The organism is Streptomyces mabaensis, assembly GCF_053763515.1.
On record NZ_JBSOPZ010000037.1, the window covers coordinates 1 to 56,748 of the forward strand.

The following is a 56,748-nucleotide window of genomic DNA, read 5'->3' on the forward strand; positions in this document are numbered from 1 at the left end:
AGACCGGCGCGGACATGAAGGTCAAGTACAAGGAGACCGCCCGCGGCGGCCTCGCCGTCAACGTCATCGAATGCTGACGCCATCCACCTCCCGAGAGGAGCGCACACCCATGGCAGCGCCCGCACCCGCGGTTCCCACAGGGACCGTGTTTTCGTCCGGCACCGCGTCGACCGGTGACCGGGCGGCCTCCACGGTCCCCTTCGACGCGGACCTCGCCGACGCGGACCCCGAGATCGCCGCAGCCCTGTCCGCACGGGTGGAACGCCGCCGGCGGACCCTGGAGATGACCGCCCTGGCGAACATCGCACCCGTAGCGGTGCGGCAGGCCCTGAGCACCTCGACGACCGGTACGTACGCCGAGGGCGGCGACCCCCGGCGCCGTACGCCCGTCAGCCCTGGCAGTCCCGTGAGCCCCCTCGGCCCGCTTGGCCCCGAACGCGCCGATGCCGTCGGCCGGTTCGCCGTCGAACGGGCAAGGGCCCTGTTCGGCGCCGCGTATGCCGATGTACGGCCGTACTCGGGAGGACAGGCCCACGCCGCGGCCCTCTCCGCCCTGCTCGCTCCCGGGGACACCGTGCTCGTGCCGGACGCGATGGCGCCCGGCGGGAGCGGACTCGCCGGCAGGCGGCACGGCCACCCGGGGCAGCTGTACGACGCCATCCCTTATAGCCTCCGCACCACCGACGGCCTCGTCGACATGGCGGAGGTCCACCGGCTCGCGCGCGCCCATCTGCCCAAGATGATCGTCGCGGGCGGGTCGGCCCATCCGCGACGGCCGGACTACGAACGGTTCCGGCGGATCGCCGACGAGGTCGGCGCCCTGCTGCTGGTCGACATGGCGCACGCCACCGGCCTCGTCGCGGCGGGCCTGCACCCCAGCCCCGTGCCCCACGCCCATGTCGTCACCGCCTCCCCCCAGACCCTCGGCGGCCCGCCGGGCGGGATGCTCCTCACGAACGACGCGTACGTCGCGGCCCGCCTCAACTCGGCCGTTCCCCACCGGCCGGAGAACGACGGGCTCGACGACATCACGGCGGCCCGGGCCGTCGCCCTGCGGATCGCCGCAACGCCTGCGTTCCGCGAGCGGCAGCGGCACGCACTGCGCGGTGCCCGCATTCTCGCCGGCCGACTCGTCGCCGACGATGTGGCCGAGACCGGAATCCGGGTGCTCACCGGCGCCACCGAGACACACGTCGTACTCGTCGACCTCCGTGCCGCCGCACTCGACAGCGGCCATGCCGCGGACCGGCTGCACTCACTCGGCATCACCGTGGACCGCACCGCGATGCCGGCCGATCCCGGTCCGTCGACGGCCCGCTCCGGACTGTGCATCGGGACCGCCGCCCTGGCGGGCCGCGAGTTCGACGACGCGGCCTTCCGCGAGGCCGCGGACGTCGTTGCCCGCGCACTCGCGCACGATCCCGGCGCCACGGCACTGTCCGCCCTGCGCGCGAGAGTGACCGCGCTGACGGCCCGTCATCCTCTCAGAAGCGGAAGACCGGGCCGGTGATGCCGTCCATGACGCAGGCGTTGGGGAAGGTCCGATGCCAGGCGACCGGCCGGCCGTTGTAGGTGCCCGTGGCGGTCGCCGTGACCGGGTCGTACTCCTTGGTGCATCGGTGGGGGTCGCCCGGCAGGGCGTCGAAGTCGCCGCCGGCCGCGGCCAGGTCGGCGCAGGCGGCTTCCGCCGCGGGGTGGGAGCCGCCGGGGGGATCGCAGTGCAGCAGGACGCCGCGGATCCAGGTGTTCTCGCTGCCCGACACGGTGAGGAACATGCCCGCGCCGGCGTCGGCTGCGGCGGCGTTCGCGGTACCTGTCAGTGTGCTGCCCAGCAGAATGGCCGCCACAGCGGCACCTGTCCTGATCTTCATGATCAGGCAAACGAGGGTGAACGCTGTCGGTCACGCCGGAATTTCGTGGCGGACCCGGCGCGGATCGCCGATGCTCATAAGCATGTCCCACACTGCCGACACGCATCCCGCACACGATCAGCCCGCCCGGCGCTGCGCCTGGTCCAACATGTTCCTGGACCCCGATGAGGATCCGCGCACCGACGGCGGGTTCGAGGGCGAGCGCGCCACCCTGACCGGCTATCTGCGCGACCAGCGCCTGACGTTGGAGATGAAGTGCGCCGGGCTCGATGCCGCCGCCATGGCGTGCCGCTCGGTGGAGCCGTCCATCCTCTCGCTGCTGGGCCTCGTGCGGCACATGGCCGAAGTGGAGCGCAAGTGGTTCCGGCGGGTGCTGGCCGGGCAGGACGCGCCGCCGCACTACCGCACCGATGGCGACCGCGACGCGGACTTCAACGGCGCGGTGCCCGATCCCGAGGTGGTCGCGCAGGCGTGGGACACCTGGCGGGCGGAAGTCGCCTTCGCGGAACGGTTCGTGGCCGAGGCGCCCGACCTCGCAGCCACCGGCCTCAACGGGCAGGAACCGATCTCGCTGCGCGAGGTGCTGGTGCACATGATCGAGGAGTACGCGAGGCACAACGGCCACGCCGACTTCCTGCGGGAGCGGAGCGACGGCAGAGTGGGCCAGTAGAGGGGTACCGGCCGGCACCGGGCCGGGCAGCCGTCATGTCATCCCGTCCGCCTCCGCCTTGGCCAGCTCCGATTTCCGGTACGAGTACGAGAAGTAGACGACCAGGCCGAGCAGGAACCAGACCGAGAACCGCGCCCAGGTCTGCCACTGCAGGAACGTGATCAGCCAGATCGAGAAGATCACACCGAGCGCGGGGACCACCGGCATCCCCGGGCAGCGGAAGGTGCGCGGCAGTTCGGGCCGTCGGTAGCGCAGCACGATCACCGCGATGCACACCACCACGAACGCCAGCAGGATGCCGATGTTGGTAAGCTCGGCCGCCTCTCCGATCGGCAGGAATCCGGCGATCACCGCCGAGGCGACACCGACGATCCACGTCACCCTGGTCGGCACGTGCCGGGTCTCGTGCGTCTTCGCGAACCACTTCGGCAGCAGCCCGTCCCGGCTCATGGCGAACCACACCCGGGTGACGCCCAGCATGAAGGTGAACATGACCGTGAGGATGCCGATGATGGCGCCGACCGCGATCACATTGGCGAGCCCGCCCAGACCCACCGACTCGAAGGCCGACGAGAAGCCGCTCTCCCTGTCGATCTCCCGGTAGTTCTGCATGCCCGTCAGCACCAGGCAGGCCAGCACGTACAGCACCATCGAGATCGCGAGCGAGTACACGATCGCCTTCGGCATGTGCCGCTGCGCGTCCTTGGACTCCTCGGCGGCCGTCGACATCGCGTCGTATCCGAAGACCGCGAAGAAGACGGTCGCGGCGCCGGTGAACGCCCCGCCGACGCCGAACGGGAAGAAGGGGTCGTAGTTGGCGGTGTCGATGTGGACCATACCCACGAAGATCACCACCAGCACCACCAGTACCTTCAGTACCACCACGACCGTCTCGAAACGAGCCGCGTTCTTGATGCCGAGGGTGAGCAGATAGGCGATCAGCAGACACAGCACCGCCGCGAACAGATCCACCTGGTGACCCTCGCCGGTTCCCGGTGCTCCCAGCATCCAGGCCGGCAGGTCGGCACCCGTCGCCTCGACCAGGAAGTTGAAGTACCCGGAGATCCCGATGGCGACGACCGCCACGATGGCCGTGTACTCCAGCAGAAGATCCCAGCCGATGAACCAGCCCGCGAGCTCACCGAGGACCGCGTAGCCGTAGGTGTACGCCGACCCGGCCTTCGGGATCATGCCGGCGAACTCGGCGTACGAGAAGGCGGCCGCCGCGCTCGCGATGCCCGCGACCAGGAACGACACCAGCACGGCCGGTCCCGCGGTGCCATTGGCGACGGCACCCGCCAGGCTGAAGATGCCCGCGCCGATGATGCCGCCGACACCGATCGCGGTCAGCTGCCAGAGCCCCAGGGTCCGGGTCAGCCGCTGATGGACGTCGGGCTCTTCGATCTGCTCGATGGGCTTGCGGCGCAGAACGCCGTGTCCCATCCGGTACCCGGCCATGGACGTCACCTCTTTGCGGACGACTTCGTTGCGGACGACATCGGCTGACGACGGATCATGATGGCCGAGGCCCCCCGGTCACGAAAGCGGCCACGCGGTTGTCCGCGCCGCCAATCCCAGTTGCTCCGGGCTCTGGGTCCTGTCCGGGCTAGGAGAGTTCGATGAGAAGGTCGCCGGCCTCCACCTGCTGGATCGAGTTGATGGCAAGACGGGACACGCTCCCGGCCATCGGGGCGGTGATGGTGGCTTCCATCTTCATCGCTTCGATGGTGGCCACGGTGGCACCCGCCTGGACCGCGTCGCCCTCGGCGACCGTCAGCGTGACCACGCCGGCGAACGGTGCCGCGACATGGGCGGGGTTGGACTTGTCGGCCTTCTCGGTCGCCGGGATGTCGGAGGCCACCGAGGTGTCACGCACCTGGATCGGGCGCAGTTGGCCGTTCAACGCCGCCATCACGGTGCGCATGCCCCGTTCGTCGGCCTCGCCGATGGCTTCCAGTTCGATGAGCAGCCGGACACCGGGCTCGAGGTCGACCGTGTACTCCTTCCTCGGACGGAGCCCGTAGAAGAAGTCCTTGCTGTCCAGCACACTGGTGTCGCCATAGGCCTGACGGTGTGTGTCGAAGTCCTTCGTCGGCCCGGGGAACAGCAGCCGGTTCAGCGTCGCCCGCCGGTCCTTCCCCAGCTGTTCGCGGTCCTCCTCGGACAGCTCCCGCATCGGCTTGGCACTGGTGCGGCCCTGAAGCGCCTTGCTGCGGAACGGCTCCGGCCAACCGCCCGGCGGGTTGCCCAGCTCGCCCTGCAGGAACCCGATCACCGAGTCCGGGATGTCGAAGGTGTTCGGCTCGGCCTCGAAGTCCTCCGGCGACACCCCGGCCCCGACCAGGTGCAGTGCCAGGTCGCCGACCACCTTCGACGACGGCGTGACCTTCACCAGGTGGCCGAGGATCCGGTCGGCTGCGGCGTACATCGCCTCGATCTCCCCGAAGCGGTCGCCGAGGCCGAGTGCGATCGCCTGCGTCCGGAGGTTGGACAGCTGCCCGCCGGGGATCTCATGGTGGTACACACGTCCGGTCGGCGACGCGAGGCCCGCCTCGAACGGCGCGTAGATCTTGCGTACGGTCTCCCAGTACGGTTCGAGGTCACCGACCGTGCGCAGATCCAGCCCGGTCGGCCGGTCGGAATGGTCGGTCGCGGCGACGATCGCCGACAGGGACGGCTGTGACGTGGTGCCCGCCATGGAGGCCACCGCCCCGTCCACCGCGTCCGCTCCGGCCTGGATCGCCGCGAGATAGGTGGCGAGCTGGCCGCCGGCGGTGTCGTGCGTGTGGATGTGCACCGGCAGGTCGAACTCCCTGCGCAGTGCGGAGACGAGCTTCACCGCTGCCGGAGCGCGCAGCAGCCCCGCCATGTCCTTGACCGCCAGCACGTGCGCGCCCGCGCCCACGATCTGCTCGGCCAGCCTGAGGTAGTAGTCCAGCGTGTACAGCTTCTCCGACGGGTCGGAGAGGTCGGAGGTGTAGCACAGCGCGACCTCGGCGACCGCCGATCCGGTCTCCCGTACGGCATCGATGGCCGGCCGCATCTGACCGACGTCGTTGAGCGCGTCGAAGATCCGGAAGATGTCGATGCCGGTGGCCGTGGCCTCCTCCACGAAGGCGCGGGTCACCTCGGTCGGGTACGGCGTGTAGCCCACGGTGTTGCGGCCGCGCAGCAGCATCTGCAGACAGATGTTGGGTACCGCCGCGCGCAGCTCGGCGAGGCGCTCCCAGGGGTCCTCGGCGAGGAAGCGCAGGGCGACGTCGTAGGTGGCGCCGCCCCAGCATTCCAGGGACAGCAGCTGCGGGACGGTCCGGGCCACCACCGGGGCCACGGCGAGCAGGTCCTTCGTACGGACCCGGGTGGCGAGCAGCGACTGATGGGCGTCACGGAAGGTGGTGTCGGTGACGCCGATCGTCGGCGAAGCGCGCAGCCACCGCGCGAAACCCTCCGGGCCGAGCTCGTCGAGCTTCTGCTTGGAGCCGGCCGGCGGCTCGGCAGCGGGCAGTGGCGGCAGTTTCGTGGCCGGGTCGGTCAGCCGGGGCCGCTCGCCGTAGGGCTTGTTCACCGTGACGTCGGCGAGGTAGGTGAGCAGCTTCGTGCCGCGGTCGGCGGAGTGCCGCGCGGTCAGCAGCTGCGGCCGCTGCTCGATGAACGACGTGGTGACCCGGCCGGCCCGGAAATCCGGATCGTCCAGCACGGCCTGCAGGAACGGGATGTTCGTGGACACACCGCGGATGCGGAACTCGGCCACGGCACGCCGGGCGCGGCCGATCGCGGTGCTGAAGTCCCGGCCCCGGCAGGTCAACTTGACCAGCATCGAGTCGAAGTGCGCGCTGATCTCCGTGCCGGCGTGGGCGGTGCCGCCGTCGAGGCGGATACCCGCGCCGCCCGGCGAGCGGTAGGCGCTGATCATGCCGGTGTCCGGGCGGAAGCCGTTGGCCGGGTCCTCGGTGGTGATCCGGCACTGCAGCGCGGCGCCGCGCAGGCGGACGGTCTCCTGCGTCAGCCCGAGGCCGGCCAGCGTCTCGCCGGCGGCGATCCGCAGCTGTGCCTGTACGAGATCGACGTCGGTGACCTCCTCGGTCACCGTGTGCTCGACCTGGATCCGCGGGTTCATCTCGATGAAGAAGTACCGGCCGCCGCGGTCGAGCAGGAACTCCACGGTGCCCGCGTTGCGGTAGCCGATCTGCCGGGCGAACTTCACCGCGTCGTCGCAGATCCGCTGGCGCAGCGCCGGGTCGAGGTTGGGCGCGGGCGCGAGCTCGATCACCTTCTGGTGGCGGCGCTGCAGCGAACAGTCACGCTCGAACAGGTGGATGACGTTGCCCTCGCCGTCGGCGAGGATCTGCACCTCGATGTGCCGGGGGTCGACGACGGCCTTCTCCAGGAAGACGGTCGGGTCACCGAAGGCGGACTCGGCCTCGCGGGCGGCCGCCTCGATGGACTCGCGCAGCATCTCCGGGTCCTCGACCCTTCGCATACCCCGCCCGCCGCCACCGGCGACGGCCTTGACGAACACCGGGAAGCCCAGCTCCTGGGCGGCCCGGACCAGCTCGTCCACATCGGCGGAGGGCGCCGAGGAACCGAGCACCGGGACACCGGCCGCACGGGCCGCGGCCACCGCGCGCGCCTTGTTCCCGGTCAGTTCGAGGATCTCCGCGCTCGGGCCGACGAACGCGATACCCGCCTCCTCGCACGCGCGCGCGAGGTCGGGGTTCTCGGACAGGAAGCCGTACCCGGGGTAGACCGCGTCGGCACCCGCCGTGCGCGCCGCGCGGACGATCTCCTCGACGGAGAGATAGGCACGCACCGGATGCCCCGGTTCCCCGATCTCGTAAGCCTCGTCGGCTTTCAGCCGGTGCAGCGAGTTGCGGTCCTCGTGCGGGAACACGGCGACCGTTCCCGCGCCCAGCTCGTAGCCGGCGCGGAACGCGCGGATGGCGATCTCACCACGGTTGGCGACCAGCACCTTGCGGAACATGGCTCATCGCTCCCTTCTTCGGATGACGGTGGGACCGCGGAGCGCCGGTTCCAGGGTGCGAGAGTACTCAGCGGAAGACGACAGTGCGGCTGCCGTTGACCATTACCCGGCTCTCGCTGTGCCACTCCACCGCGCGGGCCAGAACCCGCGCCTCGACGTCCCGGCCGACGGTGACCAGGTCGTCCGGGTCGCGCGAGTGGTCCACGCGGACGACGTCCTGCTCGATGATCGGTCCCTCGTCCAGGTCCGGGGTCACGTAGTGCGCCGTGGCGCCGACGAGCTTCACGCCGCGCTGGTGCGCCTGGACGTACGGCCGTGCGCCCTTGAAGCCGGGCAGGAACGAGTGGTGGATGTTGATGGCCCGGCCGTCCAGCTGCTTGCACAGGTCGTCCGAGAGGATCTGCATGTAGCGGGCGAGCACGACGAGGTCGACGTCCAGTGTGCCGACCAGCTCCAGCAGGCGCGCCTCCGCGTCGGCCTTCGTCTCGCGGGTTACCGGGATGTGGTGGAACGGGATGCCGTAACTCTCCGCCAGCGGTTCGAAGTCGCGGTGGTTGGAGACGATCGCCGGGATCTCGATGTTGAGCGCGCCGGTGCGCCGGCGGAACAGCAGGTCGTTCAGACAATGCCCGAACTTCGACACCATGATCAGGGTGCGGGTCGGAGTCGACGCGTCGCGCAGCCGCCAGGTGATCCGGTACGCCTCGGCCACCGGTCCGAAGCCGTATCGCAGGTGGTCCAACCCGGTCCCGGGATCGGACACATCGAAATGCACCCGCATGAAGAAGCGGTCCTCCAGGCGGTCGTCGAACTGCCGGCTCTCCAGGATGTTGCCGGAGTGCTGGACCAGGAAGCCGCTGATGGCGTGGACCAGCCCCGCTCGGTCGGGGCACGAGAGGGTGAGGACGAACTCGCGCCCGGGTTGCGGTCGAGGAGACATACCTGTCCTCCGTTGATGCATCATGCGCAACAAGATGAGTGATACGCAACATTTTCACGCCGGTCACCGGCCCGGTCAAGGGGGCGCCGGGGCGTCGCGCTTGCGGAATCGACGGCTCCGGCGCCTGGTCCCAGGCCGCTCCCGACACCCCCTTTGCTGTCCTGTTCCACGCCTTGACAAGGTCTGGAGCCGCCTCCAGACTGATGTTGCGTCAACCGCATTCCGTTTCGCTATACGCACCGAGGTGTCATGATGATTCCCGTGTGCCGTCTCGCGGATCTGCCGCGAGGCGAGGCCTACCGGCTCGAAGCAGACCCCCCTGTCGCCGTGTTCCACACCGAGGATGGCGAGGTCCTCGCCATCGACGACACCTGCACCCACCAGGACGCGTCGCTGTCCGACGGCTGGCTGGAGGGGTGCGAGGTCGAGTGCCCCCTGCACGCTTCGAAGTTCGACCTGCGCACCGGCGGCGTCGACTCACCACCGGCCAGGCTCCCCGTGCGTACTCACCAGGTCCTCGTCGAGGACGGCGTGGTCTACGTGCTGCTGTCCGACGCGGCGCCGAACCTCCCGCGCTCCTGCGCCGTGGCACGCCTGGCCGGAGAGCCGGCGTGAAGAGCGTGGCCGTGGTCGGCGCGTCGCTCGCCGGCCTCTCGGCCGCCCGCTCGCTGCGCGGACAGGGCTACGACGGACGCCTCGTCCTGATCGGCGACGAGTCCCACCGCCCCTACGACAGGCCGCCGTTGTCCAAGGAGTACCTCGCCGGCGCGATCGACGAGTCCGCACTCGGGCTCGAAGCGGACGGCGAGGATCTGGACGCCGAGTGGGTGCTCGGTGCGCGGGCCGTCGGGCTCGACCGGGGCGACCGCGCGGTCCGGCTCGCCGACGGCCGCTCGGTGCGGGCCGAGGGGGTCGTGATCGCCACCGGAGCCGCCGCTCGGTCCCTGCCGGGGAGCGAGGGCCTGGCCGGCGTACACGTCCTGCGTACGGTCGACGACGCCCGCGCGCTGCGCGCGGACCTGGCATGCGGCGGCCGGCTGGTCGTCATCGGGGGCGGATTCATCGGCGCCGAGGTCGCCTCGACCGCCTACGGTCTAGGCCTCGACGTGACGGTGGTCGAAGCGGCGCCCACACCGCTGACCGGACCGCTCGGGGCGGAGATGGGCGGCGTCGTCTCCTCGCTCCACGCGGACCACGGCGTCCGGCTGCTGTGCGGCGTCGGCGTGCGGGGCATCGGCGGAAAGCCACCAGGCGCTCCAGGCGCCGGCCGGGCGAGTGTGGACGCGGTCCTGCTGAAGGACGGCCGCCGCATCCCGGCCGACACCGTCGTCGTCGGGGTGGGCGCGCGGCCCTGCGTCGAGTGGCTGGAGAGCTGCGGTATCGCGCTGGACAACGGCGTGACGTGCGACGCGGCCGGCGGCACCAGTATCCCGGGCGTCGTCGCGGTCGGTGACTGCGCGGCCTGGTACGACCCCGCGGCCGGCGTCCATCACCGGGTCGAGCACTGGACCGGTGCCCTGGAGCGGCCGGCCGCCGCCGTGACCGCGCTGCTCTCCGGTGGCGCGGCCGCGCCGGAACCGCCCCGCCCGCCCTACTTCTGGTCCGACCAGTACGGCGTCCGGATCCAGTTCGCCGGGCATGCCGCCGGCGCGGACAGCGTCACGGTGGAGGAAGGTGCCCCGGCCGACCGCAGCTTCCTCGCGGTCTACCGCCGCGACGGCCGGCCGGTCGCCGTTCTCGGCATGAACCAGGCGCGGCTGTTCACCCGTCGGCGCCGGGAACTGGCCACCGCCGCCAAGGCCCGGACCGACAGCGTTCACGACCCGATCACGACGTCTCCAGCGAGGAGTGCACTGTGACAATGACCGGGCTGCCGGAGAGCCTGATCGCCACCCTTCCCGGCGGCCACTACACGGACCCGGAGATCTTCCGCCTGGAGCAGGAGCGCATCTTCGAGGCGATGTGGTTCTGCGTCGCGCGCTCCGCCGAGCTGGCCGGCCCGGGGGCCTTCAGGACCGTGGACGTGGGGCGCGAGAGCATCCTGGTGACCCGCTCGCGCGACCAGGTGATCCGGGCGTTCTTCAACGTCTGCCGGCATCGCGGCGCCCGGCTGTGCACCGAGGAATCCGGGCAGGTCAAGCGGGCGTTCCAGTGCCCCTACCACGCCTGGACGTACGGCATGGACGGCAAGCTCATCGCCGCCCCGAACCTGACCGGGATGCCGGATGTCGGCCGCGCCGAGTACGGCCTGGTGGAGGTGCAGGTGCGCGAGTGGCTCGGCTACGTGTGGGTGTGCCTGGCGGAGGACCCGCCCTCCTTCGAGGAGCACGTCATCGGCGACGTCGTGGCCCGGCTGGGCGACGTGGAGTGCATCGACCGGTACGACATCGCCGGCCTCGAGGTCGGCAGGCGGATCGTCTACGACGTAAAGGCCAACTGGAAGCTCATCATCGAGAACTTCATGGAGTGCTACCACTGCGCCACCATCCACCCCGAACTGACCGAGGTGCTCCCGCAGTTCGCGGACGGCTACGCCGCGCAGTACTACGTCGGCCACGGCGCCGAGTTCGGCGAGGAGGTCAATGGCTTCACCGTCGACGGCGGCGAGGGCCTGGACCGTATCCCCACCGTGTCCGAGGACCAGGACCGCCGGTACTACGCGATCACCGTCCAGCCACAGGTCTTCATCAACCTGGTGCCGGACCACGTGATCTTCCACCGGATGTACCCGGTGGCCGCCGACCGCACCATCGTCGAGTGCGACTGGCTCTACCTCCGGGAGGTGGTGGACAGCGGCAAGGACCTCAGCCGCTCCGTCGAGCTGTTCGACCGTGTCAACCGGCAGGACTTCGACGCCTGCGAGCGCTGCCAGCCGGCGATGAGCTCGCGCCTGTACGCCAAGGGCGGCGTCCTGGTGCCCAGCGAGCACCACATCGGTGTGTTCCACGACTGGGTGCACGCGCGTCTGGGCACGCGGCAGCCCTGACGCCCGGCGCTCATGCCCGGGCCCCGGGCACCGACCGGTAGCCCGGCGTCAGCCCAGATAGCCCAGCCGGTTACTGATCTCCTGGGCTCCGGCGAGGAGCCCCGGGGCGATCTCGTGCATGCGCTCCTCGGTGAACCGGTACGACGGCCCCGAGGCGCTGACGGCGGCGACGACATCACCGTCCATGGAGCGGATCGGCGCGGCGATGGCATGCAGCCCGATCTCGAACTCCTCAAGGGTGAGGGCGTACCCGAGCTCCAGGGCCTCGTCGAGGCTCTTGCCCAGCCGGGCCTTGGTGGTGATGGTCTGCGGCGTCAGTTTCTCCAGGCCGGCTTCCGCCAGCAGGGCCGCCCGTCTCTTCGTGGAGAGCTGGGCCAGGAGGATCTTGCCGCTGGAGGTCGCGTGCAGCGGCGTCAGCTGCCCCACCCAGTTGTGCGCGGTGACGGCACCGGGGCCGCGTACCTGGAAGAGGTTGATCGCGTGGTGGGACTCCAGGACTGCGACATTGACCGTCTCCCCGATCTCCTCGGCGAGCCGCTCGCAGACCGGACGGCTCTGCTGGGTGATGTCGAGGCGTCCGGTCACCGCACCGGCCAGGCGCACGATGCCGAAGCCGAGCCGGTACTTGCCGCGCTCGCCGGCCTGCTCGACCAGACCGCGCGCCTCCAGGGCGCCGAGCAGCCGGAACGCGGTGGACTTGTGGACGTCGATCTCGGCGGCCACTTCGCTGACGCCGGCCTCGCCGCGCTGGGCGAGGATCTCCAGGACGCTGACCGCGCGGTCGACGGACTGTACTCCTCCGGCCGCCCCCGCGGTTTCCATAGCGGTGCTGTAGTTGCTCATAGTGAAACTATACGTGCGGTAAACAACGCGGTGATGGTGGACGCGTGAAGTGAAGAGGGAGAACGAGGGTTGCGTCGCTCGCAACCTGGTGCGCATAGCGGTACACGTACTAGCATCTCCGCGTATCGGCAGCGGGGAGCGATCTCCGGAGGCAGTCATGGAGCCACAGCAGGCGGAGTTCTCTAGGCACACCCCCACCGGGCAGGGGCAGCCCGGTCCCGCCCGGTAATCCGAGGGTCCCGCCATGCGACGTGCACGGTATCCCGAGACGGCCGTACGGGCGCCCCGGCCGGGCGGCCTGCCGGACCTGCTGCGCAGCGTCCGCTACGAGGTCCTGCCGGCCAAGGCCACCGAGGACATGGTCCTCCAGTGGGTCCCTCCCGAGGTGCCGGTCACGGTCACCGCGTCGCCTGCCAAGGGCCTCGCGCCGACCCTGGACCTCGCGACGCGCCTGGCGGCGCACGGGTACCGCGTCGTGCCGCATGTGCCCGCCCGGCTGCTCGTGGACGACGCGCACCTGAGCGACGTCGTCGACCGGCTCCGGGCGGCCGGCATCGACGAGGTGTTCGTGCCGGCCGGCGACGCGGATCCTCCGGCCGGCACGTACGACGCGGCGCTGCCCGTGCTGCGGCGACTGACCGAACTGGGCAGCCCGTTCACGCACGTCGGTATCACCGGCTATCCCGAGAGCCATCCGCTCATCGACGACGACGTCACCGTCCAGGCGATGTGGGACAAGCAGGCGCACGCGACGTGCATCGTCAGCAATCTCTGCTTCGATCCGGCGGTACTGGGCCACTGGATCCGGCGGCTGCGCCGCCGGCACATCACGCTTCCGGTCCATGTGGGGGTCGCCGGTCCCGTCCAGCGGGCGAAGCTGCTGTCCATGGCGACGAAGATCGGCGTGGGGGAGTCGGCGCGGTTCCTGACCCGGCACCCCTCCTGGTTCCTGCGCTTCGCGGCGCCGGGAGGCTACGCGCCGGACCGGCTGCTGCGCGGGAGCGCTGCCGTGCTCACCGCACCCGAGGCGTCCGTGGCGGGACTCCATCTGTTCACCTTCAACCAGATCGCCGAGACCGAACGCTGGCGCCGGGGAATGCTCGAACGCATCGCCGCCCAGGAGGTGTCCGGCCCGGCAACCCGGCGTCGGAACTCTTGACGTACGTCGGCGGCGCGCACAATTTCGCATGCGGCCGGGCCGCCCGCCCGGGCCAGGCGCTCCTCTTGACACCACACCTGACGACCGGCAGTGTGAGTTGCGCAACCTGATGCATGTTGCGCTGACAGCAACTGAACTGCTTCTTCGACCGGAGGTGCGGCGATGGCGGGACCGCGGGTGGTCATCATCGGAGCGGGCGTGGTGGGGGCGGCGCTGGCCGACGAACTGTCCTCCCGGGGCTGGACCGAAGTGACGGTCGTCGACCAGGGCCCGCTGCCCGCCACCGGCGGGTCCTCGTCCCACGCCCCAGGGCTGGTGTTCCAGGCCAACCCCTCGAAGACCATGACGGAGATGGCCCGCTACACCATCGAGAAGCTCGCCGCACTCGACGTCGACGGACAGCCCTGCTTCCTGTCCACAGGAGGCCTCGAGGTCGCCACCACCCCGGAACGGCTCACCGAACTCCGCCGCCGGCACGGCTGGGTCACCGCCTGGGGCATCGAGGCCCGGCTGATCGGCCCCGACGAGTGCGTCGAGCTGCACCCGCTGGTGGACCGCGACCGGGTACTGGGCGGCCTGCTGGTCCCCACCGACGGTCTGGCCAGGGCGGTGCTCGCGGTCGAGGCCCAGATCCGGCTTGCCACCGCCCGCGGCGTGCGCTTCCTCGCCCGCCACGAGGTCCTGGACATCACCGCGCAGGACGGGCGTGTCACCGCCGTCGTCACCGACCAGGGCGAGATCCCCGCGGACATCGTCGTGTGCTGCGCCGGCATCTGGGGGCCCAAGGTCGCCCGTATGGCGGGCATGAATCTTCCGCTGACACCGCTGGCGCACCAGCTGGCGTGGACCGGCCCCGTACCGGCACTCGCCGGGCAGGCGGCCGAGGCCGTCCGTCCCATCCTGCGCCACCAGGACGCGGACCTGTACTACCGCGACCGCTTCGACCGGCTCGGCATCGGGTACTACGGCCACCGCCCCATGCCGGTCACGGCGGACGACATCGCGCCGGTGGACGCCGCGGAGGTGATGCCCTCGATCCTGCGGTTCACCGAGGACGACTTCGCCGACGCGTGGGCCGAAACCCAGGCGCTCCTGCCCGCGACGAAGGAAGCGAAGATCGAGGAAGGGATCAACGGGCTCTTCTCCTTCACCCCCGACGGCATGCCCCTGCTGGGCGAGTCACCGGACGTGAAGGGCTTCTGGGTCGCCGAGGCCGTGTGGGTCACCCACTCGGCCGGGGTCGGCCGCGCCATGGCCGAATGGCTCGTCGACGGCCACTGCTCGGCCTTCGACCTGCACGAGTGCGACGTCAACCGCTTCGAACCGCACCAGCTCGCCCCCGACTACGTCCTGGCCCGCGACTGCCAGAACTTCGCCGAGGTCTACGACATCCTCCACCCCCTCCAGCCGGCGGGCGCACCGCGGCCGCTGCGGACCAGCCCCTTCTACCCGCGCCAGCAGGAACTCGGCGCGTTCTTCCTGGAGGCATCCGGCTGGGAGCGGCCGCAGTGGTACGCCGCCAACGAACCCCTGGTAGCCGGACGGGACATACCGACACCGAACGACTGGGCCGCCCGGTACTGGTCGCCGATCGTCGGCGCCGAGGCCCAGGCCACCCGGGAGAGCGTCGCGATGTACGACATGACGGCACTGAAGCGGCTGGAGGTCACCGGCCCCGGCGCCGCGGCGTACCTCCAGTACCTGACCACCGCGAACGTCGACAAGTCCGTCGGCTCGGTGACGTACACCCTGATGCTCGACACGAACGGCGGCATCCGCAGCGACGTGACGGTCGCGCGGCTGGGCCGGGACCACTTCCAGGTCGGCGCCAACGGCAATGCGGACCTCGACTGGCTCACCCGGCACCTGCCCGAAGACCGCTCCGTCGCCGTACGTGACATCACCGCCGGCACCTGCTGCATCGGCCTGTGGGGCCCGAAGGCGCGCGAGGTGCTCCAGCCGCTGGCCGACGAGGACTTCTCGAACGCCGGCCTGAAGTACTTCCGCGCCAAGCGCGCCCACATCGGTTCCGTTCCGGTCACCGCGATGCGGCTGTCCTACGTCGGCGAGCTCGGCTGGGAGCTGTACACGACCGCCGACATGGGCCTGAAGCTGTGGGACACCCTCTGGGAGGCGGCCAGGCCCCACGGAGGCATCGCGGCGGGCCGGGGCGCCTTCAACAGCCTGCGGCTGGAGAAGGGTTACCGCTCCTTCGGCACCGACATGACATTCGAGCACGACCCGTACGAGGCCGGTGTCGGCTTCGCCGTGAAGACGGACAAGGGCGAGTTCCTCGGCCGCACCGCGCTGGAGCGGCGCGCCGGCTCGGTGCGCCGCCGCCTCAGCTGCCTGACCATCGACGATCCCAGGGCCGTGGTGATGGGCAAGGAGCCCGTGTACGACGGCGAGCGGCCGGTCGGCTACGTCACCAGCGCCGCGTACGGCTACACCATCGGCAAAGGCATCGCCTACGCCTGGCTGCCCGCCGAGCTGGCCACGACCGGGCGCACCCTGCACATCGGCTACTTCGATCAGCTCGTGGCAGCGCGGGTGGCGGACGAGCCGCTGTTCGACCCGTTCATGTCCCGGCTGCGCGGCTAGGCCCTGTCCGCAGTAGCCCGGCCCATGTCGTCGACCCCCTCTCCACCCGCACCTGTCAGGAGACGCGCGATGAGCCCCCGCACCCCAGGCGCCGACCTCCCCGAGCACCCCGACCGGCTGTGGCGCACACCCGAGCCCAAGCGCCGTTACGACGTCGTCATCGTGGGCGGCGGGGGGCACGGCCTCGCCACCGCCCACTACCTGGCCAGGAACCACGGCATCACCGACGTCGCCGTACTGGAGAAGGGCTGGCTCGCCGGCGGCAACATGGCCCGCAACACCACCATCATCCGGTCCAACTACCTGTGGGACGAGAGCGCCGGAATCTACGAACACGCCCTCAAGCTGTGGGAGGGGCTCGAGGACGACCTCGACTACCCGATCCTCTTCTCCCAGCGCGGCGTGCTGAACCTCGCCCACAGCCTCCAGGACGTACGGGACAGCGTGCGCCGCGTGGAGGCCAACCGGCTCAACGGCGTGGACGCCGAATGGCTCGACCCGCAGCAGGTCAAGGAGGCCTGCCCGATCGTCAACATCTCGCCGGACGTGCGCTACCCGGTCATGGGCGCCACGTACCAGCCGCGCGCGGGCATCGCCAAGCACGACCACGTCGCCTGGGGCCTCGCCCGCGCCGCCGACGCCGCCGGTATCGACCTCATCCAGAACTGCGAGGTCACCGGCATCGACATCCAGGACGGCCGGGTCACCGGGGTCCGCACCTCGCTGGGCCCGATCACCGCGGGCAAGGTGGCCCTGTGCGCCGCCGGCCACTCCTCCGTACTCGCCTCGATGGCCGGCTTCGATGTGCCGATCCAGAGCCACCCGCTGCAGGCCCTGGTGTCCGAGCTGCTCGAACCGGTGCACCCCACCGTCGTCATGTCGAACGCGGTGCACGTGTACGTCAGCCAGGCGCACAAGGGCGAACTCGTCATGGGCGCCGGCATCGACGCGTACAACTCCTACACCCAGCGCGGCGCGTTCCACATCATCGAACGACAGATGGCCGCGGCCCTGGAGCTGTTCCCCGTATTCGCCCGCGCCCACGTCCTGCGCACCTGGGGCGGCATCGTGGACGTCAGCCCCGACGCCTCACCGATCGTCGGACTCACCCCCGTCGAACGGCTCTACCTCAACTGCGGCTGGGGCACCGGCGGCTTCAAGGCCACACCCGGCGTCGGCTGGGCCTTCGCACACACCATCGCCCACGACCGGCCGCACCCGCTCAACGCCCCCTTCACGCTCGAACGCTTCACCACCGGCGCGCTCGTCGACGAGCACGGCGCGGCCGCGGTGGCCCACTGAGGAGCGAATGCCATGCTGCTCATCCCATGCCCCTGGTGCGGTCCTCGCGACGAGGCCGAGTTCCACTACGGCGGACAGGCGCACGTGCCCTACCCCGAGGACCCCGCGGCCCTCACCGACGAGGAATGGGCGCGCTACCTCTTCTTCCGCGACAACCCCAGGGGACCCTTCCCCGAGAGATGGAACCACGCGGACGGCTGCCGCCGCTGGTTCAACGCCGTCCGGGACACGGCGACCAACGAGATCCTCGCCGTCTACCGGACCGGCGAACCGAGGCCGGTGATCGCATGACCTCACAAGCGTTCCGACTGTCCCACGGCGGACGGATCTCCCGCGACGAGCCGCTGAGCTTCCGCTTCGACGGCGTGGAGTACACCGGGTACCGGGGCGACACGCTCGCCGCCGCGCTGCTCGCCAACGGCGTCCACCAGACCGGCACCAGCATCAGGCTCGGCCGCCCGCGCGGCATCTTCTCCGCCGGCATCGAGGAGCCGGGCGCCGTCATCCAGATTGAGGCGCCGTTCCCCGAGCCGATGCTCCCGGCGACCACCGTCGAGCTGTACGACGGCCTCGCCGCGAGCAGCCTGCCCGGCCAGGGGCGGCTCGCCACCGAACCCGACCCCGCACGCTACGACGCCGTACACGCCCACTGCGACCTCCTGGTCGTCGGCGGCGGACCGGCCGGCCTCACCGCAGCGGCCGCGGCCGCCCGCAGCGGAGCGCGCGTGATCCTCGCGGACGACCAGAGCGAGCTCGGCGGAAGCCTGCTCGGCACACGCGAGACACTCGACGGCTCACCGGCCACCGAGTGGGCCGCCGCCGCCGGCCGCGAACTCGACGCCGCCCCCGAGGTACGAGTGCTGCGCCGCACCACCGTCTTCGGCTACTACGACGACAACCACCTGCTGGCCGTCGAGCGCCGCACCAACCACCTCGGCGCCGAGGCACCCGCCCACGTCTCCCGCGAGCGGGTCTGGCGCATCCGGGCCCGCCGGGTCGTCCTGGCCACCGGCGCACACGAACGCTCGGTCGCCTTCGCCGACAACGACCGGCCGGGCGTCATGCTCGCCGGCGCCGCGCGTACCTACGTCAACCGCTACGGGGTCGCCCCCGGGCGCCACGCGGTCGTGTTCACCACGAACGACAGCGGCTACGCCGCCGCGCTCGATCTCGCCGACGCGGGTATGCACATCGCGGCGGTCATCGACACCCGGCCGGAACCGGGGGAGTGGGCGCGCCGCGCCCAGCGGTCTGGAATCGAGGTCCTCGCCGGGCACGCCGTGGCCGGCACCACGGGGGAAGCACGGGTCTCGTCGGTGCTCGTGGCCCCCTTCGGCGAGGGCTCGGCGCGCGGCGAGATCACCGCCGACCTGCTCCTGGTCGCGGGCGGATGGAACCCGGTCGTGCACCTGTTCAGCCAGGCCGGAGGGCGGCTGCGCCACGACGCGGAGCTCGGATCGTACGTCCCGGACCGCTGCCGTCAGGCGGTCGAAGTCGCCGGCTCCGCCCGGGGCGTGTCCGACCTGCCCGGCTGCCTCACCGACGGCGCGGCGGCCGGATCCCGGGCGATCGAGGCCGAGGGCTTCGCCGTCACCGGTCCGCTCCCGCTCCCGGCGGCCGCCGAGGAGCCCCGGTCCCCCGCCATGCACGTGTTCGTCGTGCCCGGGGCGGAGGGCGGGGGCTACTCCACCCACTTCGTCGACCTCCAACGCGACGTCACCGTCGACGACCTGGCCCGCGCGACGGGGGCGGGACTGCGCTCGGTGGAGCACCTCAAGCGCTACACCACGGCAGGCACGGCGAACGACCAGGGCAAGACCTCGGGCGTGCTCGCGAACGGCGTCGTCGCACAGCTGCTCGGCGTCGACCCCGGCGACCTGGGCACCACGACCTTCCGGGCCCCGTACGCGCCGGTCGGCTTCGCCACCCTCGCCGGCCGTGACCGGGGCGCGCTGCACGATCCCGTAAGGGTCACCGCGCTCCACGCGTGGCATGTCACGCACGGCGCCCGCTTCGAGAACGTCGGCCAGTGGAAACGGCCCTGGTACTACCCGCGGAACGGCGAGGACATGGCGACGGCGGTGCTCCGCGAATGCCGCGCCGCCCGCGAAGGCGTCGCGTTCATGGACGCCTCCACCCTCGGCAAGATCGACGTCCAGGGACCGGACGCCGGCATCCTCCTCGACCGGCTCTACACCAACATGATGAGCACACTGAAGACCGGCATGATCCGCTACGGCGTGATGTGCCGCCCGGACGGCATGGTCTTCGACGACGGCACGGTCCTCCGCGTCGCCGACGACCACTTCCTGGTCACCACCACGACGGGCAACGCCGCCGCCGTACTCGACTGGATGGAGGAGTGGCTCCAGACGGAGTGGCCCGACCTGCGCGTGCACTGCACCTCGGTCACCGAACAGTGGGCCACCGTCGCCCTGGTCGGGCCCCGCTCCCGCGAGGTGCTGGGCGGCCTCGCCCCGCAGCTCGCCGTGGACGCGGACAGCTTCCCGTTCATGTCCTGGCGCGACACCGAGGTCGCCGGGATCCCGGCGCGGGTGTGCCGGATCAGCTTCTCCGGGGAGCTTGCGTACGAGACCAACGTCGAGGCCTGGGATGCCCTCGCGCTGTGGGAGGCGCTGTACGAGGCGGGCCGCGAGCTCGGCATCACGCCGTACGGCACGGAAACCATGCACGTCCTGCGAGCCGAGAAGGGCTACCCGATCGTCGGCCAGGACACCGACGGCACGGTCACACCGCAGGACCTCGGCATGAGCTGGGTGGTGTCGAAGAAGAAGCCCGACTTCACCGGCAAGCGCTCGTACGCCCGGCCGGACACCAGCCGGCCCGACCGCAAACACCTCGTCGGCCTGCTCCCCGACGACCCCGCCACCCTGCTGCCGGAGGGCACCCACCTCGTCACCACCGAGACCCTTCCCGCACCACCGGTGCCGATGCTGGGACACGTCACCTCCAGCTACCGCAGCGCCGCCCTCGGGCGGACCTTCGCGCTCGCCCTGATCCGCGGCGGCCGGGACCGCATCGGAGAGCGCCTGTACGCACCGGTGGGGGACACGCTGGTCCCGGTGACGGTCGCAAGCCCTGTTCTCTACGACCCCGAGGGGGCACGCCGCGATGGCTGAAACCGCAACCCGCCGACACCCGGTGAGCCCGCTGTCCCACGCAGCGGACCGGTTCGCCGCCGCCACCCGGGCCTCGGGCGGAGCGCTGCGCCTGGCGGAACTCCCCTTCCTCGCCCAGCTCAACGTCCGCATCGACCCCAAGGGCCCGGCGGCGGACGCCGTCGAACTGGCCCTGGGACTCCCGCTCCCGCTGGAGGCGAACACCTGCGTGCGCGGCGGCGAGTTGGCCGCGCTCTGGCTGGGGCCCGACGAATGGCTCGTCGTCGGCCCCGCCGGGACACAGTACGAACTCCGGGCGGGGCTGCGCGCGGCGGTCGAGGAGGCCGGCGCCACCGGAGCCGTCGTCGATGTCTCGGCCCAGCGCACCACCCTGCTCGTCGCCGGCTCCTCGGCCGCCGACCTGCTGGCCCACGGCTGCGCGCTCGACCTGCACCGGCACTCCTTCGGGGCGGGCCGGTGCGCACAGACCACGCTGGCCCGTGCGCAGGTGGTCCTCGTCCGCCGGGACGAGCACAAACCGGGATTCTTGGTCCTGGTGCGCTCGTCCTTCGCGGGGTACCTGGCCGAATGGCTTCTCGACGCCGCTTCGGAGTACACGTCCGCGCTGTCCGCTCCGGTGATGTGGCGCGGGGCGCCGGTGGGGAGGGCTGGATAGAATTCAGGGGTGGATTCGGCGTCGAGTGACATGAGCGTGTACTCGGGCCGGCCGTCCGGCTTGATCGGGACGCAGATCGCGGGCTACCGGGTGGAGCGCGAGATCGGCCGGGGCGGCATGGCCGTCGTCTACTGTGCCAAGGACCTGCGTCTGGACCGTACGGTCGCGCTCAAACTGCTCGCCCCGGAGCTCGCCCGCAACGACACCTTCCGGCGCCGCTTCACTCACGAGTCGCGGGTGGCGGCCGCGATCGACCATCCCCATATCGTGCCGATCTTCGAGGCCGGGGAGACCGACGGCGTGCTGTACATCGCCATGCGCTACGTCTCCGGGCTGGACCTGCGGGCATTGCTCGACCGGGACGGCCCGCTCCCCGTGGCGACCGCGATCCGTATCGCCGCCCAGGTGGCGTCGGCACTGGACGCGGCCCATGACCACGACCTGGTGCACCGGGACGTCAAGCCCGGCAACATCCTGGTCGCCAAGGGCACCGACAGCGACCACCCCGAGCACATCTATCTGACGGACTTCGGACTGACGAAGAAGTCGCTGTCACTCACCGGCTTCACCACCGTGGGAGAGTTCGTCGGCACCCTCGACTATGTGGCACCGGAGCAGATCTCCGGCCGTCCGGTGGACGGCCGGTGTGACCTGTACAGCCTGGCCTGCGTCGTGTTCGAAACCCTGACCGGCAAGCCGCCCTTCCAGCGCGAGGAAGACATGGCGCTGCTGTGGGCGCACCAGTACGACCAGCCGCCCGCGCTGTCCGAGAAACGGCCCGGGGCCGCGGCGGCCCTCGACGCCGTGCTGGCCAGGGCACTGGCGAAGCTTCCGGAGGACCGTTACGGCTCCTGCCTGGAGTTCGTGGCGGCGCTGCGTGCGGTGGGCGCGGCCCCTGCCGGCAAGGGCGGTCATCCGCCGACCCAGGTGGACCCCCGGCTCGTCGCACCACTGGGCCACCCCGGCCCGCCCCCGGACCCACCCGCCTGGGCCGAGCCGGTCTTCCGCCACCGGCCCGGCCCCTACAGCCCCGGCCCATACAGCTAGCCGGGAAGGCTGGGGGCCTTCCCGGCATCTGCTGTGAGGGTGTGGTGGTGCCCGGCGGGTTTGGGCTCGGGGGGTGCTACTTCTTTCCGAGCTTCTTCTTCAGATCGTCCTTGAACTGCTTCTTGTCGACGATTCCGCCCTGTGCCTTGACGTCGCCGGAGGAGGCGATGGTGTCGCCGGTGTTGATCGCGCTCGCGTCGGCGTTGCCGCTGGTGGCATTGCCGGTGGTGCACTTGATGCGGCAGCCGTTGTTGCTGCCGGAGGTGGCGCTGCCGGTGGTGGCGGTGCCGCCGGCGGTGTTGGTTTCGGCGGTGGCGCTGCCGCTGGAGCCGATGCCGTCGGCGCTGTCGTCCATGGGGGTGAGGGTGACGGCGTGCTGCGGGGCGGGTGCGGCCATGGCGGTGGCCGGGAGGGCGAGTCCGCCGCCGGCGAGGGCGAGGGTGGCGGCGGCGAGGACGATGCGGCGGGAGGAGGAACGCTGGGTCATCGGAATTCTCCATTCGGTATTACGGGGATTTGATAAATCCGTCCCGCAGGGGCGGGCTGGGATACTTCTCTCGGCCTCGTATTCTTCGGGGGATTTCCCGGTGAGGTCGTGCTTCAAATAAACCCTGAGAGCGAGACCGCGTCATGCCACCGGAATACGTGGCTTGACGCCCACGACTGATCTTGGTAAAAGTCGCCACCACGCCCGCTCGGCCATTTCGGCATGCGGCCGTGCGGGAGCTGTGTGACCCTTGCCGCGAGACAGGCCATGTCGACGAGGGAGGCGGTTATGAATCAGCTCGGAGACAAGCCGGAAGAGGTGCGCAAGCGGCTGGAGGAAGAGAAGCGGCAGGCCCGGAAGTCCGCTGACCGGACCGCGCGCGGCCCCGAGGAGTCGTCCGGCAGGGAGCGGCAGGACCCCGCGCATGAGGACGAGCCGGACGCGGGCTGACCGCCTGCCGCTATCGGGTCACCCTTCGCGGCGGACCGAGCAGCCCTGCTCCGCCCTGATGGAAGCCGGCGCACAGGTCCGCGGCAGGCAGGTAGTCGGAGTGCTCCACGGCTCCCCTTCCTGCCGGCGCTCCGACGACGTAATCGGATACAAGCGTTGCGCCGGGTACGTCGTCGAGCAGCAGGTACAACAGCGAGCGCGCGTCGCGCTCGTGCGTTCCTGTCGGACGGCTCACCCCGCCCCCGCCAGGTCGGCGGCGGCGATGTGGCCGAAGACCATGGCGGAGCCGATCGGCGCGCCGGGGCCCGGGTAGTGGGGGCCGGACACCGAGGCGGTGGTGTTGCCGGCCGCGTACAGGCCGGGGATCGGGGTGCCGTTCTCGCGCAGCACCCGGGCACGGGTGTCGGTCCGCACGCCCCCCTTGGTCCCCAGGTCGCCGAGGACGATCTGCACAGCGTGGAACGGGCCCTTCTCGATCGGCACCAGGCAGGGGTTGGCGCCCTCGCCCTGGGCGAAGAAGCGGTCGTAGACGTCCTCGCCGCGATGGAAGTCCGCGTCCACGCCGTCCGCCGCGTAGCCGTTGTAGGTCCGCACGGTTCTCCGCAGCGCCTCGTCGTCGACGCCGATCCGCTGCGCCAGACCGTCCAGGGTGTCGGCGGTGCGCCACAGTCCGGCCTCGGTGAAGGCCTGCCGGTCCGCAGGGACGACGGTGATGCCGGGCAGTTCACTGCCGAACCGGTCGTCGAAGACCCACCACACCGGGTTGTCGGGCGAGGTGCCCGCCTTGGCCGCGAGCATCTGGCGGCCCATCCGGTCGTACGGCAGCGACTCGTTGGCGAACCGGCGGCCGGAGCCGTCGACGAATATGCCGCCGCGCAGGCCGAGGGTGAAGGCGGCCGAGCCGTCCGGGAAGCGCAGCGAGGGGCACCACCAGGCCTGGTCGAGCAGGTCGGTGGCAGCTCCGGCCTCGACCGCGGCGGTGATCGCGTCCCCGGTGTTGCCGCCGGGTGCGCCCATCGTCCAGTCGGCGCCGGGCAGGCCCTGCCAGTCGCGCCGCAGCTCGGCGTTGGCCTCGAAGCCGCCCGCGGCGAGCAGGACTCCGCGGCGGGCACGTATCCGCAGGGTGCGGCCGTCGTGCGCGGCCTCGGCGCCCACCACGCGGCCGTCCTCGGTGACCAGGTGGGTGAGGGCGGTGTGCCGCAGGGTGCGGGCGTTGCCGGTGGACTCCAGGGCCAGCAGCAGGCGGCCGATGAGGGCCCGGCCGTCGGTGAGCGGCCCCTCGGCCGGTGGCAGGCCCAGGCGTTCGGCCCAGGCGGGAGGTCGTACCGCGTCGAGCAGGTCGTGCGGGCCGTCGGGCGCGGGCAGGTCGACGGGGAAGACGCCGCGGCCGGTCTCCGAGCGCCCCGGCGCCGGGTAGTAGTCCGGGAAGGGCCGGTGCTCGAAGCGGAGGTGCGGGTTGTCCTCGAGGAAGGCGACGGTCTCCGCGGCGCCGTCGATGTAGGTGTCCTGGAGTGCGTGGTCGGTGGCGTCGCCGACCACGGCCCGGAAGTAGGTGCGGCCGAGGCCGGCGGAGTCCGTCACCCCGTCACGTGCCTGGGCCTGGTTGCCGGGCAGCCACAGGCATGCGCCGGAGTAGGCGGTGGTGCCGCCGAAGGAGCCGGTCTTCTCGATGACCAGGGTCTCCAGTCCGCGGGCCGCCGTGCCGTACGCGCCCGTGAGCGCGCCGCCGCCGGAGCCCACGACCAGGACGTCGCACTCCTGGTCCCATGTCTGGTCCGTGTTCGTCATCTCGTCCCTCCGCTGCGGTTGGTCGGTGGTGCGGGTCATGCGCCGAGAGCCAGGAAGGCGCGGCTCTCGTACCACTGGGCGCGCACGGTGCGGGTGACGATGCGCCAGCCGCCGGCGGTGCGCGCGTAGGTGTCCTCGTAGCGGACCGGTACGACCAGGTCGGTGCTGCTGCCGACCGAGCCGGCGGTGTAGTGGTGGGCCAGGCAGTACGTGGTGCCAGTCGCGGTGTCGCCGTCGACCTCGGCGACGTGGTTGGCGACCAGGTGGAAGGTGCGGTCGAAGACGGAGAGGTCGTCGAACATCTTCACCAGCTCCTGCGCACCGCTGCGCTCCCACATCAGGGCGCCGTCGGGCTGGTGTGCGACCAGCCGCCCCTCGGGGACGAAGATTTCCGTGAAGCGGGAGGCATCCCGGCCGTCCAGAGCGAACGCATAGGCGTCCACCAATCGGCGCAGGGCGAGCTGGTCATTCATCCGGATCACTACTCCCGGTCGTGTCGGCAGGTCGGGAGCAGCAGTCTTGGCCCACCCCACGGATTGTGGCCACAGCGGGTTCCCGCAGAGCGGGAGAATGCTTTCCCGAGCCGGGTTCCGGGCCGCACTAGGGCTGGTAACGGCCGCCCTCGGTGGACCCGTGCGAGGACCGCCACCGGTAGGACCGCGTCACCTGGTAACCGGAGGACGTCCCCACTTTCAGGTGGGGGAGGAATCCGGCGTCCCGCGTAGCGGGGCAGGGGTAGCGGAATCGCCGCCGGGCGATTCGGCCTCCACCGCGGTGGCGCTGAGGGCGACCTCCAACAGGTGCAGGATCTCGGAGTTGACAGACCGCCGATCGGTGGCCGCCTGAGTGGTCAGCCGGTCGTGGAGTTCATCGGGAAGCCTGAGAGAGAAACGGATCATGATGCTATAGTGGCATCATGGCGACGCCGAGGAAAGCGGAGGAGGCCGGGTACGCCCGGTACACCTACCGCCTGCGCGTGTCATCCACCGCGCTCACCGCACTGCTGTGCGAGTGGGACCGGTGCCGGTGGATCTGGAACGAGTGCGCCGCCCGGTCGAAGAAGGCCCACCAGGAAGACGAGAAGTGCGGTCCGGCCCGGCTGGACAAGATGCTGACCGACGCCCGCAGCAGCCTCGCCTGGCTGCGTGAGGGCAGCTCGGTTCCGCAACAGCAACTCATACGCGACTTCGCCAAGTCCCGCGCCAAAGCGTTGAAGGACATCAAGGCCCGGTTGCCGATGCGGCAGCGGGCCGGGATGCCGAAGCACAAGAAGAAATCCAAGGCCGACCCGACGCTCAACTACACCCGGCGCGGCTTCCGGCTCAGGGACGGGAAGCTGCACCTCGCGGGCGGCATTGTGCTGACGGTGGTGTGGTCTCGGGAACTTCCGGCCGACCCCACGAGCGTCCGCATCTACCGCGACAGCCTCGGGCATTGGTACGCCTCGTTCGTCGTTCCCACCGAATCCCAGCCGCTGCCCGAGGCGGGGGCGGTGATCGGCATCGACTGGGGCGTGAAGGAGACCGCGACCACCACCAGCGACAGCCACGACCTCCCCCACGCCGAGCACGGCAAGAAGTCAGCCGCCAAGCTCACGCACTACCAGCGGATGATGTCCCGCCGCAGGCCCCCGAAAGGCAAGCCCGGATCGAAGGGCTACCGCGAGGCGAAACGGCAAACGGCGAAGCTGCACAAGAAAGTTGCCCGGCAACGGCAGGACGCCGGCCGCAAGTGGGCCAAGTCCGTAGTCCGCGACCACGACCAGATCGCGGTGGAGGACTTCCGGCCGAAGTTCCTCGCCAAGACCACCATGGCGCGCAAGGCCGCCGACGCGGCGATCTCCGCGACCAAACGCGAGCTGATCAACATGGCGCGCAAGCACCAGCGCATCGTGCACCTGGTGCACCCCGCGCACACCACGATGGACTGCGCGCAGTGCGGAGCGAGAACCAAGCACGCACTGCCGCTGTCGCAACGTACCTACGCCTGCACCGCGTGCGGAGCCGTATCCCCCAGGGACAAGAACTCCGCACGCGTGATGCTGGTCCGGGCTGGTCTCAACCCGGCTGGTGCTGACCGTGTAAGACCTGACGGACCGCCGGTCCGCAGGCGACGTGAGCCAGGAATCCCCCGCCCCCAGGCGGGGGAGGAGTCAAAGCTCCGTGGTCTGGATGTCGAGGCCGAGGGACATCCGGCCGAACAGCATCAGCGCCCGCTCGGGTTCGTTGGCGGCGTGGCCGCGGCCGGTGTGCGCGTCGCGCCAGGCCCGCTGGACGGGGTCGGGGCCGGTGCGCATGGCGCTGCCGCCGGCGTTCTCCATCAACAGGTCGACGGCGGCGACCGCGCGCTCGGTGGCGAGCACCTGGTCGCGGCGGGCGCGGGCGCGTAGCTCCATCGGGATCTCGCCGCCGCGCCGGGCGAGGGCGTACAACTCCGCGATGTTGTGGGTCAGTTGCAGCCAACTGGCGTCGATGTCGCCGGCCGCGCGGGCGATGCGCACCTGGGCGAAGGGGTCCTCGGCGACCTTCTGCCCGTAGGAAACCCGGAACCGCTGCTTGGTGGCCTCGATGCAGGACGCGTACGCCCCGTCGGCGATGCCCACGATCGGGGTGGAGATCGCGGCGCTGAACACGGCCGCGTACGGCATTCGGTACAGCGGCTCGTCGTTGAGTTCCTGACCCGGGCCGCGCAGGGCGATCACCGGGCCGAAGCTGAGCGCCCGGTGCCGCGGCACGAACGCGTCCTCGACCACGATGTCGTGGCTGCCGCTGCCGCGCAGGCCCACGGTGTCCCAGACCGGGTCGACGGCGTATTCGGCCTTCGGCACCAGGAAGGTGCGCATATCAGCCGGCACCCCGTCCTCGCCCACGACGAGGCCGCCGAGCAGCGCCCAGCCGGCATGGTCGCAGCCGGCGCAGAAACGCCAGCGGCCGGAGAGCCGGAAGCCTCCGTCAGCATGGGTCACCTTCCCGGTCGGGGCGTAGGAGGAGGCGATCCGGGTGGTGCGGTTCTCGCCCCAGACCTCCTCCTGCGCCTCGGCTGCGAAGAGTGCCACGTGCCAGGGACTGACGCCGAGGAGGGAAGTGGCCCAGCCGGTGGAGCCGCAGGCCTTGGCGATCTCCTTGACCGCCTCGTAGAAGATCACGGGGTCGGCCGCGTAGCCGCCGTAGGCCTTGGGTTGCATCAGCCGGAAGAACCCGGTCTCCTCGATCTCCTTGATCGAGTCGTCGGGTACCCGGCGCAGCTCCTCGGCCTCGGCGGCGCGCTCGCGCAGCACCGGGGCGAGCCCCCGAACGGCGGCGAGGACCTCGTCATGGCTCATGGCGTCCCCTCTCGGGTCGTGATACGGCCAGGACACGGCCAGGACCGTACGCCTCGGCGTCCTCGGCGTACTGGAACAATTCTCCGCCCGCCGGAAAACGACCGAGCCGCACGGGTACACAGATGGCCGCGCTCGTCGAGCACCCCGACATCGCCGGTGTGCAGCCAGCCGTCCGCGTCGATGGCCTGGGCGGTGGCCTCAGGGTCGTCGAGATAGCCGATCATGGGGCCCGGCGGTGTGGGCGAGGGTGTGGGCGTCGGCGTCGACGGGCAGATGGAAACCACCCCAGACGACTCGCTGAGCCCGTAGGCGGTGAAGAAGCCGACCACAACGCGGCCCGGGTCCTCCGCGAGGACGGCTCCGTCGTCGAAGGACTGTACGCGGCGGGGCGCATGCCGCCACCTGCTGAGCAGGCGGCGGACAGCTGTGAGCGGGGCCGGGGTCAGTCGGACCGTGAGGCGGAGCCGGACCGCGCCGCGGCGAAGACCCGCTGCCACACGGCGTGATCGGTGCGGGGACCGCCGGGGGTGTCCGCACCGTACGCGGCGATCTCGGCGTCGATGTCGAGGGGCAGGGCGGGGGAGGCCATGGCGGCGAGTTCCCCGGCCACCGCCTGGTCGGGGACCAGCCAGCACACCTCGAATTCGATGCCGTCCGGGTCGCGCGCGTAGAGGGCCTTGGTGGAGGCGTGGTTGCTCGCCCCGGTCAGCGCCCCGGCTTCGGCCAGCCGGGTCCGCGTCCGGCGGAGCTTGGCCAGGGTGTCCACCTCCCACGCCAGGTGATAGAGCCCGACCTGCCCGGTGCGGTGCCCGGATCCGGGCACCGGGGACTGGAACAGCCCGAGGTCATGGTCGTTGGCGGAGCCCGCCGCCTGGAGGAAGGCGGCTCCGGGGAACGTTTGCGGCAGCGACCGGAAACCGAGGACGTCGCAGTAGAAGGCCGTGCTGCGTGCCAGGTCGGAGACGAAGAGGACTGCGTGGTTCAGCCGGTGGATGGGCATGGATGGGTTCCGTTCATGTCATGGCCGGTTGGGAAAGGGATAGACCCTTCACCAAACGTTCGTTTGGCACGTTAGCAGTGGATCGCGCGCTGGCGGGAGGTGCGAGTTGAGCGTCACAGCAGATCCGCCCGGGTGTCCGGCCGTGTACTGGCGCGCCCACTGCGCCCCGCGAAGGGGCGCCCCGCGTCTTTCCCGGTCAGCGGGAATTCGCGCTCCCGGCCGGCGACGGGCGCGGCTTAGCCTCGGCCTGTCGTCCCCCGTCACGCAGCGGAGGATGGGCGTGGACCTCGGCGACTCGGTGTCCCTCCTTCACCTGAGGTGATGATGCCCCGCAACTCGAACTCGCCGCACAGAGCCGCACACCGCACAGAGCCGACACTGGAGGGAACATGACTGCTCTCAACGATGAGGTCCGTGTCATCGAAGCGGGCAAGCCGCCCGCCCGCTTTGCCCGGGGCTGGCACTGTCTCGGCCTCGCCGACAGCTTCCGTGACGGAAAGCCGCACGAGATCGAGGCGTTCGGCACCAAGCTGGTGGTCTTCGCGGGCGAGGACGACGGCGCCCTGCACGTCCTCAACGCCTACTGCCCGCACATGGGCGGGAACCTTGCCCACGGCACCGTCAAGGGCGACACCGTCGCCTGTCCGTTCCACGACTGGCGCTGGGCGGGCAACGGCCGCTGCGCGGACATCCCGTACGCGCGCCGCGTCCCGCCCCGGGCCAAGACCCGCGCATGGACGACACTCGAGGAGAACAAGCAGCTCTTCGTCTGGAACGACCCGCAGGGCAACCCGCCGCCGCCGGACGTGACGATCCCCAGGATCGAGGGCGTCTTCAGCGACGAGTGGAGCGACTGGACCTGGAAGACGCTCCGCGTCGAAGGCTCCAACTGCCGCGAGATCGTCGACAACGTCGTGGACATGGCGCACTTCTACTACGTCCACTACTCCTTCCCGACGTACTTCAAGAACGTCTTCGAGGGGCACGTCGCCACCCAGTACATGCAGAGCGACCCGCGCGGCGACCAGGACATGGGCACACTCAGCGCTCCCCTGCGCTCCGACGCCTCGTACTACGGTCCCTCCTACATGATCGACTACCTGTGGACCGACGTGGGCGCCGGTGTCGACATGGAGATGGTCCTCATCAACTGTCACTACCCGATTGACGAGAACAGCTTCCTCCTCCAGTACGGGGCGATCGTCAAGAAACTCCCCGGCATGACGGACGAGCAGGCCGCCGCAACCGCCCGGATCACCTCCGAGGGGCTCGCCGTCGGCTTCGAGCAGGACGTCGAGATCTGGAAGAACAAGACCAGGATCGACAATCCGCTGCTCACCGAGGAGGACGGGCCCGTCTACCAACTGCGGCGCTGGTACGAGCAGTTCTACGTGGACGCCGCCGACGTCAAGGACGAGATGGTCCAGCGCTTCGAGTTCGAGATCGACACCGAGCGGGCCAACGCCGCCTGGCGTGCCGAGGTCGCGCAGAACCTGGCCCGCCTCAAGACGGAGACCGGAGCCTGACATGCAGCCGGTGGAGTGCGCGACCTGCGGCAACCAGGTCCTGTGCGAGAAGTTCAGCATGGCTCACACCTCCGTCCAGTGGACCGCCGACGCGGCCCTCGTCTGCCCGGAGATCCGCTCCCAGGTGGCCGACGGCGAGACCAGCGCACGGATACGGACCTGCCGGGCGCTGCGGTTGAGCATCGACCGCGCGGTCGATGAGGGCACTCTGGATATCGCCGATGCCTGAGCCGACGACCGGGCCGCGTACGCACCGGCTGCGCTGCGCGTCACCGAAGTGATCGCCGAGACGGCCGACGCGCATGTTCCTCACCCTGAAACTGCCCGGGACGAACGGGAAGCCGGCCGCCCGCTGTTACTCCCTCGCCAGCTCACCGCACACCGGCGAGCCGATGAAGGTCACCCCGGACTCCCTCGACCGCGACCTGCTGCTCCTCGCCGGGGGAGCGGCATCACCCCGGTGCTGTCCATCGCCAAGTCGGCCCTGGCGGCGGGGCAGGGCCGACTGGTGCTCCTCTACGCCAACCGCGAAGAGCACTTGACCACCCGGACCGGCTGCAGGTGATCCACTGGCTGGAGACGCTCCAGGGCCTGCCCACCCCGGACCGGCTGACCGCCGCGCTCACCCCGTACGCCGACCGCGAGGCGTACGTCTGCGGCCCAGGGCCGTTGATGGACGCCGCCGAGCAGGCGCTGCGCGCGCTCGGCGTGCCGGGCGGCCGGATCCACCGGGAGCGGTTCCTCTCCCTCGGGGGCGATGTCCTTGAAGCACCGGCCGTGGTGGAGAGCGCGCCGGCCGAGGGCGGCAGCACGGCGGAGGTGGAACTCGACGGCGATACCAACACGGTCGCCTGGCCATCGGGCACACCGCTGCTCGACGTACTCCTGGCCGCGGGAGTGGAGGCCCCGTACTCCTGCCGGGAAGGCGGGTGCAGCGCCTGTACCTGCCGAATCGTGGCCGGCGAGGTGAGGATGCTCCGCAACGATGTCCTGGACGACCAGGACATCGCCGAGGGATACGTCCTGGCCTGCCAGGCCGTGCCCCTCACCGATCAGGTCGAGATCACATACTCCTGACCCGACGGCACGGGCGGTCATCCTCGGCGGCGTGGCGCCCTACGACCTCGACACCGACGAACTCAACTCATCGCGTACCTCCGGCGCCCGGCCGCCGGAAGTGTCGGCACGACGACCGTGTCCTACTGCGTCCTCCCCCGGTAGGGATGTACCGCTGCGGCGGCTGCCCGACGCGACCCACGCCGAGGCGCACATCGCGATCGATTCGGATTCGACGCCGTGGAGCTTCACTTCGGCCATGTCAACTCCTGCACCGCTGCAACCGGTGCATGCCCGCCGTCTACACCGGCACTCGCTGCCTCTGATCGACTGATCCGCCTCACATCCACTCGGCGAAGCGCATCCAGGACATCAAGGTGTCCAGCTGAGGCGGGTCCATGGCCGGCTCGTCGGCGGTACCACTCGTCGTCGCGTCCCCGGTCCGTGTGGTGCCACGCGAAGCCTTACGGGCCGTGGCCGCTCGTCCTGGCCCGTACAGCTCACGCCACACCGCCCGCGCCGCGCCCAGCACCGTCGGTGCCATCCGCTCCAGCTCGCGATGCACGCCATTCCCGCACACCGAGATCGAGGCGATCGCCCGGCCTGCGCCGCGCAGCGGAGCCGCCACGCACGCCACTCCCCGGAAGCCCTCCTCCCGGTCGAAGGCCACGCCGCGCTCGCGGATGCGCGCCAGCTCCTCCCGGAAGGACTGAGGCCGGGTGATCGTGGACGGGGTGCGCGGGCGCAGCCCGGACCGCAGCACCTCGGCCACCAGCGCCTCGTCGCTGAACGCCAGGATCGCCTTGCCGGTGCCTGTGCAGTACGCAGGCTGCCGGCCGCCCATCCGGGACGGCACCGAGGAGACGGCCGCGCCCCCGATCCGCTCCAGATAGACCACCTCAGGTCCGTCGATCACGGCGAGATGTACCACGTGCCCGAACTTCTCGTGCAGCGCGTGCAGATGCGGCAGCGCGGTCCGCCGCAGCCGATTGTGGTGCGACGCCATCGCACCGAGCTCCAGCATCCGCATACCGAGGCGATAGTCCCGACCGTCGCGATCAAGCCAGCCCAGCTGCACCAGCTGGTCGAGGATGCGGTGCGCGGACGAGCGGGACAACCCGGAGCGGCGCACCACCTCCGTGAGCGTCAGCCGGGGCGTCGAGCCCTGAAAGGCGCCGAGGACGAGGGCGGCTTTCTCCAACAGCGAAGGCGGTGGCTGGACGGCGGGACCGGCTTGCTGAATGGGCTGCGCTGTCATCGGCGACTCCTGCGGGAGGCGAAGGAATTCGGCGGGGGAGACGAAACGAACGGCATGGTTTCGGCCACGTTCGCGGTCCTGCCGAGAGGTTGCCACGGTTCCCGCTCAGCGGGAAGGGTCTATTTCGTTTCGAAACAAAAACCCATAGATTCGCGGCACTTTCGTACCTCGCATCACGACCCGAGAGGGGACGCCATGAGCCACGAGGTCCTCACCGCCGTCCGGGGGCTCGCCCCGGGTGCTGCGCGAGCGCGCTGCCGAGGCCGAAAGCCTGCGCAAGGACCGGGCTCTTCCGGCTCCTCCAGCCGAGGGCGTACGGCGGCCACGCCGCCCACCCGGCCCTCTTCTACGCCGTGGTCAAGGAGATCACCAAGGCCTGCGGCTCGACCGGTTCAACGCGGCGCCGAAGCCCACCAAGGACTCCGCGCCTTCCTGACCACCCTCGCGCAGCCCCAACGGCCGTCACCACAGCCTGGGTCTGTACCCGGGCGCGCTGCCGCCCGGCATCGTGCACTTCATGGTCGAGCTGGAGACCCTGGACGACGTCGGGTTCTGTCTGGACCGGATGAACACCGCGGGCATCCCGATCGCCTCCACCCTCGGCCGGCACCTCAACGACCACATGGTGTCCTTCTACGCGCAGGCGCCCGGCGGCTTCCAGGTCGAGTACGGCTGGGACGGGCTGGTCGTCGACCCCGCCACCTGGGTCGCCAAGGAGATCACCGCGGACAGCTTCTGGGGCCACCAGTGGAACGGCTGACCGGCCCCGTCCAGAGCCCCGTCGAGGCCGCCGTCTTCCGCGACGTCCTCGGACGCTTCGCCAGCGGCATCACCATCGTGGCCGCCACCGACCCCGACGGCGCCCCCATCGGCCTCGCCTGCCAGTCCTTCGCCTCACTCTCCCTCAACCCCCCACTGGTGCTCCCCAACTATGCCGTGGAGGCCTCCTGATGCCCATCGATGTGCAGAAGCTCCTCTCGGCGCCGCCGATCCTTACCGACGTCTCGTGGGACGACCGCGATGTGCGGTTGTACCACCTTGCGCTCGGCGCGGGCGTCCCCGAGACCCACCCGAACGAGCTGCGCTACGTCTACGAGCGGCACGTCCAGGGCCTGAAGGTCCTGCCGCTGTTCGGGGTGGTGGCGGCGGGCGTCGGCTTCCAGGTCTTCGACCTGCCGGGTGTGGACGTCGATCTGGCGAAGGTGCTGCACGGCGGCCAGGACGTCACCGTGCACCGGCCGCTGCCGGCCGCGGCGAAGGCGACCGCCGTCACCCGCGCGACCGACGTCTACGACAAGGGCAAGGCGGCCGTCCTCGTCCAGGAGTCCACGCTCCTCGACCAGGACAAGGAGCCGCTGCTCACCCAGCGCAACCAGATCTTCGTGCACGGTGAGGGCGGCTTTGGCGGCGACCGCGGCCCCTCCGGCCACATGCCCGACCCCGACCGGAAGCCGGACCGGGTGATCGAGCTGCCGACCCTGCCCCAGCAGGCGCTGCTCTACCGGCTCACCGGGGACTGGAACCCGCTGCACGCCGACCCAGCCGTGGCCCGGGAGGCCGGCTACGACCGGCCCATCCTGCACGGGCTGTGCACCTTCGGGATGGTCGTCAAGGCGGTCACCGATCGCTTCCTGGACGCTGACACCAGCGCCCTCGCCGGCTGCCGCACCCGCTTCGCGGGAGTGTTCTTCCCAGGCGAGACCCTGCGGATCAGGGTCTGGTCCGATCCCGCCACCCGCAGCCACCGGCTTCGGGTCACCGCGGCGGACCGCGACGACGCGCCGGTGCTCACCGACACCCTCCTCACCGCCCGCTGACCCGGCGGCCGGGGGCAGGAAGAGGGTGCCTGCCCCCCGGCCGCCGCACCTCCTGCCATCGCCATGACAGTCCAGGCTTGCCCGTTCGGTGCCTACCGCGTACAGCGCGGCGAAGCCGGGCATGCTGCGCGCCGGTGCTACGCGCCGTGGTCCCTCGCTCGCGACTCCTTCCTGGGTGTTACTCCGGTTCCAGATCGGATGATCTGAGGTCGGGTGCAACTTCTCCGGCACGTTGACATCGACATTGCCGACGCCCGCGAGTGACCCGACGACGGTGTTGTGGGTGGGTGGCGCGCCGGGGTGGGTGGGGTTGGTGGGTGTGGTGGGGTGTGGGGGGTAGTGTCTGGTTTGGGGTGGTTGTCGGGTTGGTGGGTGGGGTGGGGCTTCTGGTTCCGGGTGTTGGGCGCGTTGGGCGCGTGTGTGTGGAGAGGTGTGGTGGTTTGTGATGGGTGCGGGTGTGTGGGTTCGTGGTGTGGTGCGGGCGGCGGCTGTGGTGATGTTGGCGGGTGGTGGTGTGGCGTTGTCGGGGGTGGCGGTGGCGGCGCCGGTGGTGGAGCGGGGTGGGGTTGTTGACGGGTGTCGGGGTTTGTGTGGGGGGAGTGTGAATGTGGCTGAGGGTGTGGGTGGGTGTACGGGGTGGTGTGTGGGCAGTAGTAGCACGGTCCGTAGTGAGGATGTGTTTGCTGAGGGTGTGATGCAGGCGGTCAAGGTGCGTGGGGACGCCCTGGCCAAGGACGGTAAGGACGGGGACGGTAAGGACGGTAAGGGTGGTGTGGGGGGTGCTGCGAGTGCGGATGCGCTGGCGGCCAGTGGTGATGCGGCGGCGAGTATCACGACGTCGGGTGGTACGGCGATCAGTGGTGATGCTGCGTCGGGTGGGGTGGGTTCATGTACGGGGTGGTGTGTGATCGTGACGGGTGCTGCGGTCAGTGGGGATGCGAGTGCGGATGCGCTCAATGACGGGGATGCGACGGCTGTCAGTGGGGATGCGACGGCGACGGGCGGTACGGCGACGGGCGGCGACGCCTGAGTAGGTCCTGAGGTGTGGGCGGCGGATGCCGCGGAAGGTTGGGGGCCTTCTGCGGTATCCGCCGTTTGTGTGTGGCCGGCCCCCCGGGTTGTGTGCCCGAGGGGGGGCCGGCGGGGTTGGGGGTTTTACTTGCCGAGCTTCTTCTTGAGGTCTTCCTTGAACTGCTTCTTGTCGACGATGCCGCCCTTGGCGTCGACGTCGCCGGAGGATGCGATGGTGTCACCGGTGTTGATGGCGCTGGCGTCGGCATTACCGCTGGTGGCGTCGCCGGTGGTGCACTCGATGCCGCAGCCGTTGTTGCTGCCGGAGGTGGCGCTGCCGGTCCTGGCGTCACCGCCGGCGGTGTTGGTCTCGGCGGTGGCATCGCCGCTGGAGCCGACGCCGTCGGCGCTGTCGTCCATGGGGGTGAGGGTGACGGCGTGCTGCGGGGCGGGTGCGGCCATGGCGGTGGCCGGGAGGGCGAGTCCGCCGCCGGCGAGGGCGAGGGTGGCGGCGGCGAGCACGATGCGGCGGGAGGAGGAACGCTGGGTCATCGGAATTCTCCATTCGGCATGTCGGGTATTAGATGAATTGGTCCCGCGGGGAAAGGCGGGTATTCATTTCGGCCTCGTGTTTCTTGGGGGTTTTTCTGGTGGGGCCGTGCTTCAAATAAACCGTGTGGGGAAGGTTGCGTCATGCCACCGCTATACGTGGCTTGACGCCGGCATTTGATGTTGGTAAAAGGTGCCGCCCGGGCGGTGGCCGACGGGCCGGTGGGTCTGCGGCTCCTGGCGCGGGCGGTCACGCCCCCGCCGGCGCCCCGGCCTCCCCACGGGCCGGTTCCGGTGTCGTTCACGCGCGAGCAGGCGGTGCAGGGGTTCGGGCCCGGTGGGCATGCTGATGTCGTCGGAGTCTTGGGCCGGGTTGGGGGCATGCCCAGACGGCGCATAAGACTTCGACTGCTCCGGCGCCGACATCGAACGTGACTGGGTCGCCCGCACCAGCTGCTGGTCGAAGGTCGAGGGCATCGTCCTCACCTGCGAACAGACTCAGGCCTGCGAACTTCCCGCGCGCGACCGCGGGCAAACGGGACGACCCCCGCTGGCCGGCCTTCGCGCGACGATACGGCTTCGACGTCGATCGGCCCGTCCAATGGGAAGTCGAAGCTCTTGAACCGGCCGAGCTCCAGCGCCTGGTCCTTGAAGCAGTGGATGCCCACATCGACCGCTCCCAGCTCACCCGGCAGCTCGCCGAAGAGCAGCGTCAGCGCCGGCAGCTGGCCGCCCACGCAAAACGCTCGGCTGGGAGACCACAGCCGAAACGTCGTCAGGGTCCAGGCGACCGACTACGCCCCCGGCGACCCGATCCGGGAACGCACCGGCACCCGGCACCGCTTCGCCTCGCTGCAGCCGTACCCGCCCACCAGCGACCTCGCCCGGCGGCACCTCAAGGCGTGCCGCTACGTCTGCGCCGACGGCCACTCCATGCCCGCTGCCTCCCACGGCCACGGGATGCGAGCCGACCGCGCTCCGGCTGGTTGCTGGCGGCGCACGGGCAACCAGCTCCTGCCCGCCGACTGACCACCCGCCCGCCGCCCGAGGGCCCTCACCGAGGAGCCACCATGCGCACCACCGTTGACCACTTCACGACCGCCGAGAAAGTCGCCCTCGACCAGGCGCGCGGTCCGTGGCTCTGTGGGTGACGAGGAGCAGCGTTTCTACAGCAGTTCGGGAGGAACTTCAGCGCCCTGCAACGAGCCGTTCTATGACGATGGACAGCACTGCCCGTCGCCGGGAAAGCGCCCTGACAGCCGCGTCGCCGACGGCGCCCAGGTGATCCGGCAGGACCTGAAGATCCGCGACATTGTCGGCCTCGACTGGCAGACGCCCCAGCCCGGTGCGCCGCAGCCGTGTGCGGCGGCGCACCCGTGGCTTGCGCCGAGGCGGCGACTGTCCCATAGTCCGAGGTATGGACGCGCGCGAGGCGGCGCTCCTCCAGGCATATGGCCATGCGGTCCGCTGGCTGGCGAGCCTGTCCGATCGCCCGGTCCCCGCACGCGCTTCGGTCGAGGAGATCGTAAACGCGCTCGGCGCCGACCTGCCCGGCGGCCCGAGCCCGCCCGCCGATGTCGTCGACCTGCTGGCCACGGCGTGTGAGCCGGGGCTCACCGCATTTCCCAGTGGCCGCTTCTACGGGTTCGTCGTCGGTGGCACCGAACCGGCCGCGCTGGCCGCGGACTGGCTGGTCAGTGCCTGGGACCAGAACTGCGTCATGCGCGCCGTCGCGCCCGCCTATACGGCGGTGGAGGACATCGCCGGCACGTGGTTGCTCGACCTGCTGCGCCTCCCGAGCGACAGTGCTGTCGGCTTCACCACAGGTGCCACGATGGCCAACTTCACCTGCCTCGCCGCCGCGCGTGACGCGGTGCTGGGGCGCACCGGGTGGAACGTCGTCCGCGACGGACTCGTCGGTGGACCAGCCCTGCGCGTCGTGGCAGGCAAGGACCGCCACATGGCCATCGACCTGGCACTTCGCTATCTCGGGCTGGGCGAACCCGAACTCGTGGACGTGGACGATCAGGGACGTGTCCAGCCGGACGCCCTGAGGCGCGCCCTGGCGTTCGGCGCGCAGAGCCCCACGATCGTGATCCTCCAGGCCGGAGACATCCACTCCGGCGCCTTCGACCCCTTCGTGGAGACGATCGGTGCCGCTCACCACGCCGGTGCGTGGGTGCACATCGACGGCGCCTTCGGACTATGGGCGGCCGCCTCCCCCCGTTACGCACACTTGACGGTGGGCTGCTCGGACGCCGACTCCTGGGCGACCGATGCCCACAAGACCCTGAACGTCCCCTACGACTGCGGCCTCGCCATCATGCGCGACCCGGCAGCGGTCCGTGCAGCCATGGGCCTGCATGGCGCTTACCTCATACATGCCGAACACGGCGATCCCATCGACAAGGTTCCCGAGCTTTCCCGGCGCGGCAGAGCCTTCACGGTGTGGGCCGCTCTCCGCTCCCTCGGGCGATCGGGTGTGGCCGACCTCGTCGAGCGGCTGTGCCGGCACGCCTCCGTCTTTGCCACGGGCCTCGCCGGGATCGACGGCGCCACAGTTCTCAACGACGTGGTGTTCACGCAGGTCTGCGCCGAGTTCGGCGACGACGAACGCACGGAACGGACAGTCAATCGGCTGCTCGACGAGGGCACGGCGTGGATCAGCGGCTCCACCTGGCACGGCCGTCGGGTCATGCGGATCTCGGTGAGCAACTGGTCGACGACCGACGACGACGTCACGCGCGCTCTCGACGCGATCCAGCGCGCATCGTCCAGCGCCTGACGCACCCCGGACGGCGCGGGTGTCCGTTCCCAGCCGCGTGAACGAGGCCGGGAACGGCATGACGGCGACGCCGTCACGCCAGCCGCTGCGGTGTACCGCCTCCCGTTCTGGTCGACATCGACATCCCGGCGCGGCAGGTGCCTCCCGCAGTCACGAGCAACTGCTGTCGTGAGTCGATAAAGCCTGTGCGACTTCGAACCCGCCTCGGCCGCCCTGCCCGGGCTCACCGACGCTGACCTGCGGCAGGCGTGGGGCGAACTGCACCCGCAGCTACCTGGGGACCTGCTGGACCTGGTCCGCCGCATGCGAGACGTCGGAGGCTGCTTCGACTTCCTGCCGGACTCGGCCGAGCACGACGACGACCCGGGCGACTCAGGGCCGAGCCTGCTCTGCCTGCTCCTGAGCGACGATCCCGGTCCTCGGCGGCGTCGCCGTCCTCACCGTGCTGGAGGCTGTCCACGACACCGCCAGTGGCTCCACCCGCCTGCGCTTGGCCCCGGCGAGCGGACCGGACACGGTCCAACTCCCCTCGACCGCACTGGTCAACGTCAGCCGGCCACAGCCCGAGGCGGAGCAGGACGCCGACCAGGACGACGAGGACGTCACGGTGTCGGTCGCGCTAACCGTCACCGAAGAGGTCACGTACGAATTCGAGGCCTCGCTGGAGCTGCCCGCCCGCGCCGTCGCCGACACCACCGAGCCCGTACAGCCGCTGCGGCAGCACCGCGGACAGCGCGCCGGTGGAGCTGCCGCAGGAACGGCTAATAGGAACGCCAGACGACGTCTCCGAGCATTACGAGGCGGTTCCCCGGGAGGCACGGGTCGCTGCAGCCGTCGGTCGAGGCGCTCGACCCGTAGAGATTGGGTGCCTCAACCGGCGCCCCACCACCGGTTTGCTGCCCAGGAGAGGGCGTACGCCTGCCCGTTGAGGGCCCAGTGCAGTGCCGCGGGTGTCAGCAGGCTCCCGGATCTGCGGCGCAGCTCGCACAAGAGCACGCCGGCGGCTGCTGTGCCGATGACGGCCGCGGTCACTGACATGGCGACGCCGAGCGTGCTGTGGCCGAAGACAGCCCCGATCGCGTTGTTGGCTCTGGTGATGCCCAGCGAGGGAAGCACGTGCCAGAGGCCGAACAGGACCGAGGAGACCGACGTTGCCCAGGCTGCGCCCCATCGCCGCTGGATCATGGCCCACAAGACGCCCCGGAACGCGACTTCCTCGAGCAGCACGGTGCCGAGCGGCACGCGGATCAGTACCCGGAACAGAAGCTGGCCCACGGACAAGTCGTCGGCACGCTCATCCAGGAACAAGGGGCGGGTGAGCGGTACGGCCAACGCCACAAGGAAGCTGATCAGCACTGCCCCGGCCAGGATCAGCCCCCATCGCAGTCCGCGGCCGAGCATCGCCTTGCCGAGTCCGAGGTCGGCCCACGTGACGTGGTCCCAGCGAGCAATCAGAATCATCACCGCGGTCGCGGCGAGGCAGAGGGGGACGTACAACTGGGGTGCGAGCCGGTTGTTGAGCGCGTTCACGACGACGAGAACGGCGACGGCCAGGAAGATCCGCATGGTGATTCCAGGATCGTCGATCGGGCACCTGTCAGGTGGGTGGTGGGCAGTGTGTCGCCAGAACGGCCCCTGACCTCGGGAAACAGCCTGGCGCGCCCCCTTCGTGACCCTCCGTCCCGACCGCCTGGTCCGCGAGCACGAGCAGGGAATCGGACGGCCTGCTGGACCTCGCCGATCGCGGCCGCCCACGCCCAGCGCGTGAACGGGGCCGTGCAGCGCCACGTGCCTTGGGGAAACGCGCAGTGACCTCGTCGAGCAGACGCTCGGCGGCACGGTGGATACCCGCCAGATCGCGGCAATACTCAAGTATCGGACAAAGTTGACTCCCGTGCTGAGCATCTGATCCCTGCACCACCGGGGGAGATAAGTACGCGGACTCAGGCCTTCGGCCGGCCCCGGCGCGACGATGAAGATCACCTCGACGCTCGAACAGCAGGAGTACCGTGCTCAGCCGCATCGCCGCCTCCATCGTCCCCTCCCTAGGCCGCCTCACGACATCCGCCGACCTGGCCACCATCCCGGCCCCCGGCATCCTCGTCGCCAACCACACCTCCCTGGCGGACCCCAGCATCGTGCTGGCCGCGCTGCGCCGGATGGACATCGAACCCATCATCCTGGCCACCGCCGGCCTGTGGCGCATCCCCGTCCTGCGGTACCTGCTGGACCGCGACGGCCATGTCCCCGTCCACCGCCATACCACCCATGCGGCCGACGCCCTGGACAAGGCCGCCGCCGCGCTCGAAGCAGGCCGCCACGTACTCATCTACGGCGAGGGGCGCATTCCCTGCCGCAGAGACGCCGCCGAAGCCGCCCCCGAAGCCTTCCGCAGCGGCCCCGCTCGCCTGGCCACCGCCTCCGGCGCCCCCATCATTCCGATCGGCCAGGCCGGCGCCCGCCGGGTCACCTCCGGCAGCCGCACCAAACAGGTGGCCGGGCTCCTCACCGCCCCCGCCCGGCGTCCCCGACTGCACGTGCACGTCGGCTCTCCCCTCCAGCTGCCGGCCGAGATCGCGACAGCGAGCGTGGCCGCCCACCAAGCTGTCACCGCTGCCTGGCGCACCGCCGCCCAGCACCTGGGCGAACCCGCTGCGCTCGCGGCCTGATCGCCACCCCAAGCATCGCTCTGCATCGACGCTGCCCGCAAAGCCCTCGCCATTCAGGGCAACGACGCGTCCTGGGCCACCGTCTTCACCGTTCACGGCGTCACCCAGGCGGCCACCGTGGACCTGGACCCCGACTTTTGCGGCCGGTCCGGCGGCGGTGTTCCGCGGGTATGCCTCACCCCAAGCAAGCACCGGCCGGAGCAGCCCGGAGGCTGCTGGGCCGATGTGGCGGAGGCAGGGCAGCCCGCGCCGGGCCGAGCGAGGTGAAGGTGAGGCCCCGGCGTTTTCCGATAAGACGGAACGCCAACTTCTACTTCATACAGAGCTGTTGACGTAAGCGATGCAGCCTGGCCAGGGTGTAGCGGCGCGATCTGGCATGGCCATGCTCGCGTACAGCACGGGGGCCGACTACCGGGTCGGCGCTGATCGGGGGGTGGGACTGTGCTGCCTCCCGCGTGTTGTCGGCTATCAGGGGGACAGACAGAATGCGCTTCAAGCGCTTGAGCATGGGACTTGTCGGCGCCTGCCTCGGGATGCTGATGGGCATGCCCGCTACCGGGCTCGCCCAGGCCGCCGATCAACCAAACCAACGCGAGGGCAGCCGCGTGGTGACGCTGCCGCCCGCACCCGCGGGCACCGGCTTCCAGACATCGTCGGCTCTGGGCGCGGCCGCGGTCGCTCCGACGATCTCGCCGGCGGTCCGTACCGAGCACGGGGCCCCGGGCAGTTCCTACGACTGCCCCACCGGAACTCTCTGCACCCATGTGTGGGACCCGACAACCTCAAGCTGGAAGACCTTCTTCCTCTACCGCTGCAACAAGTACGCGCTGGCCAACTGGAACGGTATGGGCGCCTACTACAACAACCAGACCGGCGGCGTCCGCTCGTACTTCTACGACGGGAACAACAGGGTGCTGAAGTCCTTCACGCCCGACCCTCACGACCACGACCAGGACTGGACTCCCGTCTGGTACATCCGCAACTGCTGAACCAGCGCGAAAGTCAGCTTGGTCCCGGTCGACACCGGCCGGGACCAAGCTCTCCTACGGGGCTCATGGGCTTCCTCCCTGCTGGAGCTCAGCGCGGGTAGCAGAGGCCCGCGTGAACCAGGAAGTCGCCCCGCTGCTTGCCGAGATCGCGACGGCCCAGCCCCCGGCCGACGTCGCGCATCTGTACGCGTCCGTGGAGAGCTGGCGGCGCGCAGCGGTCGCGGAGACGCGGCGGACCGCCGGCAAGCGAGTGGACCGTCACGGTGTCCGTCAGGGGCCGACCATTGATAGCGGGTGAGACGGAGGGATTCCCGTCGAAGTGTTTCGGCGGGGGTTCTGGGCACGGCGGTGGGTCCCGCTACGGGGAGCTCGTTGCTGTTCCATGAACGCTCGCACGGACGGCTCACACCCCGCATCCGCCTGCTGCTCGGCCTGCCTGCACGGAACGGCGGACAGAGCCCTGATTTTCCTCAGAGGTGCTCTTTCCCTCGGTGGACATGTGGTGCCGGCCGCCGGGGGATGCAGATGCCCGATATGTAGTGGCGGAGGGTGTCGGCGCGCGCGAGGATGCCCGCATGGACTCGGATGAGCACATCAATGAAGCGGCGGTGACTCGGTGGACGCAGTCAACCATCTATTCCTATGGTCACAGCCTCGCGGCCTTCGACATCGATGCGGATGGCGGGCTGTCTCGTCGTCGGGTGTGGGCCGACCTCGGCGACGGCACCCCGGACGGTATCTGTGTCGACGCCGAGAATGCCGTCTGGTACGCCGATGTGCCCAACAAGCGGTGCGTGCGCGTGGCCGAGGGCGGCCGGGTGCTGCAGACCATCGAGTTGGACCGCGGCGGGTTCGCCTGCACGCTCGGCGGCCCGGCAGGGAAGACACTGTTCGTAGTGGCAGCCGAGTGGCGAGACGACCTACCGGAAATGGTCCCGGCGGGATCCGGCCAGGTGCTTGCGACTGAGGTGGCCGTCCCAGGAGCGGGCTGGCCGTAGGAAGACCGAGGTGCACTGCAGGACAGAGGGCAGAGCCGCCGTGTGGCGCACATCGCGATGGTGGTCGCTGGGATTTGGAGCCCCTCAGTGCTCTGTCGGTGCTCTCGTCTAGGTTCGCGGTGTGACTGAACCCGCCTACCTCGCCGCGGTCCGGGAGTCGTACGACACCGTGGCCGTCGCCTACGCCGCACGCGTCAAGGCTCCCGCCGAGCTGGATCCCTTGTCACGCGCGATGCTGGCCGCGTTCGCCGAACTCGTGCAGACCGCTGGCCGAGGACCAGTCGCGGACCTGGGCTGTGGCCCCGGCAAGGTGACAGCGCACCTGGCCGGGCTGGGGGTGCCGGCCTTCGGTATCGATGTGTCGCCGAAGATGATCGGACTGGCTCGAGAGGCTTGTCCGGACCTGCGGTTCATTGTGGGCTCAATGACCGCGCTGGAGCTCGACAATGACGAACTCGGCGGCATCCTGGCCTACTACTCCACTCATCACACGCCGCCGGAATCGCTGCCGACCGTGTTCGCCGAATTCCATCGCACTCTGATGCCCGGTGGCCATCTGATGTTGGTCGGCCATGTGGGAAACGGCGAGCTTCGGCGTCCCACACAGGCCTACGGCGGCCATCCCGTGTCGTATGAGTCCCACCTGATGCCGCCGGCCCGGATAGCGGAAATGCTGGGCCAGAGCGGGCTTGTCGTCAGCGCGCAACTCGTGGAGGAGCCCGGCGAAGGATTGACAAGGACGATCGCCACCTTCATGGCCCGCAAGCCGGAATCCTGATCTTGGCACCGCGGGTGATGCGGCGGGCCATCAGCGTGACCGCGGCTCAGGTGATGAGGTTTCGGAGTGTTGGACGGCCGTTCGTTCTCCCGCCCGTGCCGGGGGGCGTGCATCAACCAGGCGAGCGATCTCTCGACGACCCAGCGGCGGGGCAGCACGACGAAGCCATGGCAGGCGGTGACCAGGTCCAGGAACTCCGGGCGGTCGGTCGATGTTGCGGACCGCGGGGGCGAGGGGGCTGGTGTCCTCGACGTGTACGCAGGCCTGCCCCGCTTGGCCTGGGCAGAGTTGACCTGGTGGCGGGCGCTGTCCTCGCTCATCGCCTTGAACGCGAGGGCCGGCAATGCATGGAGGCCCTGGTGCTCACGGGAGAGCCGGACGCGGCCCGGGTCGGGGCCCACTTGCTGTCCTGCGAGGAGCTGGAAACCGTCCGCATGCTGACCGGTCAGGGCATGGGCCAGGAGTGTCCGTCCGCCTGCCTGCTGGTCGGCCGGCCCGCCCTGGAACGCACCATGAAGCTGGCCGTCCTCGCCGTGCTGGAGCAGCGGCCCGCCTGCGCTCCACGATGCCGGGCGTGACCTCGGCCGGGACAACCAGCTGCGTGGCCCGCCACTTGAAGATCGCCGGGCAGCCGGACCAGCTGGTCACCGGGGACGTCCTGATGCTGATCCCCCTCACCTCGCGCGGCTGTCCCCGAGCGGTCAACGACCTCGCCCTGCCCTCTACCTCGCCCTGCAGGCCCTCGTCGCCCGTGTTCGCCACCGGCAAGAACCTCCTCGACGAGGCCGCCGCCCGTGCTTTTCCGTGAGCGAGGTGGTCGGCGACTGAAACCGCCTGCTCAGCCTCGCGGGAGGGGCTAAGAGGACACCGGCTGGCCTAAATGCTCCTTACGGTCGGTTCCATGACCACTTCGTCGCGAAGCCCGGCCCTGTTTCCTCCAGGCGAGCTCGGTGAACTGCTGCATGAGCTCGCGGAGCAGAGGGCGTTGCTGCTGATCACCGCGCGCGGTGTCACCGACGCCCAGGCCGCAGAGCGCACGACCGTGAGCGGGCTCACCCTGGGCGGGATCATCAAGCACCTCACCCGGGGTGAGGTGGTGTGGACGCAGATCATGGTCAAGGGAGAGGTCACGTCCCTTGTGATGGTGTAGGCGATCAATCGTCCGTAGCGTTCGGGGTGTTGGGGAGTGCGAGGGTGGTGTGGTCGGCGTGTTCGGCGGCGTAGATGGCCGTCATGCTGGCTTCGGAGCGGTAGCGGCGGGGGAAGGCGATCCATTCGTCGTGCATCTCACTGAGCACGGCGGTGACCAGCCGTTCGAGGGCGGCCGGGTTGGGGAAGACCTGCACCACGTCGGTGCGGCGCTTGATCTCGCGGTTGATCCGTTCCAGGGGATTTGAGGATTGGATCTTCTTCCAGTGGGAGATGGGGAAGGCCGCGAAGGCGGTCAGGTCCTCCTTGGCGTCCAGGAGCATCTGCCTGACCTTGGGGAACTGCTGCCCGAGCATGTCGGCCACGGTATCGAGCTGGTGGTGGACGGCTTCGGCGGTGGGCTGGATGAAGATGGTGCGGATGGTCGCCGCGACCATTTCCCCGGACCCCTTGGGTATCACGGAGAGCACATTCCAGGAAATGGACACGACATCGCTGCCAGGCGGCGCCGAGCATGACCTTGCGGATCGCGGCCACCAGGCCGCTGTGACTGTCGGAGATGACCAGGCGGACCCCGCCCAGGCCGCGTTCGCGCAGAGAGCGCAGGAACTCGCTCCAGAACGCCTCGGTCTCACTGTCCCCGACCATCACGCCGAGCACCTCGCGGCCGCTGTCCTCGCTGATGCCGGTGGCGATGACCACGGCCTGGGACACGATCCGGTGGTTCACGCGCACCTTGCAGTAGGTCGCGTCCAGGTAGAGGTAGGGGAAACGACTGTGATCCAGGGGTCGGCCGCGGAAGACCGTGAGCTGTTCGTCCAGGTCACCGCAGATCCGTGAGACCTCGCTCTTGGAGATGCCGCTGTCCGTGCCGAGTGCCTTGACCAGGTCGTCGACCGAGCGGGTGGACACCCCGTGCACGTACGCCTCCATGATGACCGCGTACAGGGCTTGGTCGATGCGGCGGCGCCGTTCCAGCAAGCTGGGGAAGAAACTGCCGCTGCGCAGCTTCGGGATGGCCAGGTCCAGATCGCCGGCCTGCGTGGCGAAAGTCTTGTCGCGATGGCCGTTGCGGTAGCCGGTGCGATCCTCGGTGTGCTCGTTCCACTGGGCACCGATCCGGCCGCTGAGCTCGGCCTCGATCAGCTCCTGCAGCATGCGCTCGGCGACGTTGCGGACGAGCCCGATCCCGTCCGCCGTGCGTAGTGACTCCAGCAGGCGTTGTAGGTCAGACTGGGACAAGGCCATCGGGCACCTCCCGGGTTGAACTTGCCGTTAACCAGGGAGATTTGCACGGTGGCCTGCCCCATGTGCAGGGAGCGGAGGCTGTCACCGGATGCACGCCCCGGGCACCCGCCCGCGCACACCCGCACGGTGATCGCCTGCACCATCACGCGGGACACCATCAAGGGAGACGGAGAACTGCCGGAGGGCATGCTCGACATGGAGCAGTACCGCATGGTCGAAGGCGAGACGCTCGGTGGGCTGCTGGAGCAGTACACCGCTGCCGCTGAGAGGACTTGGGAATCCGTTGTTGCCCTGCCGGACCTCGACTGTAGCGTGCCCCTTCCCCGGACTCCGTGGTCCCCTCCGGAGACCGTCCACTGGTCTGCACGTCGGATCCTGCTGCACTTGATCAGAGAGACAGCCCAGCATGCCGGACACGCGGACATCATCCGGGAAGCGCTCGATGGAGCCGGCACCACCGCTGGACGGTGATCGCCCATGGCTGGGGATCTTCAAGGAGCCCCACCCGGCCGGCACCGTGCCGGAGAGAACGACACCTTGCCGGCGACCGCCCCGGCATGTTCAAAGCTGGGCAGCACCCGTGCCCGGGGTACGGGTGCCTCGCCCCCTCGTGTCGGGCAACAAGTGGGGGGGGGTGGGTCAGGTGGGGGTGAACTGCTGTGCAGTTGAGTGTCCATGAGTGTCCATTACAGGTCATGAGTAGCGAATGTTCTCGTCTTGTGAACCTGACGGAATGGGCGCGAGCGCAGGGCATTGCTCCCCGCACGGCGTACCGCTGGTTCCGTGAGGGCACGTTGCCGGTCACTGCGGAGCGGGTAGGGCCGCGCACGATTCTGGTCAACATCGACGCGAACACCTCACTGTCCATCACGGGTGGTGTGGGTCTGTATGCCCGCGTCTCCTCGCATGACCAGAAACAGGATCTTGAGCGTCAGGTCGCCCGGCTGTCTCAGTGGGCCGCCAAGGCCGGACACACCGTGGTCCGGGTCGAGTCGGAGATCGCCTCTGGCATGAACGTGGGCCGCACGAAGGCGCGTCGGCTGCTCGCCGATCCGAAGGTGACCACCGTGGTGGTTGAGCACCGGGACCGTCTCGGCCTGATGAACACCGAACTCGTTGAGGCCGCTCTCGGAGCTGCTGGTCGTCTCCTCGTCGTCCTTGATGACGGTGAAGTCGAGGACGACCTCGTGCGGGACATGGTTGAGGTCCTGACCTCATTGTGCGCCCGCCTGTACGGCCGCGGCTCGGCGAAGAACCGCGCCAAGAAGGCGTTGGAAGCGGCGGCTGCTGGTGACTGAGCCGAAGAAGAAGCTCCGTGAGATAGCTCCGTCGTTCGTCGCGTTGGGTCCGTCCGGTGTGGCGATACGCGATCGGCTCAAGGGCCTGACCGCCGAGTCCTCCTCACGGTGGGCTGGCAGCATCACCAAGGCCACGCATGACCAGTGGGCGTTGTCGCGTCGCTGCCAGCTCGCGCATATTCACAACCTTGAGGCCGGCGTCCGTACGCTGATGCACCGGCTGTCCCAGCCGATCGGGGAGAAGGGCACCAAGCGGGCACCAGGCGGATACCGCTCCAAGGAAGAGTGGTTTCACAAATCCCGTCGCCTGCACACGCTGGAACACCGGCTCGACGTAGCCCGCACCGACCGTGAGGCCGGGCGCGTCCACGTCGTTCGCGGCGGCCGACGCCTGCTCAACACCCGGCACAATCTCCAAGCCGCGCAGCTCACCGAGGAGCAGTGGCGCAAGCGCTGGGAGGCCGAACGCTGGTTCCTCGCCGCTGACGGCGAGTCGGGGAAGCGGTACGGGAATGAGACGATCCGTGTCACCCCGGACGGCGAGATCAGTATCAAGCTGCCCTCGCCGCTGGCGCACCTGGCGAACACGAAGCATGGCCGGTACTTCCTTACCTCCCGCGTCGCGTTCGCGCACCGGGGCCAGGAGTGGTCCGACCGCATCAGCGTGAACCGGGCCGTGGCCTACCGCGTCCACTGCGACATTGCCCGTGGGCGCTGGTACCTCACCGCGTCCTGGCAGCGTCCGGTGGTCAAGACCATCCCACTGACTACCGCACGGGCCCACGGCGTGGTCGGCGTGGACACCAACGCCGACCACTTCGCCGCCTACCGTCTCGATGCACACGGCAACCCGGCCGGCGAACCAAATCAGTTCCCCTACGACCTGTCCGGCAACGCCCAGCATCGGGACGCGCAGATCCGGCACGCCATCACCCGCCTGCTGCACTGGGCGAAGCGCGTCGGTGTCGCCGCCATCGCGATTGAGGATCTGGACTTCACTGCGGAGAAGACCCGCGATAAGCACGGACGGCGCAAGCAGTTCCGGCAGCTCATCTCCGGTATCCCGACCGGAAAGCTCAAGGCCCGGTTGGTGTCGATGGCCGTCGAGATGGGCCTGTCGATCGTGGCTGTGGACTCGGCCTACACCTCGGTGTGGGGAGACCAGCACTGGCGCAAGCCGCTGGCCACCCCGCGCCGAAAGCTGTCCCGTCACGATGCCGCGAGCATCGCGATCGGACGACGCGCCCTCGGGCACCCGATCCGGCTGGGGGCACCCCCGGCCGAAGGCTGGGGGAGGACGGCACCGCCCCGCTACGACCAGAGCGATCGTCGCGGCATCGGACCGTCCAGGCCGAACCTGGTACGCGAGGACGTGAGGAAACCCGCCGCCGGACGGGGACTGAACAGAGAACGCGGGCGACCAGCGCATCCAAAACCGTTCGGGATGCGCGCAGTGCCAGGCTGTGGGTCCAAGACCCACTCCTGATCACTGATTAGGAACGGTTTGTTCGGCCCAGATGGTTTTGCCGATGGGGGCGTGGCGGGTGCCCCAGCGGGTGGCGAGTTGGGCGACCAGGAGCAGGCCGCGGCCTCCTTCGTCGTAGGTGCGGGCTCGGCGGAGGTGGGGGGCGGTGCTGCTGGAGTCGAATACTTCGCAGATCAGGGTGGTGTTTTCGTGGATGAGGCGGAGGTGGATGGGGGGGTGGCCGTAGCGGATGGCGTTGGTGACCAGTTCGCTGACGATCAGTTCGGTGATGAATGTGGCGTCGGTCAGTCCCCAGGTGGTGAGCTGGTCGGTGGCGTGCTGGCGGGCGCGGGCGACGATGGCGGGGTCGGAGGGTAGTTCCCAGGCGGCGACTTTGTCGGCGTGCAGGGCGCGGGTGCGGGCGATGAGGAGGGCGATGTCGTCGTCGGGGCGGTGGGTGAGCAGGGCGGTCAGGACCCGGTCGCAGACGGTGTCGAGGGTGGGGGCGGGGCGGGCCAGGGCGGCGAACATTTTGTCCAGGGCCTCGTCGATGTCGTGGTCTCGGGCTTCGAGGAGGCCGTCGGTGTAGAGGGCCAGGAGGCTGCCTTCGGGTAGTTCGGTTTCGATGGTTTCGAAGGGCAGGCCGCCCAGGCCCAGGGGCGGGCCGGCGGGGACGTCGAGGAAGTAGACCGCGCCGTCGGGGGTGACGACGGCGGGTGGGGGGTGACCGGCGCGGGCCAGGGTGCAGCGGCGTGAGACGGGGTCGTAGACCGCGTACAAGCAGGTGGTGCCGATGCCGCCGGCGGTCTCCTCGGCGGGGTCGGTGCTGCCCTCGTCGGCGGACAGGTGGATGATCAGGTCGTCCAGGCGGGTGAGGAGTTCGTCGGGGGGCAGGTCGACGTCGGCCAGGGTGCGGACCGCGGTGCGGAGCCGGCCCATGGTGGCGGAGGCGCGGATGCCGTGGCCGACGACGTCGCCGACGACCAGTGCGACTCGTGCGCCGGACAGGGGGATCACATCGAACCAGTCGCCGCCGACGCCGGCCCGGGTGCCGGCGGGCAGGTAGCGGGAGGCGATTTCCAGGGCGGACTGCTGGGGCAGGGTCTGGGGGAGCAGGCTGCGCTGCAGGGCCATGGTGGTGGTGCGGGCGCGGGTGTAGCGGCGGGCGTTGTGGATGCTGACGGCCGCGCGGGCGGTGAGTTCCTCGGCCAGCAGCAGGTCGTCCGCTTCGAAGGGTTCGCGGCGCTGGTGGCGGCTGAAGAGGGCCACGCCCAGGGTGAGGCCGCGGGCCTGTATGGGCACCACCATCACCGAGTGGGTGCCGTATTCGCGGATCCAGGCGGCGGTGGGGTCCTTGGCCGCCCATCGGGCGATGGCGGAGTCGGTCATCGCATACAGTGCGCCGCGGCCGGCGGCCAGGGCTTCCGCCGGCGGGGACAGTGCCGGGTAGACGGTCTGCTCGCCGACCGCGACCGGGGATTCCACGCTGCCTTCGAGGACCGAGCGCACTGCGGTACGGCACATGGTCACCGGCCCCGCAGCCGGCCCCGGCCCGGGGGCGGCGGGGGGCGTCTCGTCGCCGTGCGGGGGTGTCTCGAGCAGGTCGACGGCGGTGAAGTCGGCGAGCTGGGGGACGGCGACGTCGGCCAGTTCCTGCGCGGTACGGGTGATGTCCAAGGTGGTGCCGATCCGGGCGCCGGCGTCGCCCAGCAGCAGCATCCGCTGCCGGGCCAGGTGCTCCTCGCCCCGGCGATGGGCGGCCAGGCACACCGCCCGCACCCGGCCGCCGGGGTCCTTCAGCGGGGCCAGCGAGGTCGACCAGCCGCGTTCGGGGCTGACCCCGGTGGGACGGATGTAGGCCTCCATGTCCTGCGGCTCACCGCTGTCGAAGGCTCGCCGCATCCGGCGCTCGGCCTCCTCGCTGCCGGGATACGGCGCGATCTCCGGCAGCCGCAGCCCGCGCATCTGGGCCTCGGTGAGGGACAGCGCCCGCTCCATGCCGGCGTTCGCCCGTACCAGCCGCAGATCCGCATCGAAGATCGCCAGAATGCAGGGCGACTGGGTGAACGCCCACTCCCGCAACGCCTCACCCTCACCCCCCGGCACACCCCCCTCACCCCCGCGCGCGCCCGGGCCAGCGGCGGCCGGCTCACCCCCGCGCAGCCCCGGCTCACTGCCGATGGTGGCCGGCTTACTTCCGCGCCCGCCCGCCTCGCCCCCGGTGGTGCCTGGCTTACTCCCAGACCTGCCCGGCTCGCTCCCGGGAGTGGCCGCCTCACCCCCGGCCACGCCTGGCTCACCTCCGCGCACGCCCGTACCGCTCCCAGGCCTGCCCGGCTCGCTCTCGGGGATGCCCGGTGGGTTTTGGGCGGTGGCCGCCTCGCTGTCCGGGGTGGCCAGCCGGCCTGGCACGGCGGAGACGACGAGCCATTCGGTCTTCCCGCTGTCCGTGTGGCGGCGGTGGGCGAGCAGTGCAGGCTGGAGCCGGTGGCCGTCGCGGTGCCGCAGCGCCAGGCTGCCGCTCCACCGTTCCCCTCCGTCCGGCGGCCGCCGCGTACTGTCGCCGGCGTCCTCGGCGAGCAGAGACGTGCCGGACCGCCCCACCACTTCCGAGGCCGTGTAGCCGAGGAGCTGCCGCGCCCCCTCGCTCCATCCCGTCACGATGCCCTGCTCATCGAGGGTGACCGTGGCCGTGTAGGCCGGAACAAAACCGCCCGCTGCCTGCGGCTGCCCATCTGCCGGGGTCAGCCGCTCTGCCTGGTCCGGCCGCTCACCAGGAGGGGTGGGAAGTTGCTCCATCGCCGCTCATCTCGCCCTCGCTAGTTCCTTGTCCCCGCTGCCCCTACGGGAACCTGCACGGCCAGAGCTCTACTGACCAGCATGATCCCGGCAGGCACCGAGCACCAACGCAGCACATGTGGCCAGGCCCGCCACGCCTGTCACCGGCCCCCCGGCCGGCCGGGGGCCGCCTGTCCCGGGCGGCGGCCCCCGGGGAACGGGCGAGATTTCGAAAGCGGCGGCACCGGGTGGGGTCCTCGTCGGGGCCGGCTGGAGTGTTGCGGGCCTTCGCCTGCTCCTGCCGGGCGGCGACATTCAGCATCGAGCAGCCGGTCTGGGCGCCATGAACGGCTCCCGCCCACCACCGCCACGGCAGCACGCCGATGTCCGTCTCGGGGGCGTGCCACGGCGTCAGCCGCCTGGTTTCGGCAACTGCGCCGCGATCGGCCCCCGGATCGGCGATATTGAAGGGACTGAAGAGATCGAGGCACGACGGGCAACAGGACCGTGACGTCCCCCACGGCAGGAGCGACATGAGCGAGCGCCACGCAACCCTGGCCGAGGCCGCTGGCGGCATTGACGCCCTGCGCCGGCTGAGCAACACCTTCTACGACAGCGTCCTGGCCGATCCCGTACTCGCCCCCGTCTTCGCCGGCTTCAGCCGCACCCACATCGAGCACGTCGCCGTCTGGCTCGACGAAGTCTTCGGCGGCCCCACCCGCTTCACCGACGAACTCGGCGGCCACCAGGCCCTGCTGCGCTCCCACCTCGGCCTTTCCATCACCGAGGAACAGCGCCTGCGCTGGATGGAACTCATGACCGCCGCCGTCGAGAAGGAGCTCCCGGACGACGCACTGCTGCGCCGCCGCATCATCGAGTACTTCGACTGGGGCACGCGGATCGCCCGCGAGGTCTCCGCCGCCCCGGCGGGGACGGACCTCGGCGACCCGGGACCGACTCCCCGGTGGACCTGGAACGGACTGCTCTGACAGCCAGCCGCCCTTCCCCCGGGGCGGCAAGCCCCCGGCGTCTGGCGACGGCGGTCATCTCCCCGCCCGCTGGCGGCTCCCCGGGACGGCAGGCCACGGCGGCAAGCATGGGGGAGGGGAAAAGGGACGGCAGGGAAGGCTTGGGCGCGCCCGCAGCGAGCAGCGCGGGGCCCTGACCCGCCGCCCCGCACCGGTGCGGGCCGCCGTTTTGCCGCCCCAGCGGCAACGGCCCGCGAGCCGGTGGTCCAGCCGCGGATGAGCACGGCCCGTGAAAAGACCTCACCACCTCGAGTGGCTGGCCTGCCGGGTGACAACAATTACATCCCCACCGCATTTCACCCGCGGTGCACTATTTTGGGTGATTCCCCGTACACCTGGCTGTTCTGGCGGCCCCATGCGCCTTTCGGCCTGCCGGCGCCACCGGGAGAGACAGGACTGACATGGAACGCGCACTCAGCAGGACCGCTACCTGGCGGATTGCTCTGCCCCTGGCGGGCGGGGCTGTCGTACTGGCGCTCGGCGGCCTGTGCACCACGGCTTTGGCGGCCGGCGACGACATCGCCGAGGGCACCACGGTGCGCGGGGTCGACATCGGCGGGATGCCCGCCGCGCGGGCCCAGCGGGTCCTTGACGAAAAGCTCGGCCCGGCCTTCGCGGCGCCGCTGACGATGCGGATCGCCGAGCGCACCGAGCGGGTCGATCCCCGCACGCTCGGGCTGTCCCTGGACACCGCCGCGACCGCCCGCCGGGCCGCCGGCACCGCATCCGGTCCGCTCACCGGGATCGGCCGGCTGTTCACCTCCGACGGCCGGGACGTCGAGCCGGTGATCCGCATGGACGCACCCAGGGGCCGGGCCGAGGCCGCCCGTATCGCTGCGGCCGCCGAGCGGCAGGCTCGCGACGGGGCGATCTCCTTCGCCGGCGGCAAAGCCCGGGCCGTGCCTGCGGTCGGCGGCCTCACCCTGAACCCCGAGCAGGCCCTGGATACCTTGCGCGAGGCCTACCTGCGCACTCCCGATGCCCGCCCCGTGGTGATGCCGGTGAAGAAGACACCGCCGCGGATCGGCCGGCCCGCCACCGAACAGGCTTTGCGGGACTTCGCCCAGCCCGCGATGTCCGGCCCCCTGACCCTGAACCTCTCCGGCACCCGCATATCCCTTCCCCCTGCCGTCCTGGGCCGGCACCTGGCGATGAAGCCCGACCGGGCCCACCGCCTGGTGCCGGTTCTGGACGCACCGGGCCTGCTCGCCGACCCGGCCGTGGCCGGCCCGGTCCGGCAGGCCGTCCCGGGCCCCCGCGACGCCGTCCTGCGGCTCGACGGCGACCGGGTGGCAGTGGCGCAGGAGGGCCGCGCGGGGCAGCAGGTCACCGCCGCCACCCTCAAGCAGGCCGTCTGGCCCCTGCTGACCGGCTCCGGCGAGGCGGCCCGCACCGGCAAGCTGGCCACCGTGGCGGTCCAGCCGCAGCTCACCGGCGCATCCGCGCAGCGGCTCGGCATCAAGGAGAAGGTCTCCTCCTTCACCGTCTCCTTCCCGCCCGCCCCCTACCGCAGCACCAACATCGCCCGCGCCGTCGAACTCATCAACGGCTCCCTCGTCCGTCCGGGAGCGCAGTGGAGCTTCAACCGCACGGTCGGCGAGCGGACCAAGGACAACGGCTTCGTCGACGGCATCATGATCAACGACGGCCAGTATGTGAAGTCGCCCGGCGGCGGCGTCTCGGCGGTCGCCACCACCATGTTCAACGCCATGTTCTTCGCGGGCGTCAAGCCCGTGGAGTACGGCGCGCACTCCTTCTACATCGAGCGCTACCCCGAAGGCCGCGAGGCCACCGTCGCCTGGGGCACGCTCGACCTGCGCTGGGCCAACACCTTGGACCACGCCCTCTACATCCGGGCCGAATCCACCGGCACCTCGGTGACCGTCACCTTCCTCGGCACGAAGAAGTACGACGAGATACGCGCCACCCAGGGGCCGCGCACCCACATCAAGCAGCCCGGCACCCGCACCGGCAGCGGCCCCGCGTGCGAGGTCCAGACCCCCCTCGAAGGATTCGACGTCTTGGTCGGCCGCCTGTTCATGCAGGACGGCCGGGAAGTCGGGCGGGAAGACTTCAAGACCCACTACACGCCCCGCGACAAGGTCACGTGCACCCCGCACCCCCCCACCGCACCCACCCCCACCCCCACCCCCGCGGCGCCGGCGGCGGCACCCGCGCCGGCAGCGGACCGGCCGGCGGCCCCGCGCGGAACGGCACCGAGCCCCTAGTCGGGGGCATGACCCGGATGCGCCAGAAACCCGCCACGGGATGATCTTGGAGTCTGGACAGCTCGTTACGATCCGCCCGTCCGGCGTGAGGGTCCGGGTCGCGCGGGGGCGCGGGACGTCGGCGGTGGACTGCAGGACCTCGAAGTCGGCGTGCGCCGCCTCGACGGCCTCGGGGTACGCCTGGGCCTTCCCGTGCTCGGCGAGGGCCCGATGGATGCCGGCGACGCCGGGGCTCTGGCCCTTGCTTGCCGGTGGGGATGATCAGGCCGGGCTGGATCTGCTCGACAAACTCGCCGCCCGCACGGCGCCGCAGCACGGTGTGCAGCACGTCGTCGGTGATGACCGGTGGCCGGCCGCCGTGTCTGCCCTTGCGGGCCGCGGTGTCGAGCCCTTCCGGCGTCGACTCGCGGATGTTCTCCCGCCCGGTCTGCGCCATCACCGCGAAGATACGCGAACAGCAGCCGGCCGGGGCCACTTTGGTCGTACATACCCTGCAGGGGGCCGGCGAGCATGTCCAGGACCAGGCCGTGGGCGGTCAGGTGGTCGGCGAGCGCGGTGAGTTCGGCCGCGTCGCGGCCGAGCCGCTTCATCTCATAGACGGTGAAGATGACCCGGCAATGCGGGGCATGGGCCTTGATCTCGCGGGCCACGGCGAGCGCGGCCGCGAACTGCGGGCGGACCGGATACGGGTGCTGATCTTCTCGCTGAAGATCTTCTCCCGGGGGATGCCGTGCTTGCTGAGCGCGTCGAGCTGGCAGTCGAGTTCCTGGCCGGTGTCGAGCAGCGTGCGTACCGACGCGGATGTCGGCGCCTGGGGTGTCCGGGTCGACCGGAGCCGGAGGGCGGAGTGCCGGGCCGCAAGGGCTGCCCCGGTCC

Annotated in this window: 44 protein-coding genes and 10 pseudogenes (1 of these 54 only partly in view); 35 read left to right on the top strand and 19 right to left on the bottom strand. The window is 70.4% G+C overall.

What is annotated here, in order from left to right:
- Positions 1-109: 109 nt before the first annotated feature.
- On the top strand, positions 110-1,510 hold the full coding sequence (locus ACWV17_RS27465; protein ID WP_455361786.1) for a serine hydroxymethyltransferase: 1,401 nt from the start codon (positions 110-112) through the stop codon (positions 1,508-1,510).
- Here the strand turns inward: ACWV17_RS27465 and ACWV17_RS27470 are convergent.
- Positions 1,485-1,871, bottom strand: a complete 387-nt coding sequence (locus ACWV17_RS27470) for an SSI family serine proteinase inhibitor (protein WP_455357276.1) — start codon at positions 1,869-1,871, stop codon at positions 1,485-1,487. The two genes, ACWV17_RS27465 and ACWV17_RS27470, sit on opposite strands and share 26 nt — an antisense overlap.
- Before the next feature lie 148 nt (positions 1,872-2,019).
- Between ACWV17_RS27470 and ACWV17_RS27475 the strand changes: the two genes are divergently transcribed.
- Positions 2,020-2,541, top strand: coding sequence for a DinB family protein (locus ACWV17_RS27475; protein ID WP_455361843.1), 522 nt, complete (start codon positions 2,020-2,022; stop codon positions 2,539-2,541).
- A 33-nt stretch (positions 2,542-2,574) separates the two neighbouring features.
- On the opposite strand, the gene ACWV17_RS27480 is transcribed toward ACWV17_RS27475, so the two are convergent.
- From ACWV17_RS27480 to purU, 3 genes are all read right to left on the bottom strand, one after another.
- The gene (locus ACWV17_RS27480; RefSeq protein ID WP_455361787.1) at positions 2,575-3,999 is read right to left on the bottom strand and encodes an amino acid permease; all 1,425 of its coding nucleotides are present in this window, start codon (positions 3,997-3,999) and stop codon (positions 2,575-2,577) included.
- A 148-nt stretch (positions 4,000-4,147) separates the two neighbouring features.
- Entirely contained in the window at positions 4,148-7,522 is a 3,375-nt protein-coding gene (locus ACWV17_RS27485) for a pyruvate carboxylase (RefSeq protein ID WP_455361788.1), read from the bottom strand.
- 67 nt (positions 7,523-7,589) lie between these two features.
- A complete protein-coding gene (gene purU, locus ACWV17_RS27490; protein ID WP_455361789.1) occupies positions 7,590-8,462 on the bottom strand; it encodes a formyltetrahydrofolate deformylase in 873 nt (290 codons plus the stop codon).
- 249 nt (positions 8,463-8,711) lie between these two features.
- Between purU and ACWV17_RS27495 the strand changes: the two genes are divergently transcribed.
- The 3 genes from ACWV17_RS27495 to ACWV17_RS27505 are packed head-to-tail and all read left to right on the top strand — an operon-like array spanning position 8,712 to position 11,448.
- Positions 8,712-9,077 (top strand): bifunctional 3-phenylpropionate/cinnamic acid dioxygenase ferredoxin subunit, encoded by a 366-nt coding sequence (locus tag ACWV17_RS27495; RefSeq protein ID WP_455357281.1) that lies wholly within the window; start codon positions 8,712-8,714, stop codon positions 9,075-9,077.
- Positions 9,074-10,321, top strand: coding sequence for an NAD(P)/FAD-dependent oxidoreductase (locus ACWV17_RS27500; protein WP_455361790.1), 1,248 nt, complete (start codon positions 9,074-9,076; stop codon positions 10,319-10,321). The genes ACWV17_RS27495 and ACWV17_RS27500 overlap by 4 nt, the downstream gene beginning before the upstream one ends.
- Complete coding sequence (locus ACWV17_RS27505; protein WP_455361791.1) at positions 10,318-11,448, top strand: aromatic ring-hydroxylating oxygenase subunit alpha; 1,131 nt, start codon at positions 10,318-10,320, stop codon at positions 11,446-11,448. Before ACWV17_RS27500 ends, ACWV17_RS27505 begins: the two co-directional genes overlap by 4 nt.
- Before the next feature lie 48 nt (positions 11,449-11,496).
- On the opposite strand, the gene ACWV17_RS27510 is transcribed toward ACWV17_RS27505, so the two are convergent.
- Positions 11,497-12,291: an IclR family transcriptional regulator gene (locus ACWV17_RS27510; RefSeq protein WP_455357284.1), complete on the bottom strand. Its 795-nt coding sequence runs from the start codon at positions 12,289-12,291 to the stop codon at positions 11,497-11,499.
- A gap of 244 nt (positions 12,292-12,535) precedes the next feature.
- On the opposite strand from ACWV17_RS27510, the gene ACWV17_RS27515 reads away from it, so the two are divergent.
- The 6 genes and pseudogenes from ACWV17_RS27515 to ACWV17_RS27540 all read left to right on the top strand — a co-directional run bounded on the left by ACWV17_RS27515 (position 12,536) and on the right by ACWV17_RS27540 (position 22,195).
- Complete coding sequence (locus tag ACWV17_RS27515) at positions 12,536-13,450, top strand: 5,10-methylenetetrahydrofolate reductase (RefSeq protein ID WP_455361792.1); 915 nt, start codon at positions 12,536-12,538, stop codon at positions 13,448-13,450.
- A gap of 162 nt (positions 13,451-13,612) precedes the next feature.
- Complete coding sequence (locus ACWV17_RS27520) at positions 13,613-16,051, top strand: GcvT family protein (protein WP_455361793.1); 2,439 nt, start codon at positions 13,613-13,615, stop codon at positions 16,049-16,051.
- A 69-nt stretch (positions 16,052-16,120) separates the two neighbouring features.
- The gene (locus ACWV17_RS27525; RefSeq protein ID WP_455361794.1) at positions 16,121-17,353 is read left to right on the top strand and encodes a sarcosine oxidase subunit beta family protein; all 1,233 of its coding nucleotides are present in this window, start codon (positions 16,121-16,123) and stop codon (positions 17,351-17,353) included.
- A 12-nt stretch (positions 17,354-17,365) separates the two neighbouring features.
- Positions 17,366-20,493, top strand: a pseudogene (locus tag ACWV17_RS27530) (sarcosine oxidase subunit alpha family protein).
- Positions 20,486-21,148, top strand: coding sequence for a sarcosine oxidase subunit gamma (locus tag ACWV17_RS27535; protein ID WP_455361795.1), 663 nt, complete (start codon positions 20,486-20,488; stop codon positions 21,146-21,148). Before ACWV17_RS27530 ends, ACWV17_RS27535 begins: the two are co-directional and overlap by 8 nt.
- A 30-nt stretch (positions 21,149-21,178) precedes the next feature.
- Positions 21,179-22,195, top strand: coding sequence for a serine/threonine-protein kinase (locus tag ACWV17_RS27540; protein ID WP_455361844.1), 1,017 nt, complete (start codon positions 21,179-21,181; stop codon positions 22,193-22,195).
- A 76-nt stretch (positions 22,196-22,271) separates the two neighbouring features.
- Here the strand turns inward: ACWV17_RS27540 and ACWV17_RS27545 are convergent, their stop codons facing one another.
- Positions 22,272-22,682, bottom strand: a complete 411-nt coding sequence (locus ACWV17_RS27545) for a hypothetical protein (RefSeq protein ID WP_455357288.1) — start codon at positions 22,680-22,682, stop codon at positions 22,272-22,274.
- A gap of 288 nt (positions 22,683-22,970) precedes the next feature.
- Between ACWV17_RS27545 and ACWV17_RS27550 the strand changes: the two genes are divergently transcribed.
- On the top strand, positions 22,971-23,132 hold the full coding sequence (locus ACWV17_RS27550) for a hypothetical protein (RefSeq protein WP_455361796.1): 162 nt from the start codon (positions 22,971-22,973) through the stop codon (positions 23,130-23,132).
- 231 nt (positions 23,133-23,363) lie between these two features.
- Here the strand turns inward: ACWV17_RS27550 and ACWV17_RS27555 are convergent, their stop codons facing one another.
- From ACWV17_RS27555 to ACWV17_RS27565, 3 genes are all read right to left on the bottom strand, one after another.
- A complete protein-coding gene (locus ACWV17_RS27555; RefSeq protein WP_455361797.1) occupies positions 23,364-24,920 on the bottom strand; it encodes an FAD-binding protein in 1,557 nt (518 codons plus the stop codon).
- 35 nt (positions 24,921-24,955) lie between these two features.
- A complete protein-coding gene (locus ACWV17_RS27560; protein ID WP_455361798.1) occupies positions 24,956-25,393 on the bottom strand; it encodes a nuclear transport factor 2 family protein in 438 nt (145 codons plus the stop codon).
- Positions 25,394-25,612: 219 nt separating this feature from the next.
- A complete protein-coding gene (locus tag ACWV17_RS27565) occupies positions 25,613-25,819 on the bottom strand; it encodes an Arc family DNA-binding protein (RefSeq protein WP_455361799.1) in 207 nt (68 codons plus the stop codon).
- A gap of 17 nt (positions 25,820-25,836) precedes the next feature.
- Between ACWV17_RS27565 and ACWV17_RS27570 the strand changes: the two are divergent.
- A pseudogene (locus tag ACWV17_RS27570) lies at positions 25,837-27,030 on the top strand (RNA-guided endonuclease InsQ/TnpB family protein); the annotation flags it as partial.
- Between the two features lie 42 nt (positions 27,031-27,072).
- Here ACWV17_RS27570 and hsaA read toward each other — a convergent pair.
- The 3 genes and pseudogenes from hsaA to ACWV17_RS27585 form a co-directional block, all read right to left on the bottom strand.
- Positions 27,073-28,242: a 3-hydroxy-9,10-secoandrosta-1,3,5(10)-triene-9,17-dione monooxygenase oxygenase subunit gene (hsaA, locus tag ACWV17_RS27575; protein WP_455361800.1), complete on the bottom strand. Its 1,170-nt coding sequence runs from the start codon at positions 28,240-28,242 to the stop codon at positions 27,073-27,075.
- Positions 28,243-28,361: 119 nt separating this feature from the next.
- Positions 28,362-28,556 (bottom strand): annotated as a pseudogene (locus ACWV17_RS27580) (fatty acid--CoA ligase family protein); the annotation flags it as partial.
- Positions 28,557-28,684: 128 nt separating this feature from the next.
- Positions 28,685-29,242: a VOC family protein gene (locus tag ACWV17_RS27585; protein ID WP_455361801.1), complete on the bottom strand. Its 558-nt coding sequence runs from the start codon at positions 29,240-29,242 to the stop codon at positions 28,685-28,687.
- A gap of 389 nt (positions 29,243-29,631) precedes the next feature.
- Between ACWV17_RS27585 and ACWV17_RS27590 the strand changes: the two genes are divergently transcribed.
- From ACWV17_RS27590 to ACWV17_RS27600, 3 genes are all read left to right on the top strand, one after another.
- Positions 29,632-30,768 (top strand): Rieske 2Fe-2S domain-containing protein, encoded by a 1,137-nt coding sequence (locus ACWV17_RS27590; protein ID WP_455361802.1) that lies wholly within the window; start codon positions 29,632-29,634, stop codon positions 30,766-30,768.
- Between the two features lies 1 nt (position 30,769).
- Positions 30,770-30,997, top strand: coding sequence for a hypothetical protein (locus ACWV17_RS27595; RefSeq protein ID WP_455361803.1), 228 nt, complete (start codon positions 30,770-30,772; stop codon positions 30,995-30,997).
- A 332-nt stretch (positions 30,998-31,329) separates the two neighbouring features.
- Positions 31,330-31,845, top strand: coding sequence for a flavin reductase family protein (locus tag ACWV17_RS27600; protein WP_455361804.1), 516 nt, complete (start codon positions 31,330-31,332; stop codon positions 31,843-31,845).
- Positions 31,846-32,164: 319 nt separating this feature from the next.
- On the opposite strand, the gene ACWV17_RS27605 is transcribed toward ACWV17_RS27600, so the two are convergent.
- Entirely contained in the window at positions 32,165-33,082 is a 918-nt protein-coding gene (locus ACWV17_RS27605) for an IclR family transcriptional regulator (protein ID WP_455361805.1), read from the bottom strand.
- A 463-nt stretch (positions 33,083-33,545) separates the two neighbouring features.
- On the opposite strand from ACWV17_RS27605, the pseudogene ACWV17_RS27610 reads away from it, so the two are divergent.
- The 3 genes and pseudogenes from ACWV17_RS27610 to ACWV17_RS27620 all read left to right on the top strand — a co-directional run.
- Positions 33,546-33,842 (top strand): annotated as a pseudogene (locus ACWV17_RS27610) (VOC family protein); the annotation flags it as partial.
- Positions 33,830-34,003: pseudogene (locus ACWV17_RS27615) on the top strand (flavin reductase); the annotation flags it as partial. The pseudogenes ACWV17_RS27610 and ACWV17_RS27615, both read left to right, overlap by 13 nt.
- A 29-nt stretch (positions 34,004-34,032) precedes the next feature.
- Positions 34,033-34,899, top strand: a complete 867-nt coding sequence (locus tag ACWV17_RS27620) for a MaoC/PaaZ C-terminal domain-containing protein (RefSeq protein WP_455361806.1) — start codon at positions 34,033-34,035, stop codon at positions 34,897-34,899.
- 1,155 nt (positions 34,900-36,054) lie between these two features.
- On the opposite strand, the gene ACWV17_RS27625 is transcribed toward ACWV17_RS27620, so the two are convergent.
- Positions 36,055-36,462, bottom strand: a complete 408-nt coding sequence (locus ACWV17_RS27625; protein WP_455361807.1) for a hypothetical protein — start codon at positions 36,460-36,462, stop codon at positions 36,055-36,057.
- 657 nt (positions 36,463-37,119) lie between these two features.
- Between ACWV17_RS27625 and ACWV17_RS27630 the strand changes: the two genes are divergently transcribed.
- Positions 37,120-37,488 (top strand): hypothetical protein, encoded by a 369-nt coding sequence (locus ACWV17_RS27630; RefSeq protein WP_455361808.1) that lies wholly within the window; start codon positions 37,120-37,122, stop codon positions 37,486-37,488.
- Between the two features lie 388 nt (positions 37,489-37,876).
- Positions 37,877-39,244 carry a pyridoxal phosphate-dependent decarboxylase family protein gene (locus tag ACWV17_RS27635; protein WP_455361809.1) on the top strand — a complete coding sequence of 456 codons (1,368 nt, stop codon included), beginning with the start codon at positions 37,877-37,879 and terminating at the stop codon, positions 39,242-39,244.
- 870 nt (positions 39,245-40,114) lie between these two features.
- Here the strand turns inward: ACWV17_RS27635 and ACWV17_RS27640 are convergent.
- Positions 40,115-40,810 (bottom strand): CPBP family intramembrane glutamic endopeptidase, encoded by a 696-nt coding sequence (locus ACWV17_RS27640; protein WP_455361810.1) that lies wholly within the window; start codon positions 40,808-40,810, stop codon positions 40,115-40,117.
- A 443-nt stretch (positions 40,811-41,253) separates the two neighbouring features.
- Here ACWV17_RS27640 and ACWV17_RS27645 point away from each other — a divergent pair, with 443 nt between their 5' ends.
- From ACWV17_RS27645 to ACWV17_RS27665, 5 genes are all read left to right on the top strand, one after another.
- Entirely contained in the window at positions 41,254-41,913 is a 660-nt protein-coding gene (locus tag ACWV17_RS27645; RefSeq protein WP_455361811.1) for a lysophospholipid acyltransferase family protein, read from the top strand.
- A 545-nt stretch (positions 41,914-42,458) separates the two neighbouring features.
- Complete coding sequence (locus ACWV17_RS27650) at positions 42,459-42,902, top strand: hypothetical protein (protein WP_455361812.1); 444 nt, start codon at positions 42,459-42,461, stop codon at positions 42,900-42,902.
- Positions 42,903-43,014: 112 nt separating this feature from the next.
- A complete protein-coding gene (locus ACWV17_RS27655; RefSeq protein ID WP_455361813.1) occupies positions 43,015-43,200 on the top strand; it encodes a hypothetical protein in 186 nt (61 codons plus the stop codon).
- Between the two features lie 277 nt (positions 43,201-43,477).
- Positions 43,478-43,900, top strand: coding sequence for an SMP-30/gluconolactonase/LRE family protein (locus tag ACWV17_RS27660; protein WP_455361814.1), 423 nt, complete (start codon positions 43,478-43,480; stop codon positions 43,898-43,900).
- A gap of 121 nt (positions 43,901-44,021) precedes the next feature.
- Complete coding sequence (locus ACWV17_RS27665) at positions 44,022-44,678, top strand: class I SAM-dependent methyltransferase (protein WP_455361815.1); 657 nt, start codon at positions 44,022-44,024, stop codon at positions 44,676-44,678.
- Between the two features lie 65 nt (positions 44,679-44,743).
- Here ACWV17_RS27665 and ACWV17_RS27670 read toward each other — a convergent pair.
- Together ACWV17_RS27670 and ACWV17_RS27675 are read right to left on the bottom strand one after the other, a co-directional pair.
- A pseudogene (locus ACWV17_RS27670) lies at positions 44,744-44,854 on the bottom strand (IS5/IS1182 family transposase); the annotation flags it as partial.
- 27 nt (positions 44,855-44,881) lie between these two features.
- Positions 44,882-44,998, bottom strand: a pseudogene (locus ACWV17_RS27675) (hypothetical protein); the annotation flags it as partial.
- Between the two features lie 39 nt (positions 44,999-45,037).
- Here ACWV17_RS27675 and ACWV17_RS27680 point away from each other — a divergent pair.
- The 3 genes from ACWV17_RS27680 (at position 45,038) to ACWV17_RS27690 (ending at position 45,828) form a co-directional block, all read left to right on the top strand.
- Positions 45,038-45,256: a hypothetical protein gene (locus tag ACWV17_RS27680; protein ID WP_455361816.1), complete on the top strand. Its 219-nt coding sequence runs from the start codon at positions 45,038-45,040 to the stop codon at positions 45,254-45,256.
- A 23-nt stretch (positions 45,257-45,279) separates the two neighbouring features.
- Entirely contained in the window at positions 45,280-45,486 is a 207-nt protein-coding gene (locus ACWV17_RS27685) for a hypothetical protein (RefSeq protein ID WP_455361817.1), read from the top strand.
- A 93-nt stretch (positions 45,487-45,579) separates the two neighbouring features.
- Entirely contained in the window at positions 45,580-45,828 is a 249-nt protein-coding gene (locus ACWV17_RS27690) for a mycothiol transferase (RefSeq protein ID WP_455361818.1), read from the top strand.
- A gap of 4 nt (positions 45,829-45,832) precedes the next feature.
- On the opposite strand, the pseudogene ACWV17_RS27695 reads toward ACWV17_RS27690, so the two are convergent.
- Positions 45,833-47,075, bottom strand: a pseudogene (locus tag ACWV17_RS27695) (IS256 family transposase).
- A gap of 198 nt (positions 47,076-47,273) precedes the next feature.
- Here ACWV17_RS27695 and ACWV17_RS27700 point away from each other — a divergent pair.
- The 3 genes and pseudogenes from ACWV17_RS27700 to ACWV17_RS27710 form a co-directional block, all read left to right on the top strand.
- Positions 47,274-47,546: pseudogene (locus tag ACWV17_RS27700) on the top strand (mycothiol transferase); the annotation flags it as partial.
- Between the two features lie 248 nt (positions 47,547-47,794).
- Entirely contained in the window at positions 47,795-48,373 is a 579-nt protein-coding gene (locus tag ACWV17_RS27705; protein ID WP_455361819.1) for an IS607 family transposase, read from the top strand.
- Positions 48,366-49,870 (top strand): annotated as a pseudogene (locus tag ACWV17_RS27710) (IS200/IS605 family accessory protein TnpB-related protein). Before ACWV17_RS27705 ends, ACWV17_RS27710 begins: the two are co-directional and overlap by 8 nt.
- Here ACWV17_RS27710 and ACWV17_RS27715 read toward each other — a convergent pair.
- On the bottom strand, positions 49,860-52,637 hold the full coding sequence (locus tag ACWV17_RS27715; protein WP_455361820.1) for a SpoIIE family protein phosphatase: 2,778 nt from the start codon (positions 52,635-52,637) through the stop codon (positions 49,860-49,862). The pseudogene ACWV17_RS27710 and the gene ACWV17_RS27715 sit on opposite strands and share 11 nt — an antisense overlap.
- A gap of 512 nt (positions 52,638-53,149) precedes the next feature.
- Between ACWV17_RS27715 and ACWV17_RS27720 the strand changes: the two genes are divergently transcribed.
- The 3 genes from ACWV17_RS27720 to ACWV17_RS27730 all read left to right on the top strand — a co-directional run.
- A complete protein-coding gene (locus tag ACWV17_RS27720) occupies positions 53,150-53,605 on the top strand; it encodes a group II truncated hemoglobin (protein ID WP_455361821.1) in 456 nt (151 codons plus the stop codon).
- 440 nt (positions 53,606-54,045) lie between these two features.
- Positions 54,046-55,872: a VanW family protein gene (locus ACWV17_RS27725; RefSeq protein ID WP_455361822.1), complete on the top strand. Its 1,827-nt coding sequence runs from the start codon at positions 54,046-54,048 to the stop codon at positions 55,870-55,872.
- A gap of 257 nt (positions 55,873-56,129) precedes the next feature.
- A protein-coding gene (locus ACWV17_RS27730) for a hypothetical protein (RefSeq protein ID WP_455361823.1) crosses the window boundary here: on the top strand, positions 56,130-56,748 show its 5' portion. It continues 107 nt past the right edge of the window; only the first 619 of its 726 coding nucleotides appear in the window; its start codon is at positions 56,130-56,132; its stop codon lies off the right edge, out of view.

Bases quoted from the DNA above. Each gene is read 5' to 3' on its own strand.
- ACWV17_RS27465 (WP_455361786.1), top strand. From the start codon at position 110: ATGGCAGCGCCCGCACCCGCGGTTCCCACAGGGACCGTGTTTTCGTCC.
- ACWV17_RS27470 (WP_455357276.1), bottom strand. From the start codon at position 1,871: ATGAAGATCAGGACAGGTGCCGCTGTGGCGGCCATTCTGCTGGGCAGC.
- ACWV17_RS27475 (WP_455361843.1), top strand. From the start codon at position 2,020: ATGTTCCTGGACCCCGATGAGGATCCGCGCACCGACGGCGGGTTCGAG.
- ACWV17_RS27480 (WP_455361787.1), bottom strand. From the start codon at position 3,999: ATGGCCGGGTACCGGATGGGACACGGCGTTCTGCGCCGCAAGCCCATC.
- ACWV17_RS27485 (WP_455361788.1), bottom strand. From the start codon at position 7,522: ATGTTCCGCAAGGTGCTGGTCGCCAACCGTGGTGAGATCGCCATCCGC.
- purU (WP_455361789.1), bottom strand. From the start codon at position 8,462: ATGTCTCCTCGACCGCAACCCGGGCGCGAGTTCGTCCTCACCCTCTCG.
- ACWV17_RS27495 (WP_455357281.1), top strand. From the start codon at position 8,712: ATGATGATTCCCGTGTGCCGTCTCGCGGATCTGCCGCGAGGCGAGGCC.
- ACWV17_RS27510 (WP_455357284.1), bottom strand. From the start codon at position 12,291: ATGAGCAACTACAGCACCGCTATGGAAACCGCGGGGGCGGCCGGAGGA.
- ACWV17_RS27515 (WP_455361792.1), top strand. From the start codon at position 12,536: ATGCGACGTGCACGGTATCCCGAGACGGCCGTACGGGCGCCCCGGCCG.
- ACWV17_RS27520 (WP_455361793.1), top strand. From the start codon at position 13,613: ATGGCGGGACCGCGGGTGGTCATCATCGGAGCGGGCGTGGTGGGGGCG.
- ACWV17_RS27525 (WP_455361794.1), top strand. From the start codon at position 16,121: ATGAGCCCCCGCACCCCAGGCGCCGACCTCCCCGAGCACCCCGACCGG.
- ACWV17_RS27535 (WP_455361795.1), top strand. From the start codon at position 20,486: ATGGCTGAAACCGCAACCCGCCGACACCCGGTGAGCCCGCTGTCCCAC.
- ACWV17_RS27540 (WP_455361844.1), top strand. From the start codon at position 21,179: ATGAGCGTGTACTCGGGCCGGCCGTCCGGCTTGATCGGGACGCAGATC.
- ACWV17_RS27545 (WP_455357288.1), bottom strand. From the start codon at position 22,682: ATGACCCAGCGTTCCTCCTCCCGCCGCATCGTCCTCGCCGCCGCCACC.
- ACWV17_RS27550 (WP_455361796.1), top strand. From the start codon at position 22,971: ATGAATCAGCTCGGAGACAAGCCGGAAGAGGTGCGCAAGCGGCTGGAG.
- ACWV17_RS27555 (WP_455361797.1), bottom strand. From the start codon at position 24,920: ATGACGAACACGGACCAGACATGGGACCAGGAGTGCGACGTCCTGGTC.
- ACWV17_RS27560 (WP_455361798.1), bottom strand. From the start codon at position 25,393: ATGAATGACCAGCTCGCCCTGCGCCGATTGGTGGACGCCTATGCGTTC.
- ACWV17_RS27565 (WP_455361799.1), bottom strand. From the start codon at position 25,819: ATGATCCGTTTCTCTCTCAGGCTTCCCGATGAACTCCACGACCGGCTG.
- hsaA (WP_455361800.1), bottom strand. From the start codon at position 28,242: ATGAGCCATGACGAGGTCCTCGCCGCCGTTCGGGGGCTCGCCCCGGTG.
- ACWV17_RS27585 (WP_455361801.1), bottom strand. From the start codon at position 29,242: ATGCCCATCCACCGGCTGAACCACGCAGTCCTCTTCGTCTCCGACCTG.
- ACWV17_RS27590 (WP_455361802.1), top strand. From the start codon at position 29,632: ATGACTGCTCTCAACGATGAGGTCCGTGTCATCGAAGCGGGCAAGCCG.
- ACWV17_RS27595 (WP_455361803.1), top strand. From the start codon at position 30,770: ATGCAGCCGGTGGAGTGCGCGACCTGCGGCAACCAGGTCCTGTGCGAG.
- ACWV17_RS27605 (WP_455361805.1), bottom strand. From the start codon at position 33,082: ATGACAGCGCAGCCCATTCAGCAAGCCGGTCCCGCCGTCCAGCCACCG.
- ACWV17_RS27620 (WP_455361806.1), top strand. From the start codon at position 34,033: ATGCCCATCGATGTGCAGAAGCTCCTCTCGGCGCCGCCGATCCTTACC.
- ACWV17_RS27625 (WP_455361807.1), bottom strand. From the start codon at position 36,462: ATGACCCAGCGTTCCTCCTCCCGCCGCATCGTGCTCGCCGCCGCCACC.
- ACWV17_RS27630 (WP_455361808.1), top strand. From the start codon at position 37,120: ATGCCCACATCGACCGCTCCCAGCTCACCCGGCAGCTCGCCGAAGAGC.
- ACWV17_RS27635 (WP_455361809.1), top strand. From the start codon at position 37,877: ATGGACGCGCGCGAGGCGGCGCTCCTCCAGGCATATGGCCATGCGGTC.
- ACWV17_RS27640 (WP_455361810.1), bottom strand. From the start codon at position 40,810: ATGCGGATCTTCCTGGCCGTCGCCGTTCTCGTCGTCGTGAACGCGCTC.
- ACWV17_RS27650 (WP_455361812.1), top strand. From the start codon at position 42,459: ATGCCCGCTACCGGGCTCGCCCAGGCCGCCGATCAACCAAACCAACGC.
- ACWV17_RS27660 (WP_455361814.1), top strand. From the start codon at position 43,478: ATGGACTCGGATGAGCACATCAATGAAGCGGCGGTGACTCGGTGGACG.
- ACWV17_RS27690 (WP_455361818.1), top strand. From the start codon at position 45,580: ATGACCACTTCGTCGCGAAGCCCGGCCCTGTTTCCTCCAGGCGAGCTC.
- ACWV17_RS27715 (WP_455361820.1), bottom strand. From the start codon at position 52,637: ATGGAGCAACTTCCCACCCCTCCTGGTGAGCGGCCGGACCAGGCAGAG.
- ACWV17_RS27720 (WP_455361821.1), top strand. From the start codon at position 53,150: ATGAGCGAGCGCCACGCAACCCTGGCCGAGGCCGCTGGCGGCATTGAC.
- ACWV17_RS27725 (WP_455361822.1), top strand. From the start codon at position 54,046: ATGGAACGCGCACTCAGCAGGACCGCTACCTGGCGGATTGCTCTGCCC.